The 56,629-nt window shown below is 66.0% G+C and carries 52 protein-coding genes, 2 tRNA genes and 1 pseudogene (1 of these 55 cut by a window edge); 23 read left to right on the top strand and 32 right to left on the bottom strand.

Annotated features, from left to right (window positions below; genetic code table 11):
• The 6 genes from hflX to dusB form a co-directional block, all read right to left on the bottom strand.
• Positions 1-792, bottom strand: partial view of a GTPase HflX gene (gene hflX / locus CQ039_RS12785; RefSeq protein ID WP_105563528.1) — the 5' portion only. Its footprint begins 522 nt before the window's first position; the window shows 792 of its 1,314 coding nt (coding positions 1-792); the start codon lies at positions 790-792; its stop codon lies off the left edge, out of view.
• A complete protein-coding gene (gene hfq / locus CQ039_RS12780) occupies positions 793-1,038 on the bottom strand; it encodes an RNA chaperone Hfq (protein ID WP_105563529.1) in 246 nt (81 codons plus the stop codon).
• 107 nt (positions 1,039-1,145) lie between these two features.
• On the bottom strand, positions 1,146-2,006 hold the full coding sequence (locus tag CQ039_RS12775; RefSeq protein ID WP_105563530.1) for a D-amino-acid transaminase: 861 nt from the start codon (positions 2,004-2,006) through the stop codon (positions 1,146-1,148).
• Positions 2,006-3,415, bottom strand: a complete 1,410-nt coding sequence (locus CQ039_RS12770; RefSeq protein ID WP_105563531.1) for a sigma-54 dependent transcriptional regulator — start codon at positions 3,413-3,415, stop codon at positions 2,006-2,008. Before CQ039_RS12770 ends, CQ039_RS12775 begins: the two co-directional genes overlap by 1 nt.
• A gap of 10 nt (positions 3,416-3,425) precedes the next feature.
• Positions 3,426-5,681, bottom strand: a complete 2,256-nt coding sequence (locus CQ039_RS12765) for a PAS domain-containing sensor histidine kinase (RefSeq protein WP_105563532.1) — start codon at positions 5,679-5,681, stop codon at positions 3,426-3,428.
• On the bottom strand, positions 5,681-6,733 hold the full coding sequence (dusB, locus tag CQ039_RS12760; protein WP_105563533.1) for a tRNA dihydrouridine synthase DusB: 1,053 nt from the start codon (positions 6,731-6,733) through the stop codon (positions 5,681-5,683). The genes CQ039_RS12765 and dusB overlap by 1 nt, the downstream gene beginning before the upstream one ends.
• Before the next feature lie 64 nt (positions 6,734-6,797).
• On the opposite strand from dusB, the gene CQ039_RS12755 reads away from it, so the two are divergent.
• The gene (locus CQ039_RS12755) at positions 6,798-7,934 is read left to right on the top strand and encodes a bifunctional 2-C-methyl-D-erythritol 4-phosphate cytidylyltransferase/2-C-methyl-D-erythritol 2,4-cyclodiphosphate synthase (RefSeq protein ID WP_105563534.1); all 1,137 of its coding nucleotides are present in this window, start codon (positions 6,798-6,800) and stop codon (positions 7,932-7,934) included.
• Here CQ039_RS12755 and CQ039_RS12750 read toward each other — a convergent pair.
• Entirely contained in the window at positions 7,931-9,235 is a 1,305-nt protein-coding gene (locus CQ039_RS12750) for a diguanylate cyclase domain-containing protein (RefSeq protein WP_105563535.1), read from the bottom strand. The two genes, CQ039_RS12755 and CQ039_RS12750, sit on opposite strands and share 4 nt — an antisense overlap.
• 193 nt (positions 9,236-9,428) lie before the next feature.
• Between CQ039_RS12750 and CQ039_RS12745 the strand changes: the two genes are divergently transcribed.
• Complete coding sequence (locus CQ039_RS12745) at positions 9,429-10,349, top strand: YihY/virulence factor BrkB family protein (RefSeq protein ID WP_233190222.1); 921 nt, start codon at positions 9,429-9,431, stop codon at positions 10,347-10,349.
• Here CQ039_RS12745 and CQ039_RS12740 read toward each other — a convergent pair.
• On the bottom strand, positions 10,315-10,485 hold the full coding sequence (locus CQ039_RS12740; protein ID WP_369831559.1) for a sulfurtransferase TusA family protein: 171 nt from the start codon (positions 10,483-10,485) through the stop codon (positions 10,315-10,317). The genes CQ039_RS12745 and CQ039_RS12740 overlap by 35 nt on opposite strands.
• Positions 10,486-10,553: 68 nt before the next feature.
• Positions 10,554-11,048 carry a CinA family protein gene (locus tag CQ039_RS12735; RefSeq protein ID WP_199183648.1) on the bottom strand — a complete coding sequence of 165 codons (495 nt, stop codon included), beginning with the start codon at positions 11,046-11,048 and terminating at the stop codon, positions 10,554-10,556.
• An 84-nt stretch (positions 11,049-11,132) separates the two neighbouring features.
• Between CQ039_RS12735 and CQ039_RS12730 the strand changes: the two genes are divergently transcribed.
• Positions 11,133-13,409 carry a spermidine synthase gene (locus tag CQ039_RS12730; RefSeq protein WP_105563538.1) on the top strand — a complete coding sequence of 759 codons (2,277 nt, stop codon included), beginning with the start codon at positions 11,133-11,135 and terminating at the stop codon, positions 13,407-13,409.
• On the opposite strand, the gene mfd is transcribed toward CQ039_RS12730, so the two are convergent.
• Together mfd and CQ039_RS12720 are read right to left on the bottom strand one after the other, a co-directional pair.
• Positions 13,406-16,843 carry a transcription-repair coupling factor gene (gene mfd, locus CQ039_RS12725; protein WP_233190223.1) on the bottom strand — a complete coding sequence of 1,146 codons (3,438 nt, stop codon included), beginning with the start codon at positions 16,841-16,843 and terminating at the stop codon, positions 13,406-13,408. The genes CQ039_RS12730 and mfd overlap by 4 nt on opposite strands.
• A gap of 11 nt (positions 16,844-16,854) precedes the next feature.
• Positions 16,855-17,172 (bottom strand): succinate dehydrogenase assembly factor 2, encoded by a 318-nt coding sequence (locus CQ039_RS12720; RefSeq protein ID WP_105563540.1) that lies wholly within the window; start codon positions 17,170-17,172, stop codon positions 16,855-16,857.
• An 83-nt stretch (positions 17,173-17,255) separates the two neighbouring features.
• On the opposite strand from CQ039_RS12720, the gene recG reads away from it, so the two are divergent.
• Entirely contained in the window at positions 17,256-19,346 is a 2,091-nt protein-coding gene (gene recG, locus CQ039_RS12715; RefSeq protein WP_105563541.1) for an ATP-dependent DNA helicase RecG, read from the top strand.
• Here the strand turns inward: recG and CQ039_RS12710 are convergent.
• Genes CQ039_RS12710 through kdsA form a run of 4 tightly spaced genes read right to left on the bottom strand, consistent with a single transcriptional unit; the run spans position 19,343 to position 23,804 of the window.
• A complete protein-coding gene (locus CQ039_RS12710; RefSeq protein ID WP_105563542.1) occupies positions 19,343-20,446 on the bottom strand; it encodes a DUF3089 domain-containing protein in 1,104 nt (367 codons plus the stop codon). The two genes, recG and CQ039_RS12710, sit on opposite strands and share 4 nt — an antisense overlap.
• A gap of 2 nt (positions 20,447-20,448) precedes the next feature.
• The gene (rfaD, locus tag CQ039_RS12705) at positions 20,449-21,450 is read right to left on the bottom strand and encodes an ADP-glyceromanno-heptose 6-epimerase (protein WP_233190224.1); all 1,002 of its coding nucleotides are present in this window, start codon (positions 21,448-21,450) and stop codon (positions 20,449-20,451) included.
• Positions 21,447-22,907 (bottom strand): D-glycero-beta-D-manno-heptose 1-phosphate adenylyltransferase, encoded by a 1,461-nt coding sequence (rfaE2, locus tag CQ039_RS12700; protein WP_105563544.1) that lies wholly within the window; start codon positions 22,905-22,907, stop codon positions 21,447-21,449. The genes rfaD and rfaE2 overlap by 4 nt, the downstream gene beginning before the upstream one ends.
• Positions 22,908-22,925: 18 nt before the next feature.
• Complete coding sequence (kdsA, locus tag CQ039_RS12695; RefSeq protein WP_199183647.1) at positions 22,926-23,804, bottom strand: 3-deoxy-8-phosphooctulonate synthase; 879 nt, start codon at positions 23,802-23,804, stop codon at positions 22,926-22,928.
• A 148-nt stretch (positions 23,805-23,952) separates the two neighbouring features.
• On the opposite strand from kdsA, the gene sseA reads away from it, so the two are divergent.
• A complete protein-coding gene (gene sseA, locus CQ039_RS12690; RefSeq protein WP_105563545.1) occupies positions 23,953-24,792 on the top strand; it encodes a 3-mercaptopyruvate sulfurtransferase in 840 nt (279 codons plus the stop codon).
• A gap of 3 nt (positions 24,793-24,795) precedes the next feature.
• Here the strand turns inward: sseA and CQ039_RS12685 are convergent, their stop codons facing one another.
• Both CQ039_RS12685 and CQ039_RS12680 read right to left on the bottom strand, forming a co-directional pair.
• Entirely contained in the window at positions 24,796-26,100 is a 1,305-nt protein-coding gene (locus tag CQ039_RS12685) for a dicarboxylate/amino acid:cation symporter (protein WP_105563546.1), read from the bottom strand.
• Between the two features lie 31 nt (positions 26,101-26,131).
• Positions 26,132-27,235, bottom strand: coding sequence for an amino acid ABC transporter substrate-binding protein (locus CQ039_RS12680; protein WP_199183646.1), 1,104 nt, complete (start codon positions 27,233-27,235; stop codon positions 26,132-26,134).
• Between the two features lie 78 nt (positions 27,236-27,313).
• Between CQ039_RS12680 and metC the strand changes: the two genes are divergently transcribed.
• From metC to CQ039_RS12655, 5 genes are all read left to right on the top strand, one after another.
• Positions 27,314-28,480, top strand: coding sequence for a cystathionine beta-lyase (metC, locus tag CQ039_RS12675; RefSeq protein ID WP_105563547.1), 1,167 nt, complete (start codon positions 27,314-27,316; stop codon positions 28,478-28,480).
• A gap of 61 nt (positions 28,481-28,541) precedes the next feature.
• On the top strand, positions 28,542-29,291 hold the full coding sequence (locus CQ039_RS12670; RefSeq protein WP_105563548.1) for a DUF72 domain-containing protein: 750 nt from the start codon (positions 28,542-28,544) through the stop codon (positions 29,289-29,291).
• Between the two features lie 176 nt (positions 29,292-29,467).
• Positions 29,468-30,193: an acetoacetyl-CoA reductase gene (gene phbB / locus CQ039_RS12665; RefSeq protein WP_105563549.1), complete on the top strand. Its 726-nt coding sequence runs from the start codon at positions 29,468-29,470 to the stop codon at positions 30,191-30,193.
• Between the two features lie 51 nt (positions 30,194-30,244).
• Positions 30,245-31,069, top strand: coding sequence for a DUF4908 domain-containing protein (locus CQ039_RS12660; RefSeq protein WP_233194636.1), 825 nt, complete (start codon positions 30,245-30,247; stop codon positions 31,067-31,069).
• 61 nt (positions 31,070-31,130) lie between these two features.
• Positions 31,131-31,541, top strand: a complete 411-nt coding sequence (locus CQ039_RS12655; protein WP_105563551.1) for a hypothetical protein — start codon at positions 31,131-31,133, stop codon at positions 31,539-31,541.
• Positions 31,542-31,568: 27 nt separating this feature from the next.
• Here the strand turns inward: CQ039_RS12655 and CQ039_RS12650 are convergent, their stop codons facing one another.
• The 5 genes from CQ039_RS12650 to CQ039_RS12630 are packed head-to-tail and all read right to left on the bottom strand — an operon-like array spanning position 31,569 to position 35,613.
• A complete protein-coding gene (locus CQ039_RS12650) occupies positions 31,569-32,378 on the bottom strand; it encodes an MBL fold metallo-hydrolase (RefSeq protein ID WP_105563552.1) in 810 nt (269 codons plus the stop codon).
• The gene (locus CQ039_RS12645) at positions 32,375-33,160 is read right to left on the bottom strand and encodes a TatD family hydrolase (RefSeq protein WP_105563553.1); all 786 of its coding nucleotides are present in this window, start codon (positions 33,158-33,160) and stop codon (positions 32,375-32,377) included. The genes CQ039_RS12650 and CQ039_RS12645 overlap by 4 nt, the downstream gene beginning before the upstream one ends.
• Positions 33,157-34,137, bottom strand: a complete 981-nt coding sequence (locus CQ039_RS12640; protein WP_105563554.1) for a DNA polymerase III subunit delta' — start codon at positions 34,135-34,137, stop codon at positions 33,157-33,159. The genes CQ039_RS12645 and CQ039_RS12640 overlap by 4 nt, the downstream gene beginning before the upstream one ends.
• Entirely contained in the window at positions 34,134-34,760 is a 627-nt protein-coding gene (tmk, locus tag CQ039_RS12635; RefSeq protein ID WP_105563555.1) for a dTMP kinase, read from the bottom strand. The genes CQ039_RS12640 and tmk overlap by 4 nt, the downstream gene beginning before the upstream one ends.
• A 37-nt stretch (positions 34,761-34,797) precedes the next feature.
• Positions 34,798-35,613 carry a septal ring lytic transglycosylase RlpA family protein gene (locus CQ039_RS12630; protein ID WP_105563556.1) on the bottom strand — a complete coding sequence of 272 codons (816 nt, stop codon included), beginning with the start codon at positions 35,611-35,613 and terminating at the stop codon, positions 34,798-34,800.
• A gap of 137 nt (positions 35,614-35,750) precedes the next feature.
• Here CQ039_RS12630 and CQ039_RS12625 point away from each other — a divergent pair, with 137 nt between their 5' ends.
• Both CQ039_RS12625 and CQ039_RS12620 read left to right on the top strand, forming a co-directional pair.
• Positions 35,751-36,680 carry a DMT family transporter gene (locus CQ039_RS12625; RefSeq protein WP_233190225.1) on the top strand — a complete coding sequence of 310 codons (930 nt, stop codon included), beginning with the start codon at positions 35,751-35,753 and terminating at the stop codon, positions 36,678-36,680.
• An 88-nt stretch (positions 36,681-36,768) separates the two neighbouring features.
• Positions 36,769-36,858, top strand: a tRNA-Ser gene (locus tag CQ039_RS12620).
• Between the two features lie 106 nt (positions 36,859-36,964).
• Here the strand turns inward: CQ039_RS12620 and CQ039_RS12615 are convergent.
• From CQ039_RS12615 to CQ039_RS12600, 4 genes are all read right to left on the bottom strand, one after another.
• Positions 36,965-37,041: transfer RNA gene (locus tag CQ039_RS12615), tRNA-Arg, on the bottom strand.
• A 28-nt stretch (positions 37,042-37,069) separates the two neighbouring features.
• Entirely contained in the window at positions 37,070-37,375 is a 306-nt protein-coding gene (locus tag CQ039_RS12610; protein ID WP_105563558.1) for an ETC complex I subunit, read from the bottom strand.
• 79 nt (positions 37,376-37,454) lie between these two features.
• Complete coding sequence (locus CQ039_RS12605) at positions 37,455-37,757, bottom strand: hypothetical protein (protein ID WP_105563559.1); 303 nt, start codon at positions 37,755-37,757, stop codon at positions 37,455-37,457.
• Positions 37,758-37,834: 77 nt separating this feature from the next.
• Positions 37,835-38,554: a glutathione S-transferase N-terminal domain-containing protein gene (locus tag CQ039_RS12600; RefSeq protein WP_105563560.1), complete on the bottom strand. Its 720-nt coding sequence runs from the start codon at positions 38,552-38,554 to the stop codon at positions 37,835-37,837.
• A gap of 178 nt (positions 38,555-38,732) precedes the next feature.
• On the opposite strand from CQ039_RS12600, the gene CQ039_RS12595 reads away from it, so the two are divergent.
• Both CQ039_RS12595 and CQ039_RS16850 read left to right on the top strand, forming a co-directional pair.
• Positions 38,733-39,284 carry an RcnB family protein gene (locus tag CQ039_RS12595; protein WP_105563561.1) on the top strand — a complete coding sequence of 184 codons (552 nt, stop codon included), beginning with the start codon at positions 38,733-38,735 and terminating at the stop codon, positions 39,282-39,284.
• 164 nt (positions 39,285-39,448) lie between these two features.
• Positions 39,449-40,447, top strand: a complete 999-nt coding sequence (locus CQ039_RS16850) for an RcnB family protein (protein WP_233190226.1) — start codon at positions 39,449-39,451, stop codon at positions 40,445-40,447.
• A gap of 78 nt (positions 40,448-40,525) precedes the next feature.
• On the opposite strand, the gene gatB is transcribed toward CQ039_RS16850, so the two are convergent.
• The 3 genes from gatB to gatC are packed head-to-tail and all read right to left on the bottom strand — an operon-like array spanning position 40,526 to position 43,791.
• A complete protein-coding gene (gene gatB / locus CQ039_RS12585; RefSeq protein ID WP_105563563.1) occupies positions 40,526-42,019 on the bottom strand; it encodes an Asp-tRNA(Asn)/Glu-tRNA(Gln) amidotransferase subunit GatB in 1,494 nt (497 codons plus the stop codon).
• A 2-nt stretch (positions 42,020-42,021) separates the two neighbouring features.
• Positions 42,022-43,500, bottom strand: coding sequence for an Asp-tRNA(Asn)/Glu-tRNA(Gln) amidotransferase subunit GatA (gene gatA / locus CQ039_RS12580; RefSeq protein WP_105563564.1), 1,479 nt, complete (start codon positions 43,498-43,500; stop codon positions 42,022-42,024).
• A 3-nt stretch (positions 43,501-43,503) separates the two neighbouring features.
• On the bottom strand, positions 43,504-43,791 hold the full coding sequence (gene gatC, locus CQ039_RS12575) for an Asp-tRNA(Asn)/Glu-tRNA(Gln) amidotransferase subunit GatC (RefSeq protein WP_105563565.1): 288 nt from the start codon (positions 43,789-43,791) through the stop codon (positions 43,504-43,506).
• Between the two features lie 119 nt (positions 43,792-43,910).
• On the opposite strand from gatC, the gene ruvX reads away from it, so the two are divergent.
• From ruvX to topA, 6 genes are all read left to right on the top strand, one after another.
• Positions 43,911-44,375 (top strand): Holliday junction resolvase RuvX, encoded by a 465-nt coding sequence (ruvX, locus tag CQ039_RS12570; RefSeq protein WP_105563584.1) that lies wholly within the window; start codon positions 43,911-43,913, stop codon positions 44,373-44,375.
• A gap of 40 nt (positions 44,376-44,415) precedes the next feature.
• Positions 44,416-45,399, top strand: a complete 984-nt coding sequence (locus tag CQ039_RS12565; protein ID WP_105563566.1) for an aspartate carbamoyltransferase catalytic subunit — start codon at positions 44,416-44,418, stop codon at positions 45,397-45,399.
• Positions 45,396-46,694, top strand: a complete 1,299-nt coding sequence (gene pyrC / locus CQ039_RS12560) for a dihydroorotase (RefSeq protein ID WP_105563567.1) — start codon at positions 45,396-45,398, stop codon at positions 46,692-46,694. Before CQ039_RS12565 ends, pyrC begins: the two co-directional genes overlap by 4 nt.
• Positions 46,695-46,710: 16 nt before the next feature.
• A complete protein-coding gene (gene plsY, locus CQ039_RS12555; RefSeq protein WP_105563568.1) occupies positions 46,711-47,346 on the top strand; it encodes a glycerol-3-phosphate 1-O-acyltransferase PlsY in 636 nt (211 codons plus the stop codon).
• Complete coding sequence (gene dprA / locus CQ039_RS12550; protein WP_105563569.1) at positions 47,343-48,428, top strand: DNA-processing protein DprA; 1,086 nt, start codon at positions 47,343-47,345, stop codon at positions 48,426-48,428. The genes plsY and dprA overlap by 4 nt, the downstream gene beginning before the upstream one ends.
• 367 nt (positions 48,429-48,795) lie before the next feature.
• Positions 48,796-51,456: a type I DNA topoisomerase gene (gene topA / locus CQ039_RS12545; protein WP_105563570.1), complete on the top strand. Its 2,661-nt coding sequence runs from the start codon at positions 48,796-48,798 to the stop codon at positions 51,454-51,456.
• A gap of 59 nt (positions 51,457-51,515) precedes the next feature.
• On the opposite strand, the gene CQ039_RS12540 is transcribed toward topA, so the two are convergent.
• Positions 51,516-51,872 carry a hypothetical protein gene (locus CQ039_RS12540; RefSeq protein WP_233190227.1) on the bottom strand — a complete coding sequence of 119 codons (357 nt, stop codon included), beginning with the start codon at positions 51,870-51,872 and terminating at the stop codon, positions 51,516-51,518.
• Positions 51,873-52,088: 216 nt separating this feature from the next.
• On the opposite strand from CQ039_RS12540, the gene CQ039_RS12535 reads away from it, so the two are divergent.
• The 3 genes from CQ039_RS12535 to CQ039_RS12525 all read left to right on the top strand — a co-directional run bounded on the left by CQ039_RS12535 (position 52,089) and on the right by CQ039_RS12525 (position 55,644).
• Positions 52,089-53,654, top strand: coding sequence for a DEAD/DEAH box helicase (locus tag CQ039_RS12535; RefSeq protein ID WP_105563572.1), 1,566 nt, complete (start codon positions 52,089-52,091; stop codon positions 53,652-53,654).
• A 90-nt stretch (positions 53,655-53,744) separates the two neighbouring features.
• A complete protein-coding gene (locus CQ039_RS12530) occupies positions 53,745-54,803 on the top strand; it encodes a diguanylate cyclase (RefSeq protein ID WP_105563573.1) in 1,059 nt (352 codons plus the stop codon).
• A gap of 58 nt (positions 54,804-54,861) precedes the next feature.
• Positions 54,862-55,644, top strand: coding sequence for a 1-acyl-sn-glycerol-3-phosphate acyltransferase (locus CQ039_RS12525; RefSeq protein WP_105563574.1), 783 nt, complete (start codon positions 54,862-54,864; stop codon positions 55,642-55,644).
• Here the strand turns inward: CQ039_RS12525 and CQ039_RS12520 are convergent.
• Together CQ039_RS12520 and CQ039_RS12515 are read right to left on the bottom strand one after the other, a co-directional pair.
• Positions 55,641-56,450 carry a MetQ/NlpA family ABC transporter substrate-binding protein gene (locus tag CQ039_RS12520; RefSeq protein ID WP_105563575.1) on the bottom strand — a complete coding sequence of 270 codons (810 nt, stop codon included), beginning with the start codon at positions 56,448-56,450 and terminating at the stop codon, positions 55,641-55,643. The genes CQ039_RS12525 and CQ039_RS12520 overlap by 4 nt on opposite strands.
• Before the next feature lie 19 nt (positions 56,451-56,469).
• Positions 56,470-56,629: pseudogene (locus tag CQ039_RS12515) on the bottom strand (metal ABC transporter permease); the annotation flags it as partial.

The raw sequence follows: 56,629 nt of genomic DNA, 5'->3' as shown, positions 1-56,629 counted from the left end.
GATGAAGCCCACGGTGTCGGCGATGATGGCCGGACGGCCTTGCGGCAGACGAATGGTGCGCTGGGTCGTGTCCAGGGTGGCGAACAGCAGGTCCTTGGCGAAGACCTCTGAGCCAGTCAGCCGATTGAACAGCGTCGACTTGCCCGCATTGGTGTAGCCGACCAGAGCCACCGAAGGGAAAGGCACCTTCTTGCGCGCCTTGCGATGCAGGCCGCGCGTGCGGCGCACCTCTTCCAGTTCAGCCTTCAGCCGCACGATGCGGTCGGCGATCAGGCGCCGGTCCAGCTCGATCTGGGTTTCGCCGGGGCCGCCGGTCGAGCCGGTGCCGCCACGCTGGCGTTCCAGGTGGGTCCACGTGCGGACCAGGCGCGACCGCTCATAGTCCAGACGCGCCAGTTCGACCTGCAGCCGGCCTTCCTTGGTCCGCGCTCGACGTCCGAAGATTTCCAGGATCAGGCCGGTGCGGTCGATGACCTTCACCTCCCAGGCCTTTTCCAGGTTGCGCTGCTGAACCGGCGACAGGTCGTCGTCAACGACGACAGCCTCGGCGTCAGCGGCGCGGACCAGAGCGGCCAGTTCCTCGACCTTGCCCGACCCGAACAGGGTTGCGGGCGCGGTGGAGCGCAGGCGCACGATCTCTTCGGCGCGCACGTCAAGGTCCAGCGCGCGAGCCAGGCCCGCGGCTTCCTCAAGGCGTTCGGAAGCCAGTCGGGGACTGTCCGAACGACGATCGGGATGAATGACGACCGCCCGGATCAGCGGGACGGTGTGGTCGATATGTTTGGAGGTCAATCAGTCTTCTTCTGCGTCGGGCTCGTACATCTGCACGGGCGCGGACGGCATGATGGTCGAGATGGCGTGCTTGTAGACGAGCTGCGACTGGCCATCGCGACGCAGCAGCACACAGAAGTTGTCGAACCAGGTCACAATGCCCTGCAGCTTGACGCCATTGACCAGGAAGATGGTCAGCGGCGTCTTGGTCTTGCGGACGCTGTTGAGGAAGGTGTCCTGAAGGTTCTGTCGTTTGTCTTGCGACATGGCAGGTTGGTCCTGTTCTTGGTTCTTTTTCGCCGGCCAAGGCAGCCGGTGCGGACTCGTCGGTCCGCACGCAACTTTAGACGCGGCTTCGCAGTCGCGGCAACGCCCTAAATGGCCTCTCGGCGCGCCTGTTCAAGATAGACCTCGCGCAGTCGGGTCGCGACGGGACCAGGCTTGCCGTCCGCGATCTTCGATCCATCCAGCGAGACGATGGGCATGACGAAGGAACTGGCGGCGGTGACGAAGACTTCCTTGGCGCGTTTGGCCTCCTCCACGCTGAACGGACGCTCGTCCAGTTCGATGCCCTCGACCTCGGCCAGCTTCAGGATCGCCGTGCGGGTGATGCCGCGCAGGATGTTAGCCTGGGTGTCGCGCGTGCGCAGCTTGCCGTTCTCATCGACGATCCAGGCATTGGTGGACGAACCCTCCGTCACCAGGCCCATGTCGTCGACCATCAGGCACTCATAGGCGCCCTTTTCACGCGCCGCCTGCTTGGCCAGGACGTTGGGCAGCAGACCCACGGTCTTGATGTCGCAACGGCCCCAGCGAATGTCGGGCATGGTCACGCCCGCCGCGCCCTTGGCGGCCAGGGCCTCGCCCTTGGCCAGATCGATGGTCTTGGAGGTGACGATGACGCTTGGCGGCGTGTCTCGCGGGAAGGCGTGGTCTCGCGGCGAGGTTCCGCGTGTCACCTGCAGATAGACGATGCCGTTGCGCACCCGGTTGCGGCGGATGGTTTCCTTCAGCACCCGCTCCAAGGCCTGGGCCGTCATCGGAATCGGGATACGAAGCTCGGTCAGGCTACGGGCCAGACGTATCATGTGGCCATCGAAATCGGCCAGCTTGCCGTCGAACACCGACCAGACCTCATAGACGCCGTCGGCGAATTGGAAGCCGCGATCTTCGATATGAACCGTAGCGCCGTTGTGCGGCTGATAGGTCCCGTTGACGTAGGCGATCCTGGACATCAGGCGCCCTCTCCTTCTTCGTCTTCGCCGCCGCGGGCGGGTGAAACGCCCAGCGACTTCAGTTTGCGGTGCAGTGCGGATCTTTCCATGCCGATGAAGGCGGCCGTGCGCGAGATATTTCCACCGAATCGCATGATTTGCGCCGCCAGATAGTCTCGCTCGAACACTTCGCGCGCTTCACGAAGCGGCAGGGCGATGATGCGGTCTGCGCCCAGCGACGAGGCGCCGCCCGACGAAGCCACTTCCTGCGGCAGCATGTCGGCCGTGATCGGTTCGTCCGGGTCGCCGGTGGCCAGGATCAAAAGACGTTCGACGTTATTGCGTAGCTGGCGCACGTTTCCGGGCCAAGGATGAACCTGCAACACAGCCAGGGCGTCATCGGCGACCCGACGATGCGGCAGTCCCTGCGACGCCGACAGGTTATCGACGAAATATTCGATCAGTTCGCTAATGTCCTCACGCCGCTCCGACAGCGGCGGCACGCGGATCGGTACGACGTTCAGCCGATGGAACAGATCCTCACGGAATCGGCCCTCGGCGATCTCGACCTTCAGGTCGCGTGCGGTCGAGGTGACGACGCGGACATCGACCTGCACATCCTGCTCGCCGCCGACGCGACGGAAGCGTTGCTCGACCAGGACACGCAAGATGCGGCTCTGGCTCTCGCGCGGCATGTCGCCCACGTCGTCCAGATAGAGGGTGCCGTTGTGGGCGCGCTCGAAAACGCCGATCTTGCGCGGGCGGCCGTCACCGCCTTCTTCACCGAACAGTTCCACGTCCAGACGCTCCGGCGTCATGCCGGCGGCCGAGATGGCCACAAACTCGGACTTGGCGCGCGGGCTAGCGTCGTGGATCTGGCGGGCGACCAGTTCCTTGCCCGAGCCCGGAGGACCCGAGATCAGAACGCGACTGTTGGCCGGCGCGACCTTGGCGATGGTGCCGCGCAGCAGTTGCGCCGCCGCCGACTTCCCGATCAGGCCCGTCGGAGCCATGGTCTGGGCCCGCAGGCGGCGGTTCTCGCGCTTCAGCGAAGCGGCTTCCAAGGCGCGTTCGACCACGACCACCAGTCGGTCGGACTTGAACGGCTTTTCGATAAAATCATAAGCCCCGCGCTTCAGGGCGCTGACCGCAGTTTCGATATTGCCGTGGCCCGAGATCATGACGACCGGCAGATCCTCATCCAGACCCTTGACCACGTCCAGCAGCTCCAGCCCGTCCAGACCGCCGCCCTGCATCCAGATGTCGAGCACGGCCAGCGACGGCTTGCGTGCCCGGATCGCGGCCAGAGCCTCGTCCGAGTTGGCGGCCGTGCGGACCGAATGGCCCTCGTCCTCAAGCAGCCCAGAGACCAGCTCACGGATGTCCGCTTCGTCGTCTACGACCAGAATGTCAGCACCAGTATTTCGCATGACGCCTCTCTTACTCCGCCGCTCGCGCCGCGCCGGAGGCACGGTGAGCAGCCTTGCTGTCTTGGGTCAGGGGGAAGGTCAGGCACACTCGGGCGCCTGCCAAGTCTTCCGCGTCGGCCAGCTTCAACTCGCCGCCATGGTCTTCACAAATACGCTTGACGATGGCCAGCCCCAGGCCCGTGCCCTTCTCGCGCGTCGTGACATAGGGCTCGGTCAATCGGTCGCGATCCTTGGCCGGAAGACCCACCCCGTCGTCTTCAATCGCGAAGGTGGCGATCCCGCCATCCACCGTCAGTCGGGCGATGATGCCGGTTGCGCCAGCCGCCGCTGGCTCGCGCAACCGCTTGGCGCTCACCGCCTCGCCCGCATTCTTCAGGATATTGGCCAGGGCCTGTCCCACCATGCGGCCGTCGCATTGCAGGACGACGTCCGGCAGGGGCTCGATCAGTTCGACGCCGATGTCCGCCGCCGCGACGCGCTGGGCGAAGACCGCCTCACGCAGCATCTCGGCAGGATTCTCGCGAGTAAAGCGCGGCGCGGGCATCCGGGCGAAGGACGAGAACTCGTCAACCATCCGGCCGATGTCGCCGACCTGACGGATAATGGTCTCGGTGCAGCGGTCGAAGACCTCGACGTCGTCGCCAACCTGCGAGCGGTATTTGCGGCGCAGCCGTTCGGCTGACAGTTGGATCGGCGTCAGCGGATTCTTGATCTCATGGGCGATGCGGCGGGCCACGTCGCGCCAGGCGGCGTTACGCTGGGCGGTCACCAGACGGGTGATGTCGTCGAAGGTCAGCACCATCTCGCCGCCCTGCCCGCCCTCGATGCGGACTCGCAGCCGTCGCGTTTCGCCGTCGCGGCTGACGTCAATGTCTTCTTCGATATGAGCCTCGGCGCGCTCGGACAACTCGGCCAGTTCCGGCGCGACCTCGCCCAGAAGGCGTCCCTGAACGTCCGCCTCACTGATTGCCAGCAACTGACTGGCGCTGTCGTTGATGGCCGAGATACGCCCCATCCGGTCCAGGCCGATAACCCCGGCGCTGACGCCCGACAGCACGGTCTCGATGAAGCGGCTGCGCCCCTGGGCGTCGTCGCTGGCGGCCTTCAGCGCCGCCTGCTGGGCCATGATGTCGCCAGTCATACGGTTGAAGGCCTCGGACAGGACGACCAGTTCGCTGGGCGCCCCGGCATTGTCGACACGCGCGTTCAGGTCGCCGCCGGACACCTGATCCGCAGCCTTCACCAGACGGCCAATCGGGGCCGATATGGAACTGGCCGCCGACATGGCCAGCCAGACAGCGCCGACCAGAACCAGCAGCGCCGTTTCCAGATAGCTGAGGGCGAAGGCCGCCTGAATCCGCGCTCGGCTTTCTTCTGCGGCGCGATAGGCGGCGATGGATTCCTCGCCGTTGCGCATTCGCTGGATCAGACCGGGCGCGAGCGGGCGGACGACGTAGAGATAGGCGTGACCGTAGTCCGGCAGCGGATAGAGGGCCCGCACCATGTCGGGGTTCTCGGTCACGGTCGTAGGCGCGACCTCGCCAGCGGCCACCGTCTCGAACGCTTCGCGCGGCGGCGCGACATAGGGGGGCGCGCCGGGTTGCTCGCCGCTGGCCAGCACTTCGCCGTCGCCGTTCAGAATATAGAGGGCCGGATAGCCGAAGAAGTCGCCGATCTGAGCCAGAGCGCGAGAGAACTGGATGCGGTTGTCGAACAGGCCGCGTACTCCGCCCAGTTCGGTGGACATGGTTTCCAGATCCACCTCCAACCCCGCGCCCACGTCCGCGACATAGGCCCGACCGATCTCTGCGCCGTTTTCGACCGCCGAACGAACATTGGTGCTGAACCACTGATCCACGCCGCGATTGACCAGGACGCCGAAGACAAGCGCGATCAGAACCGCCGGAACGACCGCCACCAGAGAAAACAGAGTGACGAAACGAAGATGCAGGCGCGCGCCTGGATCATTTCGGTTCCGCATCAGGCGCACCACTCGCACGCCGATGACCGCCGCCAAACCGCCAATCAGCACCAGATTGGCCAGAAGAACGAAGAGAACAAATTGGCTGGCCGCAGTCCGTGCGTCTCCGCCTGCCGTCGCGCCCGGCGCGATCGCCACCAGCCAGATCGCCGCCGCTGTAATCAGAAAGGCGACTGCGTAAGCCGCCACGAAAAGGGCCCGGGCGCGACCGCTGGCCAAACGGCCCCAGAGCGAACGCTCGGGGTCGTGACCTTCAGTAGTCTGCGCGGCGGGGAAGTCCGTCATTACCTCGCAGCTTCAACCAGCTGTGGCAGGTTTTCAACACCAGAGTTGCTGAATTGATCCACCGCAGGCGACCAAAGCGCCGAAAGCGCCTGCTCGACCTCAAGCGGCGTCTCCAGCCGACATAGTCGCGCCTTGGCGACGCGTCGTTCCAGCGGGTCTTCCGGCCAGGGCGCCTGTTCGATGTACCAGCCGAGATGCTTGCGGAACATCTTCAACCCCAGCGGCAAACCATAGAAGGCGACCGAACCGCGCAAATGCTCGATGACGATAGCCAGCCGCTCTTCGCGGTCCGGCTCCTGCAAACGCGACCCGCCGGCCAAGGCCCGCTCCAGATGCGCCGCCAGCCATGGGCGTCCATAGACGCCTCGGCCGAGCATCAGGCCATCGGCGCCGGACAGGGTCAGAGCCTCCCTGGCCTGCTCCGCCGTGATGATGTCGCCGTTGACGATGACGGGAACGGACACCGCCTGCTTGACCTCGGATACCGCTTCCCAGTCGGCGACGCCGGTATAGAACTGCTTGCGGGTGCGGCCGTGAACCGTGATTGCGGCGACACCCAAGTCCTCAGCTCGCCGCGCCAGATCGGCGGCGTTGTGGCTGTTCTCATCCCAGCCCAGCCGCATCTTGACCGTGACAGGACGGCTGACCGCCGCCACGACCGCCGCCATGATGGCCGCCGCCCGTTCCGGGGTGCGCATCAGAGCCGAACCGCAAGCGGCGCCGGTGACTTCTTTTGCGGGGCAGCCGAAATTCAGGTCGATGATGTCGGCGCCGGCCTTTTCGGCCATCCGCGCGCCCTCGGCCATGACAGCAGGATCGCCGCCAACCAGTTGGATCACCGTCAACGGCAGGCCGCCGCCCACGGCCGCACGCCGCACCACGTCAGGTCGCCCGCGCGCCAACTCTGCCGAGGCCACCATCTCGGTCGCGACATAGCTCGCACCGAGCTTCGACGCGAGCACGCGGAACGGCAGATCCGTGATCCCGGTCATCGGGGCCATCAGCACCCGTCCGGCGATCCGCACGTCTCCAATTTGCAATCCTGCGCTCATATGGCCCTTACCGCCGACTGTTGTGCCTCTCGTCAAGCGGAACTGGGGCGCTTAGAAGGCCGACATGGCATTCTCAGCAATCGTGGTGGCGGCCGGCTCAGGCTCAAGAGCCGGCGGAGACAAGCAGTGGCGAGTTGTCGGCGGCCGGCCGATAGTGCGCTGGTCGGTGGAAACTCTGCTCGCGGCGGGCGCCGATTCGGTCGTCGTCGTGATCGCGCCAGGCGCAGAGACGCGCGCCGCCGCCGCCTTGTCCGGCCTCGTCGGCTGGCGAACCGCCCCGGGCGGCGCCACGCGTGCGGAGTCGGTGCAGGCCGGCCTGACCGCGCTCGAACAGCCTGACGACACGCCTGTCCTGATCCACGATGCGGCCCGGCCCTTCCTGAACGCCGCCGTGATAGACCGCTTGCTGGCGGCATTGAACGACGCCGACGGCGCCCTGCCCGCCCTGCCCGTGGCCGACAGCCTGCGTCGCGGCGTCGAGGGGCTGGTCGTCGGCGGGGTCGAGCGTGACGGCTTGTGGCGCGCCCAGACCCCGCAAGCCTTCCGCCTCAAGACCATCCGGCGCGCCTATGCCGCCTGGCCCGATGGTGAGGCGCCGACAGATGAAGCCGCCGTCGTCGAACGCGCCGGCGGCAGCGTCCGTCTGGTCGAAGGCGACGCCCGTTTGATGAAGCTCACCTACCCCGAGGATTTCGCCATGGCCGAGGCCCTGCTGCCCAAGACTTTCCGCACCGGCCAAGGCTTTGACGTGCATCGCTGGGGACCGGGAACCTCAGTCTGGCTGTGCGGCGTCGAGATTCCGCATGACCAGACCTTGATCGGCCATTCCGACGCCGACGCCGGCCTGCACGCCCTGACCGACGCCATTCTAGGGGCTATCGCCGACGGCGATATCGGCGACCACTTCCCTCCGACCGACCCTCAGTGGAAGGGGGCTTCATCTGATCGTTTCCTGGTCTACGCCGCCGAACGCGTGGCCGGGCGCGGCGGCCGGATCGTCAATGTCGATGTGACCCTGATCTGCGAGCAGCCCAAGGTGAAGCCCCATCGCCAGGCCATGCGCGAACGGCTGGCCGAACTGCTCCTGCTTCCGCTGGATGCGGTCAGCGTCAAGGCGACGACGACCGAAGCCCTGGGCTTCACCGGGCGCGGCGAAGGCCTGGCGGCCCAGGCTGCAGTGTCGGTGGAACTGCCCGCCTAGACCTTGGCTAGGTCGCCGGACGCTCGCTCCAGAACAGCGGCGGGCGTTTCGCCCTCCTGCATCTCGGCCACGCCGACGTCGAACTCGACCACAAAGGGTGAACGATCCTTGCCGGCGTCAAAGGCGGTGCAGGCGATAACGGCCGAGATCCGCTCTGCCGCGAGTCGCGCCGCCGCGGCGCCCGTGGCCGGCAGCACCAGAGCGAATAGCTCAGGCCCAAGACGCGCCGCAGTATCTTCGACCCGCACCAGACGCGACACCATGGCCCCGATCTGTGGCATGGCGCGTTCCAGCCAGCCTCCGCCGCGCGACTGCACGACGGGTTCGCTGTCTGCCACCCGCAGGACGCAGACCGACAGCGCGCGATTGCGCGACCGCGCGCCCTCCGCCAACCGCGCCAGATGCGAGGCGAAAAGATCTCTGCTGAACAAGCCTGTGGTCGGGTCCATCAGGTCGGAGCCGCGCACCGAGTCCAGAGCGCGACGGATGGCCTGACGTCGACGATGGTTACGCGCCAGAGCCAGTACCCGCTCGGCGGTCTCATCCTCGGGCGTTTCCGCCGCCGCCACATCAGCGAAACCGCGCCGGAACAGGTCGGCCAGTTCGACCTCGCCCGCGCCGCGCAGATAGAGGATCAAAGGAATATGGTAGAGGCGCGTGTTCCGCTTCATCCCCGAGGCGATCGACAGGGCCGGCGCCTGTTCCTGCCCGCCCCACAGCACCGCGGCGTCAAACGCGCGCTCATGTAGATAGTCAAAAGCCGTATAGGGCGTCGGCGCTGCGACGACCTCGGCGCCCGCCGCCGACAGGGCGTTGGACATGGCCAGAAAACGACGATCCGCCGCCCCGGCCGTCAGAATTTGCAACGGTGTCTCGCCGGTGTCGGGCGCTTTCAGCGTCACGCCGTGGGCGGCGAAGGTCGCCTGTCTCAAACGGAACTCTTCTTCGGCCACGCCTGCCCGAGTCAGTTGCTCCAGCCGCAAAGCGGCCTGGGCTGGATGCGGCGGCGACGACATCATCAGATCGGCGTCATGGCCTTCGGCGATGTCGGCGCCGACCATGAGAACCGGCAGATAGCGCGGCGAAGCAGCTTCACGTAGTCGCGCAACGATCTGCTGCCCCGAAAGACCGGGCAAGGCAACGACTGCGGCATCCACGTTCAGATCCTGCAAGGCGTGTGCGGCGGCATCGAGCGTCCGCGCCGTCATGGTGGACCAGCCCAGCCGGTCCAGTCCCTCGCACAACGGGCCGATCAGGGCGTCATCAATAGCGACGACCAGTACGCGCGGATCGGAATCCAAAAGTCTCTCCTCAAAGCCCGGTCGGTTCCCCCCGACGCCGATGTTCCGAGCTCAACCGATGATACCGACGCCGCCCCGTCTCGCAATGGGGCCGTCGTCGCCGGTGTTACAAATTAAGTGACGTTCGCAAAGGGTATCGCCGCACGCCGAATGGGGTTAATCGGTCGGTTTGACGACTGCCGAGGCCTCTGGCTTGAATCCACAATCCCGATTGACAGCCCTGCCCCTGTTCTGGGGCAAGCTGGCGGTTCGCGCCTTCACCCGCAGTTGGGGGCGTGACGTCATGCTCTACACTGGCGGCGTCTCCTTCTTCGCTCTGCTCGCCGTCTTTCCCGCCATCGCTATCCTGATCGGCTTCTACAAGGCCGTCCTGTCCATCAGTCAGGTCAGCGAACAGGCAGCGGCCCTCGCCGACGTTCTGCCCCATGCGGCTCGCGCCATCTTTGTCGGAGAGGTCGATCGACTGGCCCATACCTCGGCGCGCACCGTTTCGGCTCAAAGCGCCCTAGCTCTTGTGATCGGCGGCTACGCCGCGCACCGTGGTTTCAAGGCCTTGCTGGCCGGACTTAATCTGATCCACGACGAGACCGAACCGCACGGCTTTTTCAAATTCAATCTACTGGCCGTCTTTGTCGCCCTGTTCGCCTTCGCCCTTTTCACCGTGGTGTCAGGCGCGGTCGTGACGTCGCGGTTGCTGGAACACACCCAGGAAGCGCGGCCGCTAGCCTGGCTGGCCTTGCCGCTCGACGGACTCTGGCCTTCGCTTGGCCTGTGGCTGGGGCTGACCATGCTGTATCGCTACGCCATGTCTCACAAGACCCGAGTCGCCTGGATGCCGGCCTTGCTGGGCGGACTGACGGCGACCATCATGTCCCTGATTTTTTCGTGGCTGTGCGCCATCTATGTCGAGCAGATCGCCCAACTCGGAGCCACCTACGGCTCGGTCGGCGCCGTCGTGGTGCTGCTGATCTGGCTGTCCTGGAACGTCAACGCCATCTTCTACGGGGGCGCCTTCGCCACCGAACTGGAAATCGCCTGGAAGCCGGAGGAGCCGGAGGTCGAAGCCAGCGCTTCGGTCGTCAATCTGTCGGAACGGCGCCAGTCTCGACAGTGATGCGCAGGACCCCGCCCTGCTCCTCGATCCCGCAAACGCTCCCCCCCATATCCGCCATCATGTAGGGTACGTCGATCCGCGCCATCGGGTCTGTAGCCAGCAAGGTCAGACGTACGCCTGACGCCAACCCCTCCATGGCCTTACGTAGCCGCAGGCTGGGCACAGGGCATCGGTGTCCCCGAGCATCGACCAGGATAGGTTCGCTCACGCCGTCACCGCGTCCAGCAACAGGGCCAGGGCGACCCGGACGCTTTCCAGCCGCACCGCCTCGCGCCCGATCTCGCCAAAGCGTCGCTCGATGTGAACGACGTCGCCCTCAGGGCCGATCGCGGCGAAATGCACCAGGCCGACAGGTTTTTGCACCGAACCGCCGCCGGGTCCTGCGATTCCCGTGATGGATACGGCCGCCGAAGCCCGCGAGCGATCAATCGCCCCCAGGGTCATGGCCTGCGCCACCGGTGCCGACACCGCCCCGAACTGCGTCAGCAAGCCCTCGGACACGCCGAGAAGTTCGGCCTTGGCCTCATTACTGTAGGTGACGAAGCCTCGGTCCAGCACCGCCGACGACCCGGCGACCGCCGTCAGCGCCCCGGACACTAGACCGCCGGTGCAGCTTTCCGCCGTGGCGATCATGACGCCCGCCTTGATCGCCGCCTGGACCACGGCTTCGGCTGCAAGCTGAATATCGTCGGGGAACATGGCTATGCGCTCCGTCTGCGAGTCGGTCTAAGTCTGTTGGCAGGGGGCGGGTCAGACGACTGCGCCGATGCCAGCGGATCGCGAATGACCGATTCCATCATGACGACGGCCCTTCGCAAGGGCGATGCGATAACACCCGCGCTGTTCGCCGTCGCCATCTTCACCTCGGCCTCGCTCGTTTTTGTCGTCCAGCCCATGGTGACCAAGCTGGTCCTGCCCATGCTGGGGGGCTCGCCATCGGTGTGGAACACCTCGATGGTCTTCTTCCAGACGGCGCTGCTGGTCGGTTACGGCTATGCTCACCTGTTGCAGCGGGTGCGATCGCTGAAATGGCAGGCGGCCATTCATCTGTTTCTGTTGTTGGCGGCGGCCCTGTTTCTGCCCCTTCAGATCAGTGGCGTTCTGGGCGAGCCAAACCCGTCCACGCCCACCGCCTGGCTTCTGGCCACCCTGGCGTTGTCGGTCGGCGCACCGTTCGCCGTCCTGTCCGCTACCGCACCCTTGCTGCAAGCCTGGTATGCGCGGGTGCGCGCCGGTCATGCGGATGGTCAGAACCCCTACGTTCTCTATGCGGCTTCAAACCTCGGCAGTTTTCTGGCCCTGCTGGCCTACCCGGCCCTGATCGAACCGCTCATGTCGCTTTCGGGCCAGCGGACGGGGTGGACTGGAGGCTATGGCCTGTTCGTCCTGCTGGTGATTGGGCTGGCCTCTGTGGTCTGGCGTCGTCGCATTCAGGACGCGCCCGAGCCGGCGCCCCTGGCCGTCAGCGCGCCGATCCGCTGGCGCGAAAAGGGCGTTCTGGTCCTGCTGGCCGCTGCGCCCTCTAGCCTGATGCTGGGCGTCACCGCCCACCTGTCAACAGATGTGGCCTCTGCCCCATTCCTTTGGGTCGCCCCCCTGGCGCTCTACCTGCTGACCTTCGTCATCGCCTTCCAGGCCAAGCCTTGGATCAGCCTGCCGACCACGCTGGTGATTCAAGCAGCCTTGGGCGCCATCATCGTCAGCCTGGTCGGGATGAACACCGGCCAGTGGCTCTTGCTGTTGCTGGGACATCTGGCGGCCTTCTTCTTCACCGCCCTGATGTGTCATCAGCGATTGGCGGCGCGACGGCCTGCGCCGGATCGGCTGACCGAGTTCTATCTGTTGCTGTCGCTGGGCGGCGTCGTCGGCGGGGCGTTCAACGCCCTGATCGCCCCGACCATTTTCAACGGCGTCTGGGAATACCCGCTGGTCATGGTCGTGGTCGGCCTGGCCCGTCCCTGGGGCGACGGTGCCCTGTCACGGCGCGAGATCATCATCCTGCTGATCGGCATCGCCACGGCCGCCGCGCCCCCGATCATCCTCGAGATCATGCGCTACAACCCCGAGTTCCGCGCCCTGCTCGGCGATCAGGCGCGACTGCAGATGGTGCAACTGATCCTCGGCGGAGCAGCGATCTGCGCCTTTCTGGTCCGGGACCGTGCCGTCCTTTTCACCATCATTGTCGCCGTCATCACCTTGTCGGCGCACCATGTCGGACGTGGCTATGACTGGAGCCTGACGGAGCGCAGCTTCTTCGGCGTCATGCGTGTGGCGGTCACGCGCGACGACGGCATGGGGGGAGATGTTCACGTCCTGATGCACGGCACCACCCTGCACGGCGCCCAGGCCCGCGCGCCGGGGTTCGCCTGCATGCCGACCATGTATTACGCGACGGCCACGCCTTTGGGTCAGGCGGCGCAGCGCATCCAGCAGCGCTCGCCGGCCGCCAAGATCGGCATCGTGGGTCAGGGTTCGGGGGCTATGGCCGCCTACAAGCGCGCCGAAGACGAAATGACCTTCTTCGAGATCGACCCGATGGTGGACCGCGTCTCGCGCGATCCGTCCTGGTTCACCTATATCTCGAACTGCGCCGACGGCCCGATCCGCACCGTCCTGGGCGACGCCCGTTTGACCATGGCCAAGGAAGCGCCGGGGACCTACGACCTGCTGGTCATCGACGCCTTCTCGTCAGACGCTGTCCCGACCCATTTGCTGACGGTCGAGGCCATTCAGGGCTATCTGAAGCTGTTGAAGCCCGATGGCGTGGTGGTGCTGCACCTGTCCAACCGTAACCTCGAAATCACCATGCCGGCCGTCGCCGCCGCCCGCCAACTGGGCGCCGCCGACCTGCATCAGATCTATATCGAGCAGCCGAACGCGCCCGAAATGTCCGAAGCTTCGACAGAGGCCTTGGCTATATCACCCACCGCTGAAGGGCTGGCCGACTTCAAGGGTGACGGGCGCTGGCGCAAGCTGGCTCCAACCGAGGTGCGGCCCTGGACCGACGACTACGTCAACCTGTTCGGCGCCCTGATCCGGCAGATGAAGGGGCGCGGCTAAGCCGCGCCCGCCACCCGCGCCAGATCGGTGGTGATCCGCTCGGCGACCTTCAGACGGTCGCCCGGCGTGGGCCATTCGCCCTTGATCACGATCTTCTGGTCCGGCCGGATTTTCCAGAAGGCCTGGTTCTTCTGGATCAGACCCACCAGCCCCATGGGATTGGGGAAGCTGTTGTTGCGCAGGGTCAGCACCGCGCCCTTGGGCCCGATGTCGATGCGCTCGATGCTGGCCGCGCGGCAGTTGGCCTTGATGCCCACGATCCGCAGAAGCTGCTGCGCCTCGTCAGGCAGCGGCCCGAACCGGTCGATCAGTTCGGCGGCCATGGCCTCGCGATCTTCCATCTTCTCGGCGTCGGACAGGCGACGATAGAGGCTCAGGCGAACGTTCAGGTCTGGGACGTAAGCTTCTGGAATCAGGACCGCCGCGCCAACGTTGATCGACGGCGACCAGCCCCGGTCGGCCACCTCCTCGCCCGCTTCGCGCAGTTCGGCGACAGCGTCTTCCAGCATCTGTTGATACAGTTCGACCCCGACCTCGCGGATGTGGCCCGACTGTTCGTCGCCCAGCAGATTGCCGCCGCCGCGCTGATCCAGGTCGTGGCTGGCCAGTTGGAAGCCGGCGCCCAGGTTGTCCAGCGACTGCAGAACCTGCAGTCGCCGCTCGGCCGACAGGCTCAGAGGCCGCTTGGGGTCGGTCGTCAGATAGGCGAAGGCGCGCGCCTTCGACCGCCCGATACGGCCCCGGATCTGGTGCAGTTGGGCCAGACCGAACATGTCGGCGCGGTGGACGATCAGGGTGTTGGCCGTCGGAATATCGATGCCGCTCTCGACGATGGTAGTCGAAACCAGCACGTCATACTGCCCGTCGTAGAAGGCGCTCATCACCTCCTCGAGCTGGGTCGGGCTCATCTGGCCGTGACCGACGACAAACTTCACCTCGGGCACCTGCTCGCGCAGGAACTTCTCGATGTCCGGCAGCTCCTTCAGGCGCGGCGCAACATAATAGGCCTGCCCGCCTCGATACTTCTCGCGCAGCAGGGCCTCGCGCACCAGCACCGGGTCCCACGGCGTGACATAGGTCCGCACCGCCAGACGATCGACCGGCGGGGTGGCTATGATCGACATCTCGCGGATGCCCGACAACGCCATCTGCAGGGTGCGCGGAATGGGCGTGGCGGTCAGCGTCAGCAGGTGAACATCGGCCCGCAGGGACTTCAGCTTCTCCTTGTGCTTGACGCCGAAGTGCTGCTCCTCGTCGACGATCACCAGACCCAGATCGCGGAAGCCGACCTGTTCGGCCAGCACGGCGTGGGTGCCGACGACGATCTCGAACGTCCCGTCCTTCAGGCCCGCACGCGTCTCATTGGCGTCCTTGGCCGTGACCATGCGCGACAGGTGCCGCACCGTGATCGGCCAGCCAGCGAAGCGCTCGCTGAAGGTCTTGAAGTGCTGACGCGCCAGCAGGGTCGTCGGACAGACGATCGCCACCTGCTGACCCGTCATGGCCACGACGAAGGCCGCGCGCAGGGCCACCTCGGTCTTGCCGAAGCCGACGTCGCCGCAGATCAGGCGATCCATCGGCGTGCCCTTGCCCAGGTCTTCCAGCACGTCGCCGATCGCGTTCAACTGGTCGTCCGTCTCCTCATAGGGGAAGCGGGCGCAGAACTCGTCGAAGAGGCCCGACGGCGGCGTGATGGCGTCGGACACGCGCATGGCGCGCTTGGCGGCCAGGGCGATCAGCCCCTCGGCCATGGCGCGCAGACGCTCCTTGGCCTTGGCCTTGCGGCCCTGCCAGCCCGCGCCGCCCAGGCGGTCCAACTGAACCCCGTCGGCGTCGGTGCCGTAGCGGGTCAGAAGGTCAATGTTTTCAACCGGTAGATAGAGCTTGCTGTCACCGGCGTAAAGCAGTTCCAGGCAGTCGTGCGGCGCCTCCTGGATCTCCAGCGTCTTCAGGCCCTCATAGCGGCCGATGCCGTGATCCAGGTGAACCACCAGATCGCCGGCCGTCAGGGCCGAGGCCTCAGCCAGGAAGTTGGAGGCCCGACGCTTGCGCTTGGGCCGCGCCAGGCGGTCGCCCAGGATGTCGGTCTCGGAAATGACGGCCACGTCGTCGGTGACGAAGCCATGCTCGACCGGCAGGACCGCCCGCAAATAGATATCCTTCGGCGCGGCCAGAACATCGTCCCAGTCACGCACGGGCAGGACATGGGTCAGGCCGTGATCCCCCAGCATGGCCGCCAGACGCTCTGCCGAGCCCTCGGTCCAGGAGGCGAACAGGACGCGCTTGCCCTCGCCTTTCAACGCCCCGGCGTGCTGGGCCACAGCGGCGAACAGATTGACGCTGTCCTGCGAACGTTCAGCCGCGAAGCTGCGGCCCAGACGCCCGCCGGCGTCCTCGCCCGATCCGCCTGACAGCGGCGACAGGCGGCGCACCGCACGACCGGCCAGGGCGCTGTTCCACTCGCCTTCATCCAGATAGAGGCTGCCCGGCGCCGGCGCGCGATAGGCCGCGCCGCCCTTGCCCTTGGCGGCTTCCTTGCGGGCCTCATAGGCGTCGGTCGTCAGGCTCCAGCGCTCGGCGCGGGCCTGCTCCACCTGGCTGTCGAGGAAGACTGGGGCCGTATCGGGCAGGAAGTCGAACAGGGTGTCGAGCCGGTCGTAAAAGAGCGGCAACCAATGCTCCAGCCCCTGGCGGCGCGCGCCCTCGCTGACGGCAGCGTACATGGGCTCGTCGCCCGGCGTGCCGAACAGTTTCAGATAGCCGCTGCGGAATCGCGAGATGCTCTCGGCGTCCAGCAGCACCTCGGACACCGGCAGCAGGGCGACCTGCTTCAGTTGTTGGGTCGAGCGCTGGGTTTCGGGATCGAAGGCGCGAATGGATTCCAACTCGCTGCCGAACAGGTCCAGACGCACCGGCTCGTCAAAGCCCGGCGGAAAGACGTCGATCACGCCGCCGCGAATGGCGTACTCGCCGCGCTCGGACACGGTCGAAGCGCGCACATAGCCGTTGGCCGAGACGTAGCGTTCCAACGCCGCCGTATCCAGGTCGCGGCCCACACGCGCCTCGAACCCGGCCCCGGTGACGGCCTGACGCGGCGGAGTGCGCTGGGTCGCGGCGGCGATGGTGGTGACAATCAGCAGGGGCTTGGCGTCCGTCGGATCGCGTTGCGCCAGCCGGGTCAGGGTCGCCATGCGCTGCGCCGCGACCGAGGCAGTCGGGCTCAGACGGTCGTAGGGCAGGCAATCCCAAGCCGGATATTCAAGAACCTCAATGTCCTTGGCGAAGAAGCCGAGCGCTTGAACGAAATTGCCCGACCGCTGATAGTCGCGCGCGACCAGCAGGCCGACACCGCCCTGCCCCTTCAGCCGTTCGGCGACGACCAGCGCGTCCAGCCCCTCGGGCGCGCCGCCCAGTTCGACGTCACGCCGCGCCATCGCCTCAACCATCAACCGATACCCTTGGCCACTTCCGCCGCGACGTGTTCACGCATGAAGGCCCGGATGCGCGCCAGCATCGGCCCGTCGAACTCCGGCGGGGTCGGCTCCTTCTCTATGATCCAGGCATAGAGATACTGGTCCTCCTCGTTCAGGAGGTGCTCCAGCTGATCCAGTTCCTCGTCGCTCAGCGTCGGACCAATCTGATCGGTGAAGGGACCCAACACCATATCGGCTTCGCGGAAGCCGCGTCGCCAGGCGCGATAGGAGATCCGGCCCAGGCGTTGGTGCTTCTGGTTGTCCTCTGGACGTGCGTCAATTTCGGCCACGCGGTTCCTTGCCCGGTCCGTTCATGTGAAGAGTTGGATCAGATAGCGTTCCCGTTCCGTTTTCGCCAGCTATGCTGAGGCTAATGCGGCCCGAGATTCTTTTTCCCCTGTTTGCGGACGTCTCCACCCTGAAGGGCGTGGGGCCTCGAAGCGCGCCCCTGGTGCACAAGCTGGCGGGTCCGCTGGTGCGCGACGTGCTGTTCCTGTCGCCGTCCGGCATCATCCAGCGCCGTCGCACGACCGCCGCCGCCGCGGTCGAGGGCGAGATCGGCATCTTCGATGTCCTGATTGACCGGTTGATCCCGCCGCACAAGATCGGCGCGCCGCTGAAGATGCGGACTTCGGACGACACCGGCTTCGTCCACCTGATCTGGTTCGCCGGTTCGCCGCGCCATATCGAGAGCCTGGCCCCTCGCGGCGAGCGGCGGCTGGTCACCGGCAAGGTCGAGCGCTTCAACAACGAGGTGCAGATCGCGCATCCCGACTACATCCTGCCGCTGGACAAGGCGGACGAGATTCCCCTGTCCGAACCCGTCTATCCAGCGACCCAGGGCCTGACCTCGCGCGTGGTCAGGAAGCTGGCCCAGGGCGCACTGGCGACGGCGCCGGAACTGGCCGAATGGCAGGACGCCGCCTGGCTGTCGGCCCACCGCTGGCCCGGCTGGCGCGCGGCGCTGGAAACCCTGCACGCGCCCACCTCCGAGTTGGACCTGACGCCGGAGGCCCCGGCGCGTCAGCGCCTGGCCTATGACGAACTGTTCGCCCACCAGTTGGCCCTGGCTCGCCGTCGTCGCGCGCGCCAGGTCACGCCCGCGGCCCGCACCACACCGGGGGAGGCCTCGCGCCGGATGCTGGCCGCCCTGCCCTTTACCCTGACCGGCGCCCAGGCCCGCGCCATCGAGGAAATCCGCGCCGACCTGGCCTCGGGCGAGCAGATGGGCCGGCTGCTGCAAGGCGATGTGGGATCGGGCAAGACCGCCGTGGCGGCTTTGGCCCTGGCCGATGCGGCCTCCAGCGGCTTCCAGTCCGCCCTGATGGCCCCGACTGAGATCCTAGCGCGCCAGCACTATCAGCGGCTGGCTCCCATGCTGGAGGAAGCCGGCGTCTCGACCATCCTTCTGACCGGCCGGGACACTCAAGCCGAGCGCCGTCAGCGGCTGGCCGCCCTGGCGTCCGGCGAGGCCCAAGTCGCCATCGGCACCCATGCCCTGTTCCAGGATGCGGTTCAGTTCAAACGACTGGCCCTGGCCGTCATCGACGAACAGCACCGCTTCGGCGTCAACGAACGCCAGCGGCTTCAGGCCAAGGGCGATCCGGCCATCGGCGGGGTCCACCTGCTGACTATGTCGGCCACACCCATCCCGCGCACGCTGGAACTGACCCAGTACGGTGAACTGGAAGTCAGCCGCCTGATGGAAAAGCCGCCGGGCCGCACCCCGGTCGCCACCGCCGTCCTGCCCCTGGTCCGCATCGGCGAGGTGGCCAAGCGGCTGAAGGCGGCCATCGACAGCGGCGCGCAGGCCTACTGGATCTGCCCTCTGGTCGCCGAGTCCGAAGCCATCGACCTGGCCGCCGCCGAGGAACGCGCCAACGACCTGCGTCGCATCCTGCAGGTCGAGGTCGGCCTGGCCCACGGCCAGATGCCGGGCGCCGGGCGCGAAGCCGTCATGGCCGAGTTCGCAGAAGGGCGCATCCCTCTGCTGGTCGCCACCACGGTCGTCGAGGTCGGGGTGGATGTGCCCAACGCCTCCATCATGGTCATCGAGCACGCCGACCGCTTCGGCCTAGCTCAGTTGCACCAACTTCGGGGGCGAGTGGGGCGCGGGGCCAAGTCCAGCTCCTGCATCCTGCTGTACGGCGGTCAGGACGGCGCATTGGGCGAGACGGCGCGCGAACGTCTGGAGACCCTGCGCCGCACCGAAGATGGCTTCGAAATTGCCGAGGAAGACTTCCGCCTGCGTGGCGGCGGCGATCCTCTGGGCCTGAAGCAGAGCGGCTTTCCCGCCTATCGCTTCGCTGATCCGATCAAGCATCGCTCGCTGATGCTGGCGGCCTCCGACGACGCCCGCCTCATCCTGGGTCGCGATCCCGAGCTGACCAGTCCGCGCGGCGCGGCCGTGCGGGTGCTGGAAGCCTTGTTTGATTGGCGCGCTGACCGGGCCGGCGCCGACTAGACGCCCGGTGCCTGTTGCGCTTTCCAAGCCGTCAGCCGCGCGTGAGCGTCGGCCTCGGTGTCAGCGTAAAAGAGATTATAGGGACGCGCCTTGCGCCGGTCGGCCCAGCCTCGAAATTCGCGGAAAGATTCCGACTTGAGCACGGTATGGCGCAGCAAGCCGTCCCGACATTGCGTGGCGATTTGCCGGTCTATAAAGGCCGGACGAACACCCCATTCCAGCCCCGTGGCGTTAGCGGCGCCCAGATGGCGTCGCGCCGGAACCACAGCGCCGTCATCGCTGCCGGACACAGGATTGACGCACAGGGCCGGACGATCGGCCAGTTCGACCAACTGACCACGATCGTTCCAGACCAGCGCGCGCCTCAACCGCCGCCGCGCCGCGCCCTCATCGCCCTCGCCTACCTGAGACCAACCGACGAGGCAGTCAGTCTGGGTGCGGGTATGACAGGCGGGAATCGTCGCCGTCCGTTCTAGACTCACCGTGGCGTCGATCAGATAGACGGCGACCAGACGCTGGCGCAGAGCAACGTCGTTCGCGACGCGCTCATGAACGAGGCGCGCGACCAGATCGGCTCCCTGCTCCACGCCAGCCAGAATGATCGGCCCGTCGGGGTGGGCGGAAAGCCACTGGGCAAAAGCTTGTTCGATATCGCCATAAGCGAAGGCACGAGCCTCCCGCGCGTCTTCGCGCAGAGTCAGGCGCGTATAGAGACTGGCCTGACGATAACGCGGGGCGCTGATGGCCCCCGCACGGGCGAATGGCCCCGCGTAGTTGGGGATCACCACCCGTGTCAGATAGGCGTCCGCCTTCTTGTCGCCGATAGCGCCGTTCCAGCCCTTTCCGCCATCATAGGTCGTGGAATGAACAAAGAAGATCGCGGCCGTGTCCGCGCCGGGCGCACGGGCGTCCTGCAGGGCCCAGGCGCTGGAGCCTGCATAGTTCGGCGCCGGAGGCGGGTCATAGGTCTGAAACGGCACCTGAGGGTCCAGCCCCGCCTTCAGGATGTCACCGCGCCAGACGGCGACGGCCGCCACCAGGATGAAAACAATCGCAAAGCCCGCATAGCCGACCCACTGGCGCAAGGTCAGGCTCGGCATCCTCATCGATAGGGGTCCGACTGAGCCAAGAAGTCCTGGACGTAGCGACGCACGCCTTCTTCCAGCGGGGTCGACTGGCCGTTGAAGCCGACCGCACGGATGCGATCCATGCTGGCCTCCGTGAAATACTGATACCGATCTCGGATCGCTTCGGGCATGTCGATATAGGCGATCGAAGCCTCCTTGCCCGCTGCCGCGAAGGTCGCACGCGCCAGGTCGGCAAAGGATCGCGCCTGACCCGACCCGGCGTTGAATACGCCCGACACGTCCAGCGTCTGCAGCAGCCAATCGATGATGTTCACCACATCGTCGACATAGACGAAGTCGCGCAACTGTCCGCCGTCGGGATAGTTGGGGTTGTGGGAGCGGAACAGGCTGACCGTCTCCCCCGCCTGAACCTTGGGCCATATCTGCGCCACGACCGACTTCATCCCGCCCTTGTGACCTTCGTTCGGGCCATAGACGTTGAAGAATTTCAGCCCGGCCCACTGACGCGGCGCCTGACCGCGATCGGCTTGGCGCACGGCATACTGATCGAACAGATATTTTGAATAGCCATAGGCATTTAGCGGACGAAGCGCGTTCAGGCTCTCAGGATCATCGCGATCCTCGAACCCGGTCTCGCCGTCGCCATAGGTGGCCGCTGACGAGGCGTAGATCATCCGCACATTGCGGATGGCGCACCAGTCCCAGATGTCGCGCGACAGGCTGAAATTGGTCCGCAGGATCAGGTCGGCGTCCGGCTCGGTCGTCGAGGAAATGGCGCCCATATGCACCACGGCCTCGATCCGCTCGGCGTGGCGTTCCAGTTGCTCGAACAGCTCTTCCGGCGCCCACAGGTCAGCGATCGGATGCTTGGCTATGTTCTTCCACTTGGCGAGGTCGGCCGTCTCCAGCCGGTCGCAGACGACCACGTCCCAGGCGTTGGTCGCGCACAGCCGCGCCACGATGTTGGAGCCGATGAAGCCCGCGCCGCCCGTGACGACGATCATTCTGGGCGTCATGCCTTGTCTCCAGTCATCTTCTCAATCGTCTTGGTGGTGGAATAGCCGTCGGCGAAATCGGCCAGACGCACCACGCCGCCCCAGCTCTCGACCTCGGTCGCGCCAACCACCTTGTCCTTGGTGTAGTCCGCGCCCTTGATCAGGACGTCGGGCTTCAGCCGCTCGATCAGGGCCATCGGCGTCGGATCGTCAAAGGCCGTCACCCGATCCACGCTGGCCAGACCGCCGATGACGACGGCGCGGCTGTCCAGATCATTCACCGGCCGCCCCTCGCCCTTCAGACGGCGCACCGATGCGTCGGTGTTGAGCGCCACCACCAGACGGTCGCACCAGCTGCGCGCCTGAGCCAGATAGGCGACGTGGCCGCGATGCAGGATGTCGAAACAGCCGTTGGTGAAGCCGACCTTCAGGCCCTGGCGCTTCCACGCCTCGACCTGATCCGACAGCTCGTCCAGCGGCGTGACCTTGGACTGAGCCAGGGCCGCGTGCTGGCTCATCTCGGCCTCGATCAGTTCGGCGGGGGTGACGACGGCGGTGCCGCTCTTGCCCACCACCACCCCCGAAGCGAGGATGGCGAACTGCACTGCCTGTTCCAGCGTCGCGCCCGCGCCCAGCGCCAGACCCAGCGCCGCCAGACAGGTGTCGCCCGCGCCCGAAACGTCAAACACCTCGCGCGCCCGACCCGGGAAGTGAGTGACGCCGCCGCCTCGGCAGGCCAGGGTCATGCCCTTGCCCGCGCGGGTGACGATGACGGCCTTGGTCGTGGTGGCGGCCAGCAGGGCGGCCAAGGCCGCCTCGACCTGTTCGTCGGTTTCGGTCGGCAGACCAGTGGCGCCCGCCAGTTCGCTGGCGTTCGGCTTGATGACGTCCACAGCGCCATAGCGGGCGAAATCGCGGCCTTTGGGATCGACGATGACCGGAGCCCCATACTCGGCCCCGGCCCACAACGCCGCCTGAATGGCGCCGTCGTCCACCACGCCCTTGGCGTAGTCAGACAGCAGGATGGCGCCCGTGCCCTGGAACACCGCCTTGTCAGCATAGCCGGAATGGGACGCGGCCTCGTCGTCCAGACGCAGCAACTGCTGGCCGGCGGCGACGAAGCGCGTCTTGACGATGGTGGCCGCACCCTCGGGTCGGATCAGGGCGTCCTCGACCCGGTCCTCGGCGGCGATCAGATTGCTCAGTTCAGCGCCCGCGGCATCCTGACCGGCGACAGCGCCCAGACGAGCCTGACCGCCCAGGGCCGCGACATTGCGCGCCACATTGCCCACGCCGCCGGGCATGGCCACGGTGCGGCGCGCGCGCAGGACGGGGATCGGCGCCTCGGGCGAGATGCGGCTGACCTCACCATAGACATAGCGGTCCAGCATCAGGTCGCCCACACAGGCGACCTTCAAGTCACGCACGCGCTCCAGCAGTCCCTGCAGCGCACCCAAATCAAGCGATCGTTCAGCCATGACGCCGAACTACCGGATTCAGGCCAGGTTCGCCATCGGCGCCTTTGCGCCGACCTTGATGGCCAGGTCGTCGAAGGCGATGAGTTCGGCGGCCAGGGCCTCGAACTGGTCCAGCGGCACCATGTTGGGGCCGTCCGACGGCGCGTTGTCAGGGTCTTCGTGGGTTTCCAGGAAGACGGCGTCCACGCCCACGGCCACAGCGGCGCGCGCCAGGACCGGCACGAACTCGCGCTGACCGCCCGAGGACGTGCCCTGCCCGCCCGGTTGCTGCACGCTGTGGGTGGCGTCGAAGACGATGGGGCAGCCGATCTCACGCATGATCGGCAGCGATCGCATATCGCTGACCAGGGTGTTGTAGCCGAAGCTGGCGCCGCGCTCGCAGGCCATGACGTTGGGGTTGCCCGCGCCGACCACCTTGGCGATGACGTTCTTCATGTCCCAGGGGGCCAGGAACTGACCCTTCTTGATGTTGATCGCCTTGCCCGTAGCGGCGGCGGCCAGCAACAGGTCGGTCTGACGCGACAGGAAGGCCGGAATTTGCAGCACATCCACGACCTCGCCTACAGGCCCGCACTGGGCCTCGGAATGGACGTCGGTCAGGGTCGGCAGGCCGGTGACTTCACGGATTTCGGCGAAGATCGGCATCGCGTCCTTCAGACCGATGCCGCGCGCGGCGTTGGCGCTGGTGCGGTTCGCCTTGTCGAAGCTGGTCTTGTAGATGATGCCGACGTCCAGGCGGTCGCCGATCTCCTTCAGGCGATGCGCCGTCTCCAGCGCGTGCTGGCGGCTTTCCATCTGGCAGGGGCCGGCGATGAAGACGATGCGACGACCGCCGCCGATGACGACGGGTTTCTTGAGGCCTTCGGACAGGGTGATGACGGCGTTCGGAGAGGTCACGGCGGCGCTTTCGACTGGTTTAAACGGCGTTTCGCGGACCTATGCCGCGACTTCAAGTCGGACAGGTGGCGTCGCGGATGCGTTTTCGCAACTTACCCGGCGACTCAGGCTCTGACCACCAACCACGCGATCATGGTAATCTGAACCCATGAGCCCGCCCCACAGCCCCCTGATCTCGACGCAAGCCCTGGCCGACGGCATCGGTGCTGATGACCTGCGAATCATCGACGCCAGTTGGTGGCTGGACGGGCGCGACGCCCGCGCGGACTTTGAGGCCGAACGGTTGCCGGGCGCGGTCTTCTTCGATCTTGACGCCGTGTCCGACCACGCCAGTCCCTATCCCCATATGTTGCCGTCGCCCGAAGCCTTCGCCGAGACCATGGGGCGGATGGGCGTGGCTGAGACGGACGACATCGTGGTCTATGACGCCCAGGGTCTGTTCTCGGCAGCGCGGGTCTGGTGGACGCTGCAGGTCATGGGCGCGCGCCGTGTTCGGGTTCTGGATGGCGGCTTGCCGAAATGGCGCGCTGAGGCACGTCCGTTGGAGCACGGGCCGGTCACGCCCAGACAGATCTCAAGCTTCAAGCCGACGTTCGACGCGGACCGCGTCGTTGATCTTGGGCAGGTCCGGCTGGCCCTGGTTGGCGAGGTTCAGGTGGTGGATGCCCGTGGCGCGCCGCGTTTTCGCGGCGCGGCCGCCGAACCCCGCGCGGGCGTCCGGTCCGGCCATATGCCTGGCGCGCTGAACCTGCCCTTTAGCCAACTGCTGAACGCCGACCAGACGCTGAAACGCGGTTCAGCGCTGGAAGCCGCCTTCGCCGCCGCGGGCGTCGATCTGGATCGCCCCATCATCACCAGCTGCGGGTCAGGCGTCACCGCCGCCATCCTCAGCCTGGGCCTGGCCGAGCTGGGCCAGCCGTCTCGGCTCTATGACGGGTCATGGACCGAATGGGGCGCGCGCGAAGACGTCCCCGTCGAGGTCGGCTGACTGTCAGGCCGCTGCCGGAACCGTCGCGTCCTTATCCTCCTCGCCGCGCGACACCACTGTGGCGACGACCAGATCGCCGGTCACGTTCAGCGTGGTCCGGCACATATCCAGAAAGCGGTCCACGCCCAGGATCAGGCCGATGCCTTCTGGCGGCACGCCCACCATGGCCAGGATCATGGCGATGACCGGCAGACTGCCCGCCGGCACCCCCGCCGTGCCGACCCCGCCCAGAATACAGACCAGCATGACGATGAACTGCTGGCCCAAGCTCAGATCCACGCCGAAAAACTGCGCCAGGAACAGCACCGTGACCCCCTCGAACAGGGCCGTGCCATTCTGATTGGCTGTGGCCCCGACCGTCAGGACAAAGCGGGCGATCTTGCGCGGAAGGCCCAGGTTCTGCTCGGCCACGCGCAGCGACACCGGCAGGCTGGCGTTGGACGAGGCGGTCGAGAAGGACACAACCATGGCCTCGCGGATGTCGCGAAAGAACTTCAGCGGCGACATCCCGCCCAGGGTGGCAATGCAGATCGGATAGACGACGAACATATGGATCGCCATCGCCCCCACCGCGACGGCGACAAAGGCCGCCAATCGCACCAGCAGATCCCAGCCAAACAGGGCCGCCAGGTTGAACATCAGGCACGCGATGGCGATGGGGGCCAGGCGAATGACCAGGTTGATGAGTTTCATCATCACCTCGAACACGCCTTCAATGGTCTTCTGCAGGCTTTCCGTCGCCGGCCCTCTAGCCAGCACCAAGCCGATCCCGAACATCAGGGCAAAGACCATAACCGGAAGGATCTCGTTCTGCGCCGCGGCCGTGAAGACGTTGGACGGCACCAGATCCAGGAAGAAGTCCCCCGCCCGCACCGAATCCGGCGCGCTGCCGACAATGGAGGCCGCGCCGCTGCGTCCCTGATCCAGCAATTGTTGCGCCAGGGCTGGGTCCACGCCGTCGCCGGGCCGGAAGACATTGACCATCACCAACCCGATGATGACGGCGATGGCCGAGATGAAGACGGTGAACAGCAGACTCTTGGTCCCGGCCCGGCCCAGAGTCTTCAGGTCGCCCATCTCGGCCACGCCCACCACAAGCGCCGAAAACAGCAGCGGCAGGACCAGCATGAACAACAGCCGCAGGAATATCTGCCCTGCCGGTCCCGTGATGTTGGACGTCAGCCACTGAACCCAGGGCGCATCACCGCCAATTGTCAGATTAACGACGAGGCCGCCCAGCAATCCGACCAAAAAGCCGATCAGCATCAAGACATGCAGCGGAAGCTTCTGTCTGGTCGTTGTGGTCATGCGTCCCCCGATCGGGCGACCGACCGACGCCCTATCGGATCGGCAGGGCGTAGATCAGGCCGCTGGGCCGCGCGCTCCATTGCGCGTTCAGTCCCCTGGCCAGATTCAGCGCCGATTGTTGGCCAAGGTTCCGTTCAAAGATCTCGCCATAGTTCCCGCCGGCCGCGATGGCGTCCCGCGCCCAGGTCCTGGGCAGGCCCAGAGACGGGCCGAACTCCCCCTCCTCGCCCAGCAGACGTCGGGTGCGCGGCTCCTGGCTGTCACGGGTGAGAGCCGCCACATTGGCCTTGGTCACGCCCAGTTCCTCACCCAGAATCAGGGCGTTCAGGGTCCAGCGGATCACCGCCGTCCACTGATCGTCGCCGCGCTGCACGACTGGACCCAGCGGCTCCTTGGAAATCACGTCCGGCAGAATGGCGTGCTGCTGCGGATTGGGCAGGGTCGTCCGCGCCGCCGCCAGCGCGGAAATGTCAGCAGTGAAGGCGTCGCATTCTTCGCGCGCATAGGCCTGACGAGCCTCTTCTTCCGTCTTGACGATGACGGGCCGGAACTCGATCCCGCGCGTGCGGAAATAGTCCTCGACGTTCAGTTCCGTGGTTGAGCCCGACTGGACGCAGATGCGGGCCCCGTTCAGTTCGGATGCGCTGTTCAGGTTCAGGGCGCGGCGCACCAGGAAGCCCTGACCATCGTAATAGTTGATCCCGGCAAAGCTCAGCTCGCCACCGGTGTCGCGGCTCATGGTCCAGGACGTGTTGCGCCATAGCACATCCACACGCCCCTCGCGCAGGGCCCCAAACCTCAGTTCGGCGGTCAGCGGCACGAATCGCACCGCGTCAGGATCGCCGAAGATCGCCGCCGCCGTCGCCCGACAGAAGTCGACGTCGAAGCCGCGCCAGGCGCCGCGATTGTCGGTGAAGGCGAAACCGACCAGTCCCTGATTGACGCCGCAGTTCAAATGGCCGCGTTGCTTGATCGCCGCCAGTGTCGGACTGGCCACATCGGCCGGCATGGTCGTCGTCGTGGGGCGCGAGGTCGGCGTCGTCTCAGCATGATCGTTCTTGGCCTGCCGGTCACAGGCCGCCATCGCCAGCAGCAGCGCCAGGGATATTCCCGTCACGATCTTCGCAGCCCGCATTCCTTCACCCTCGCCAGCTTGCGCCCCCGGCTTCTTTAGAGCCCTCTAGGGCCAGAACCGCAACCCGCCGGAGCCGTCATGCCTCGCCTTTCCGACCGCACCCGCCTGATTGCCTCCGCCACGCGACGCGGCCAAGGGCGGCGGCCGGTCAATCCGCCGGTCGAGCGCGCCTCCACCATGCTCAGCGACGACCCAGCCTCGATGCAGGACCCGACGCCCGGCCCAGTCTATGGCCTGGACGGCACCAGCGCCGCGCGTGAACTGCGCGCTGCCCTGGCCGACCTGGAGGGAGCGAGCGACGTCTTCCTGGTGCCGTCGGGCCTCGCTGCCGTGACTGTCCCCCTGCTGGCCCTGCTGCGCCCCGGCGACGAGGTTGTGACCAGCGACGCGGTCTATGGCCCCACCCGCCGCTTCCTGACCCGCCACCTGGCCGCGCGCGGGATTGCGACGCGCTTCCACCCAGCCGACGCCTCAACCGCCGAGATTTTGGCCCTGTGCGGCGAGCGAACCCGCGTCCTGCTGATCGAATCGCCTTCGTCCCTGACGTTCGAGATCGTCGATGTGCCGGCACTGACCGCCGCCTGCCGGACGCGCGGCGTGCTGACGGTGATGGACAACACCTGGGCTGCCGGGTTGGCTCTTCGTCCCCTGGCGCACGGCGTCGACGTCAGCGTCCAGGCCGTGACCAAGTACGTCGCCGGCCATTCCGATCTGTTGATGGGCGCCGTCGCGGTTCAGGACTGCGAGGTAAGCCGTGCCGTGTCGGATACGATTGAGGACGTGGGCTGGCACGTCTCGCCCGACGACGCCTGGCTGGCGCTACGCGGCCTACGCACCCTGCCGCTGCGCTACAATGAGGCGCTGAAGTCCGCGCTTCAGGTCGCCGAATGGCTGCAAGACCGGCCAGAGGTCGAGCGCGTTCTGTTCCCGCCCCTGCCCGGATCGGTCGGCCATGACCTGTGGCAGCGCGACTATTCCGGCGGCGCCGCGCTGATGGGCGTTGTCATGAAGGGCGGCGACAAGACGGCGGCCCACGCCCTGATGAGCGCGCTTAACCTGTTCGGCATGGGCTATTCTTGGGGCGGCTTCGAAAGCCTGATCACCCACGAGACCCCGCAACTGGCCTGGCGCCGGCATGCGACCGCTCTGCCCGGCCAGTTGCTACGCCTGCATATCGGCCTAGAAGATCCGTCCGATCTGATCGCGGATCTGGAGCTCGGGTTGGCCGCCTGGTCGGCGCGCTAGACGTCTTGGCGTAGCGGAATCCCGGATTTCCTGCGATCAAGACCCAAAGCAGGAGGACGTCATGGCGGGTGCGATCAGAGTCGGTGTCGGCGGCTGGACCTTTGAGCCCTGGCGCGGGGTTTTCTATCCTGATGGCCTGACCCAGAAGCGCGAGCTGGAGTTCGCCAGCCGGGCGCTGACCAGCATCGAAATCAACGGCACCTATTATTCGACCTTCAAGACGGACAGCTGGATGAAGTGGCGCGACGAGACGCCAGAAGACTTCGTCTTCGCGGTCAAGGCCAGTCGCTATTGCACCAACCGCAAGGTGCTGTCGGAGGGCGGAGAAAGCTTCGACCGCTTCCTGTCCCAAGGTCTGACCCTGCTGGGCGACAAGCTCGGGCCGATCAACTGGCAGTTCATGGGGACCAAGAAGTTCGACGCAGAGGACTTCGAGGGCTTCCTCAAGCTGTTGCCAAGGGAAAAGGATGGGGTGCGTCTGCGTCACGCCCTGGAGGTCCGCAACCCGACCTTCGCCTGCCCTGAGTTCTATGATCTCGCCCTCAAATACTGCGCAGCTATCGTCTATGCCGTCGATGACGAGGAGCCGACCTGGCCGCAGATCGACGAGCCCACCGCCGATTTCAGCTACGCCCGACTGATGTCCAGCCGCCAGGATGAAGCGACAGGCATGACGTCGGATGAACTGGAAGCCGTAGCAGTCCAGGCGCGCAGATGGGCCGAACGCGGCGATGTTTTCGCCTACCTCATTTCCGGGGCCAAGGTGCGCAACCCTGCGGCGGCGCAAGCCCTGATCGAAAAGCTGAAATAGCAGCGCGACGACGCAAAAGAGCAAACTTCGTAATCGCCTCGTCATCGACATCGAGCAGATTAAAGAAGCCGTCTGGCAACGACTTCTCCTGTAAAGCTTGCCAAGCTATGGCTTGTTTCAGAGGGTAGGGCGTACGTCCGCAAAGACGGCGTCGATCAGGGACAGGGAAACGCATCATGGCGCGAGTGGCGTTGGTTACGGGTGGCACGCGAGGCATCGGCAAGGCGATCGTCCAACGATTGCGCGAAGACGGCATGGCCGTCGCCGCCGGCTATTCAGGCAATGACGAAGCGGCGGCGGCGACCGCTCGCGAGTTGGGTGTCATGGTCATCAAGGGCAATGTCGGCTCCTTCGACGACTGCGCCCGAGCGGTTCAGGCGGTCGAGGCCGAACTTGGTCCGATCGATACCTTGGTGAACAACGCCGGCATCACCCGCGACGGCTTCTTCCACAAGATGAGCCACGATCAGTGGTCGGACGTGATTCGCGTCAACATGGACAGCGTCTTCAACATGACGCGCCAGGTGATCAACGGCATGCGCGACCGGGGCTTTGGCCGCATCGTCAACATCTCTTCGATCAATGGTCAGAAGGGCCAGATCGGGCAAGCTAACTATTCCGCCGCCAAGGCCGGTATGATCGGCTTCACCAAGGCCCTGGCCTTGGAAAACGCCCGCAAGGGCGTGACGGTCAACTGCATCGCGCCGGGCTATATCGACACCGAAATGGTCGGCGCCATGGACCAGAAGGTGCTGGACAGCATTATCGCCCAGATCCCCGTCGGAAGACTCGGAAAAGGCGAGGAAATCGCTGACATGGTGTCCTGGCTCTCGGGCGAGCGTGCCGGATATGTCACAGGCTGCACCCTGTCGCTGAACGGCGGACAGTACCTGGTTGGCTAAACCCGCTTTGCCTAAAATCCGCCGTTCGGGCGTTCCACCACTGCTGTCATGATGGCGACGGTCGAGGTTGAGGCGGAGAAACCGCCGTGCTTCGCCGCTCCGGCGCAACGCGCCAGAGCGGTTGCGGGCGTGCGCCTCGACCTCGCCGCCCTGATGATGCTGACTACCTGCCTGGCGGCGACGCCGGCTGCGGCCCAACTGCGTTCTAATGTTCAGGCGGAACAGAGCCGGGTGATCCGTGATCAAACGGTGACTCGCACCCTGCCCCCGCCTGGACGTTATTCTTCGGAAGCTGGCCAGACCTTCATGCTGGACCGCGCCGGCACACTGACCCTGCTACGGTTCGAACGCTCGACCGAAACCTGGGCCTTGCGTCCGTCGTCGGCGCCCCGCGGCGACACCATCTACCGTAACGACGCAGGCGAGCAGGTGCTGCGAGTTACCCCCAGCGGCGGCATAACCGTCTATACCACCCGTAATCCCGGCGGTTCGCCGGTCTCTCTGACAGGGGCAGCCGTCAGCCTGGAGCCGACCAGCCTCGGCCCGGTGCAGATGTTCAACCTGATGACCCGTCGCAGCGGCCTCGTCAGCGACGCCCTAGGCCGATTGGTTCGAATCAACGTCGTCGGCCAGGAATCCGAAGCTCTTTGCATCGAGGCCCTGATCGTCACCACTGACGCCGTGGTCCGCATCGCCCGTTCGCCCAGCGCCCGCCCCTTCCTGGACCGCCTGCGCAGCATCACTGTGATCGAAGGGGCGCGCGCCTCGGTCAGCTATTCCAACGGTGACCTGCGCGTCGTGGTCGACCCCAAACGCGGCATCGGCGGCCGCCCGTCTTCGGCCCGTGTCATCCGCGCGGTGATCCCGCAAGACTGATAGGACGCTTCAGCGACACGCTCGCCGAGGCGCTATCGCCCCAGACAATCAGGAACGGCGCATGAGCCAGGACTTTGAAGAGCACGACGAAGACGGCGGCGGTTTCGACGTTGACGATTGGGCGCGGCTGAAGCCCTTCACCGGCTCAGTGGCGACGCTCGAAGACGTCCAGGCGCGCCAGGCAATATTCGCGCTTGGCGACACCGAGGACGGCGCGACCATCGATATGGACCTGCCCCAACCTGTCATCTGGTGGGAAGACGATGGCGAACAGGCGGCGGTCATTGTGCAAGCAGAAGCTCACGTCGGGTCTGACGGCGAGACCATGGAAGTCCTGGGTCTGATCCTGCCCGACGGCAGCGGGGCCGTGGCCCTGATGGACGACGTCGATCTGGTGGACGACACCGATCCGACGTGGCGCGATCTTGTCGCCAATGCGGTCGGCGACCTGGACGAAGACCCCAAAGCATAGAGGCGGGTCGCCGGCCGTGACGACAAGCTAGACGGTAAAGCGACGGCTCCAGCCGTCGAATGCGACTTCAACATTGTCCGGAAGACGCGCCGACAAGCGATTGTAATCCAGATCAATATGAAGATTCGTCAACACGGCCTGCTTGACCTCCGCCTGTGCAATCCACTCCAGCGCCTTATCCACGTGGGCATGGGTCGGATGGGGCGTGTAGCGCAGGGCGTCGATGATCCAGAGGTCCGCGCCGCGCACCGCCTCCAGCGCCGCTTCGTCCAGATCGGACACGTCGCTGGAATAGGCCACCGGTCCTAGCCGGTAGCCCACCGAGCGGATCGGACCATGCGTCTGATCGAAGGTGACGACGGGCACCTGCCCGCCCGCGCCGCCCACGCTCCAAGCCTCGCCGTGCGGCGGAATCCTCTGCGCCTCAAGAATGGCCGGATAGTCGTGATGGCTTTCGAAAATATAGTCGAACCGCCTCGTCAGGGCGTGGTGCGTGGCCGGGTCCATCCACGCTTGAATCCGTCGCCGCGCATGAATGGCGAAAACTCTCAAATCGTCGATACCGTGGGTCTGATCCGCATGGTCGTGGGTATAGAGAACGGCGTCGACGTGGGTAATCCCCGCCATCAAGGCCTGCTGTCGCAGGTCCGGCGAGGTGTCGATCAAGACGCTGGTGGTTCCGTCAGGACCCCGACGGCGCGCCAGCATGGAGCAGCGGGTGCGCCGATTTCGGGGCTCGCTCGGATCACAGTCGCCCCAATCGCCATCGCCGCGCGGCACGCCGCCGGACGAGCCGCAACCGAGGATGACGATCTCCAGTTCGCCCGTCCCGCTCATTCGGCGGGCCGGGGAATGCGGTCGAACAGGGCGAAGAAGGCGTCGGTCGTGCGCCGATCGGCTTCTTCCGGCGTCCAGCCCCGGATTTCCGCCAGCTTCTGCAGCACCAGGCCGACATAGGCCGGTTCATTGCGCCGCCCGCGATGCGGGATGGGCGCCAGATAGGGGCAGTCGGTTTCGACGATGATCCGGTCCTCGGGCATCCGGCGAATGACCTCGCGCACATCTTCCGCCGCCTTGAAGGTGGCGATGCCGGAAACGGAGAACCAGGCGCCCAGTTCCGCCGCCGTTTCAGCCAGTTCCATGCCGCTGGTGTAGCAATGCATCAGCAGCTTGAACGGGCCGCGCGCATGCTCTTCGCGCAGGATGTCGGCCATGACGTCGTCCGCTTCGCGCGTATGCACCACCAAGGGCAGCCCGGTGCGGCGAGCGGCGTCGATATGCTGACGGAAGACCGCCGCCTGCTCGTCGCGGGGGCTGAGGTCATAGTGGAAGTCCAGACCGCATTCACCGATGCCGATGACGCGAGGCCGCTGGGCCAGGGCGACCAGTTCGTCGGCGGTCAGCGCGACATGGTCCTTGGCCTCATGCGGGTGAGCCCCAACCGTGCACCAGATATCGTCGTGGGCCATGGCCAGGGCGTGCGTGGCTTCAAAGGTCGACAGCTTGTCGGAAATCTCGACCATCAAGCGCACGCCGGCCTTGCGGGCGCGAGCGATGACTTCGTCGCGGTCCTCGTCGAACTGGGGCGCGTGCAGGTTGACGTGACTGTCGATGATCATCTCAAGGCCTTGGTTCGGGCGATGTCGGCCAGGGCGCCAGCCAAGACGTCAGCCCGGTCCAGGTTGATGGCCGCCGTGCGATCCGGCAGTTCGGCCAAACGGGTCCACAACTCGGCCCAACGCGCGCCCTGCCCCGCCGGCGTCTCCAGCGCGCGAGACTTCACCGCCGCGATCAATCGGTCCATCAGGGCCTCGAACCGCGCCTGGCCTTCAGCTCCGCGAAAACCATCCGCGACGGCCAGTTGCTCGGCCCGGTCCACAGCATTGCCGAACACCCAGTTGCGCGCCAGGGCGTCGACCTCCTGCATGGCGCCCGACGACAGGGCCAGGGCCGCGCCGGGGGAGCCGCCCGCCATGTCGGCGGCCAGTCGCGCGTCGTCGGGATCGGCGCCCGTGCGGTTGCGCACCAGGGTCTCCAACTGATCTGGCGTCCAGATCGGGAAGCTGAGACGGCGGCAACGCGAGCGGATCGTCGCCAGCAAACGACCAGGCGCATGGGTGACAAGCAATAGCACGCCCCGCTCAGGTGGTTCTTCAAGAATCTTCAACAAGGCGTTGGCGGCGTTGATGTTCAGGTCATCAGCCGCGTCGATGATCGCCACCCGATATTGCGCCTGAGACGGGCTCTTGGCGAAGAAGCCCGGCAGGTCGCGCGCCTGATCGACCGAGATGGTCTTCTTCTGCTTGCCGCCCTCGACCAGTCGCTCCATCACCAGAAGATCGGGATGGGACTGAGCCGCGACCAACTGACTGACCGGATCATAGGGCGCAGCGCCCAGCGGTCCGCGCGACGGGTCGGGTGCAGCCCCCAGAAGTCGGCGCGCGGCGCGATAGGCGAAGGTGGCCTTGCCGCTGCCCTCGACGCCGCAAAGCAGCCAGGCGTGGTGCAGACGTCCCCGGCTCAGGGCGTCCAGAAAGGCCTCTTCGGCGGCGACGTCCGGGACCAGGTCATACCGGTCGCGCGGATGTTCGCTCACAGCAACCGCTCGGCGACGGCGTTCCATAGGCGTTCGGAGACGGCCTCGAGCTCACCCGTGGCGTCGATCACGACGCAGCGTTCCGGGTGACGACGCGCCACGCCGAGGAACCCCTCGCGCAGCTTCTGGTGGAAGGCTAGCCCCTTGGACTCGAACCGTGTCTCGAAGAGCCCGCGACCGAAAGCGCGCTCCAGTCCGACCTCGACCGGCAGGTCGAACACCAGGGTCAGGTCTGGCTGATCCTCGGCCACGATGGCGGCGTCGAGAGCCTCGATCAGGGTTTCCGGCGCGCCGCCGCCGGCACCCTGATAGACTCGGCTGGAGTCGGCGAAGCGATCACAGACCACCCAGGTCCCGGCGTCCAGCGCCGGACGGATGGTGCGCTCCAGATGGTCGGAACGTGCAGCGTACATCAGCAGGGTTTCGGTGCGCGGCGACCATCGTTCGGCGTCCCCGGCCACCACGATATTGCGGATGACCTCGGCGCCCGGCGAACCGCCCGGCTCGCGCGTCTGGATGACGTCGATTCCAAGCGAACGCAGGTGCTCAACCAGCAGGCGCGCCTGTGTGGTCTTGCCGGCCCCCTCGCCGCCTTCGAATGTGATGAACTTACCTCGCTGCACCTGCGCACAATGGCGAGCGCGGCGCGACAGGCAAGCCCTAACCGCCTGATATCAACAGAGCGTCGCCAAACCCGCGTGCGATGACGGCCTGACGGGCCTGTTCGGCGGCGTTGGCGTCCGGCCAAGGACCGACCACGACCCGAAACAGCGACCGTCCGTCGTTGCGGCTGTCCTGAACCAGGGCGCGATCACCGAGGCGGTCAGCGATTCGCTGCGCTGCGCGGCGGTCGGAGAATGCGCCCGCCTGAACCCAATAGGCGGATGCATCCTGCGGCCTCGAGGCGGAAGGCTGAACATAGGGCGTCGGCGGGACGACCGGCGCCGCTTCCGCCCTTCGCAGCGCTGTTCCGCCGCCGGTTCTCGGCGCCCGACCAACGTAGCGCACCCGCACCTCGCCTACGCCCTGCTGCAGGAGCCCCAGTTCCTCGGCCGCTGCGCGGGACAGATCGATAATCCGGCTGTCGACGAAGGGGCCGCGATCATTGACGCGCAGGATGACGCGACGCCCGTTGGCGCGATTGGTCACCTCCACCAAGCTCGGCAGAGGCAGGGTTTTGTGAGCGGCCGTCAGGGCGTTCATGTCGAACCGTTCGCCGGTCGACGTCGGGCGGCCGTTGTGTTGGGCCCCATACCAGGAGGCCATGCCGACCTCGTCATAGTTGGGCTGCTCGGCCGGTCGATACCAGCGTCCGCGGATCTGATAGGGGCGCATGGTGCCCGAAACGATGGGCGCGGGATCGGTCACGACCGGCGGTCTCAGCGGCGCGTCACGCCCGCCCCCGAAACTGGCGCAGGCGGCCAAGGTGGAAAAGGCGGCGGCGACCACGACGCCCCTCAGCAATCTCGCCATCATGGCCAACGCACTCCAGTTCACTTGAAGTGATCATGGCCGAGGACGTTTCCAGTTTGGTTAACAGGGCGTTTGAAGCTAAGCGTCCCCGCGTCGCGGCGGCCTCCTTAGCGTCCGCGCCAGTTCTTGAAGCGAGCGCCTTGAAACCCTCCCTCTATCAGACCCGATCCGGGGTCTTCGCCCTGGCGACCCTTTGCTGCCTTCTGTGGGGCAGCGCCTTTCCTGCGGTCAAGAACGGCTATGCACTGCTGCACATCGCACCGAGCGACATCGCCAGCCAGATGTTGTTCGCTGGGTGGCGTTTCGCCCTGGCCGGGGCGATCCTGCTAGGCGTCGCCGCAGTGATGAAGAAGCCGATCCTCGCGCTGAACAGTCGCCAGATACGCCAGGTCACCCTGTTGGGTCTGACCCAGACGACGATCCAGTATGTCTTCTTCTACGTCGGCCTGGCTCACGCTACCGGCGTGAAGTCATCGATCATGAACGCCACCGGTGTCTTCTTCAGCGTCGTCCTGGCCCACTTCATCTACGCCAACGATCGGCTCAATGGTCGCAAGACTCTGGGATGCCTGATCGGCTTCCTGGGCGTGGTGGTGGTCAACCTGGGCGGAGCCGCCCTTGGCTTCGACTTCAGCCTGCTGGGCGAGGGCTTCATTATCATCGCCGCCTTCGTGCTGGCCGCCGCCTCCATCTACGGCAAGCGCTTGTCCGCCAGCATGGATGCTATGGTGATGACCGGATGGCAGTTGCTCATCGGCGGGATCGGCCTGACCGCCATCGGCGTGATTGGCGGCGGTCAGCTTGAGGCCTTGAACCTACAGTCCGGCGCGCTCCTGCTCTACATGGCCCTGCTGTCGTCGGTCGCCTTCGCGGTATGGAGCCTGCTGCTGAAACACAATCCCGTCGGCCTGATCGCCGCCTTCAACTTCCTGATACCTGTGTTTGGAGTCAGCCTATCGGCGATCTTTCTCGGTGAAAGCCTTCTGCGGTGGAGCTATCTGGCGGCGCTGCTTCTGGTCTGCGCAGGCATATGGCTGGTGACGCGCCCATCGTCTCCGGGCAAAGCCTGATTGTTCGTGCTGCGTGACTGCGCTTTCTGCTTGGGCGACGGCGCACTTGCCGCTATGCACGCCTCCGCGCGCTGTCTCGACTCGCGCTGGACAGGTGGCCGAGTGGTTTAAGGCAGCGGTCTTGAAAACCGCCGTAGGTGAGAGCCTACCGTGGGTTCGAATCCCACCCTGTCCGCCAAACTTCCCTTTTCTGATTTTCACACACCCCTGGTCAGGCGTGCCTGTACCGCCGCGCGAACACTTATCGCCGGCTGCGCTGTTTGTGCTTGGGATCTTGAAGCCCTTGGCGCGCCCTGCAGGACTCGAACCTGCAACCCCCTGCTTAGAAGGCAGGTGCTCTATCCGGTTGAGCTAAGGGCGCGTGAGGCCGAAGCCGGTCAGACGCGGACTCAGTGAGTCCAGGACTGCTTACGGTTAGTGGCGAAGTTGTCGGCGTAGGCCTTGAGGATCAACGGCGCGTCCTGCGGCTCATGCAGGCGGAAAGCGATTCCGTGGCGCTCGGCGTATTCAACAGCCTCTTCCTTGGTCTCAAAGCTGAGACGGACCTGGCCGTTCATGTCGGTGGTGCTGGTCCAGCCCGTCAACGGGTCCTGGGTGCGCGCCGAGGCGGGTTCGAATTCCAGCCTCCAGTCGTGGGTCTTGGCCTTGCCCGATTGCATCGCGGTCTTGGCCGGACGATAGATGCGAGCGAGCATGAGCGGAATCCTTCGGCGACGTGTCTTGGCGGGGTCCATAACCCGCCGTAGCCGCCCGGTCCAGCCGTCGCCTGAGACTTCAGGCGGCCAGGGTGGTCGAACCGGCGTCGATCCAGCGACGCGCGGCGCGTTGAGCCTCGGCGATCTCGTCGTGTTCCATCTCCTGGCTCAGGTCGCGACGATACTCACGCGCCTCAACTGAGCCTTTCATGGACGCCAGATTGAAGATCATGTGGGCCGAGACCCGGTCGATCGGACATCCATCCAGCCCCGATGAATAGGCCAGCCCCAACTTGAACAGGGCGTCGCCGTCCATATCAACGGTCGGCAGCGGCAGGGCCGCGGTTTCGATAGCCTCAGGCGCGGTTTCGTGCGCGGTCATAGCCAGTCCTCCAGGCGTCGGTCATTCTGACCCTGCCTTTCGAACTGCATTCAAATACCGACGGTTTGAAATTAGAGTTAACGCGCTCGCTGGCCGAACAGAACGCCGCGCGCGGCCTCGGCCGCCTTCCCTGACGCCGCCAGATTGGCTCGCCATTCCTCGCCAACCGCCCTGCCCGCCTTGACCGCCGGTCGCGCCCCTACCCGTTCCATCCAAGCCGCCAGATGTGGAAACTCGCTCAGATCCTGCCCCTGATGCGTCGGCAGAATCCACGGCCAGATCGCCATGTCGGCGATGGAGTATTTACCCGCGACATAGTCCCGGTCCGCCAGCCGTCGGTTCAGCACGCCATACAGGCGGTGGGTTTCGTTGGTGTAGCGCTGGACGCCATATGCGATCTGACGCTGATCCCTGATCATGGCCGGGGCGTACTGACGGAAGTGGTGCGTCTGGCCCGCCATCGGACCCAGACCGCCTACCTGCCAGAACAGCCACTGATCGACCTCGACCCGCGCCCGCACGTCGGACGGATAGAAGCGCCCCGATTTCTCGCCCAGATATTGCAGGATGGCGCCGGACTCAAAGATCGACAGAGGTCGCCCGTCGGGTCCATCGGGATCCACAATGGCGGGCATCCGGCCATTGGGACTGATCGCCTGAAACGCCGCCGCGAACTGCTCCCCCGCGCCAATGTTCACCGACTTGACCACATAGGGCAGGCCCATCTCCTCCAGAGCGATGGAGATTTTCCAGCCGTTCGGCGTGGGCCAGTACCAGAGCTCTATCGGCTGGGTCATCACTGTCGTCTCCGCTCGCGTCGGGGCAGCCAGACATGGCGCGCCCCGGATAAACAGACAAGGCTGTAACCTGACGGCGCCGTTCAGGACGAGTTCATGCGCCGGGACTGACCTTGGCCTCCTGTTCAACGGGCCGTCCGCAGCTTTCCTTCGGCGCCCAGACCACGGAGACACGCAGATGAACCGCCTCACCAAGGCCGCCATCGTCGCCCTGGCGCTGACCACCACGGCCGCGCCGTTGGCGGCCCAGGCCCAAAATCGCGATCACCGCGAGTATCGCCAGGACCGCCGTGAAGACCGTCGCGATGATCGTCACGACCGTCGTGAATGGCGTCAGGACCGACGCGAGGATCGTCGTGACTGGCGTCAGGACCGCCGGGATGATCGACGCGACTATCGCCATGATCGCCGCGCTGATCGCTGGGACCGCAACAATCGTGACTGGTGGCGCGGCCGGCCCGAGTTCCGTGACTATCGCGGCGCCCGCAACGGCTACTGGTACGCACCGGGTCGCGGCTACTACCGCGTTGATCCGCGCTATCAGAGCTACCGCTGGCGTCAGGGCGCCTACCTGCCCTCGGCCTATCGCGGCTACTATGTGGACGACCCCTACTACTACAACCTGCGCCCTGCTCCGCGTGGCTACCGCTATGTCCACGCCAACAACGACATCTTGCTGATCGCAGTCGCCACCGGCCTGATCGCAAGCGTCCTTCACGACGTCTACTAGGCCTCGCGCATAGCCTTCAGATTGCCCCGCAGAGCCAGGCTTTGCGGGGCTTTTTGATGCCCGCAATCCTGCAGGTTTCCATCGACCGACGTTCAGCCGTGGTTCATGGCGTCGGCGCCAGATTGATGCTCAAGCCGCCCTCTCGGCGTGCGAGGAAGAAGACCATGAAACGTTCCCTGATGGTGTTCACGGCCATCGCCAGCTTCGCCCTGCCGGCCCTCGCGCCGGTGGCGACCCTGGCGCAGTCGCGACAGGTTCAGTCCGACGATGGACCGCGCCAACGCCCTCAACATCGCGCAGAACGCAGCGAGCAGTCTGTTTCGCCCCAGCAACGGCGCGACAGTCCTCGCTCCGAAGGGCGTCCTGAGCGCCCCGACACGCCGCGTCCGTCGCGCCCTGCACGTCCCGACGGCGAGCGCCCGGACCGGCCGACGCGCCCCACCGACCAGGGCCGTCCGCAGATGCCGCGTCCCGATCAGCCGAACCGGCCCAGCCGCCCTGACCGTCCGGATCGCCCAGGCCGGCCCGATGTGCGGCCGGACCGTCCCGGTTCGCAGCAGCCCAACCGACCGAACCGCCCGGATGGAAATCGCCCCGACCGACCCAATCGCCCGGATCAACCGAACAGACCCGACCGGCCTGACTGGAATCGCCCCGACCGACCGGGAAACCACCAGCCCAATCGTCCGAACAGGCCCGATCGCCCCGACTGGAACCGGCCGGATCGACCCAACCGACCGGATCGGCCTGATCGCCCCAATCGTCCCGACCGGCCGAACTGGAACAACGACCGCGACTATCGTGACTTCCACAATCGTTGGAACCGCGACCAGTGGCGGCGCGACTGGGATCGTCGTCACCGCAGCGACTGGTGGCGCAACGACAGCCGCTTCCGGGGCTGGAACGGCGTGCGGCTCGGCTTCTATTTCGCGCCGGGCTACGGCTACTACAGCGTGCCGCGGACCTACTGGAACCGCCAGTACTACGTTGGCCAGTATCTGCCCGAGGTCTTCTGGCGTTATCAGGTCAACGACTGGCGGACCTATGGCCTCGGCTACCCGCCTCCGGGGACCCGCTGGGTCTATGTCGACAACACCATCTACCTGATCGACGACTACGACGGCTACATCATCGAAGTCGTCCGCCACGCTTGGAACTGGTAGTCGGCAGCAAACAGAAAGGCCCCGGAGAGCAATCTCCGGGGCCCTTTTTTAGAACATCTGACTTTTAATCAGAGGGCCTTACAGACCCAGCTTGGCCTTCAAAATATCATTCACCGCCGCGGGGTTGGCCTTGCCGCCCGTGGCCTTCATCACCTGACCGACGAACCAGCCAAGCGCTTGCGGCTTCTCGGCCACGGCTGCGGCCTTGTCCGGGTTGGCGGCGATGATGTCGTCGACGGCCTTCTCGATGGCGCCAGTGTCGGTCACCTGCTTCAGGCCGTGCTTCTCGACGACCTCGGCGGGCGAGCCTTCGCCGTTCCAGACGTAGTCGAAGACTTCTTTGGCGATCTTGGACGAGATGACGTTCGTCTCGATCAGTTCGACCAACTGGGCCACGTGCGCCGCCGGAAGCGGGTTCTCGCTGAAGTCCTTGCCGTCGGCAGCCAGACGCGCCGAGACCTCGTTGGTCACCCAGTTGGACACCAGCTTGGCGTCACGCCCCTTGGCGGCAGCCTCGAAGTAGTCGGCCTTGGCCTGTTCCGAGATCAGCACCACGGCGTCGTATTGCGACAGGCCATAGTCGGCCATCAGGCGGCGGCGCTTCTCATCCGGCAGTTCCGGCAGGTTGGCCTTGATCTCATCGATCCAGGCTTGCTCGATTTCAAGCGGCAGCAGGTCGGGGTCGGGGAAGTAGCGATAGTCCATCGCCTCTTCCTTGGAGCGCATCGAGCGCGTTTCGCCCGCCGTCGGATCGTACAGGCGGGTTTCCTGCGTGATCGAACCGCCGTCTTCGAGAATCTCGATTTGACGACGCGCTTCGTAATTGATCGCCTGAGAAATGAAGCGGAAGCTGTTGACGTTCTTGATCTCGCAGCGCGTGCCCAGGAAGCCGAAGTCCCCGGTTTCCTTGAACTTGGCGTAGTTGCCGACGCGGCAGACCGAGACGTTGACGTCGGCGCGCAGGTTGCCCTTGTCCATGTCGCCGTCGCAGGTGCCGAGATAGATCAGGATGGTCCGGATCTTCTTGACGTAGGCGACCGCCTCTTCCGGCGTGCGGATGTCAGGGCGCGAGACGATCTCCATCAGCGCCGTGCCGGCCCGGTTCAGGTCGACATAGGACTCCGTCGGCGACAGGTCGTGGATCAGCTTGCCCGCGTCCTGTTCCAGGTGCAGGCGCTCGATGCCGACGTTGAAGAAGCTGCCGTCTTCGGCCTCAACCTCGACCACGCCCTCGCCCACGATCGGGTGATACAGCTGGCTGATCTGATAGCCGGTCGGCAGGTCGGGATAGAAGTAGTTCTTGCGGTCGAACTGGCTCTTCAGATTGATCTGCGCCTTCAGGCCCAGACCCGACTTCACCGCCTGCTCGACGCAATGCTTGTTCAGGGTCGGCAACATACCAGGGAAGCCGGCATCGACCAGCGACACCTGCTCGTTCGGCCCAGCGCCAAAGCCCACAGCCGCGCCCGAGAACAGCTTGGCGTTCGACGCCACCTGGGCGTGGATCTCCAGGCCCATGACGATTTCCCAGTCGCCAGTGCGACCTTTGATCAGTGTTTTGTTGTCAGACATGCTCACCACCACTTGGCCGGTTTGGCGACGAAACCGGCGGAGTCTTCCAGTGCAGACGCGACCTGGAAGACAGTCGCCTCATCAAGGGCCTTGCCGATGACCTGAAGGCCCAGCGGCAGACCGTCGCTGCTCAGACCCGCGGGCACCGAAATGCCCGGCAGACCGGCCAGGTTGGTCGTCACCGTGAAGACGTCGTTCAGATACATGGTCAGCGGGTCGATCTGCTTGTCGCCCAGCTTGAACGCCGCCGTCGGGGTCGACGGGGTCAGGATGGCGTCCACCTGCCCCCAGACGTTGTCGAAGTCCTCGGCGATGCGACGACGCACCTTCAGAGCCTTGACGTAGTAGGCGTCATAGAAACCGGCCGACAGCACATAGGTGCCGATGGTCAGGCGGCGCTGAACCTCCTTGCCGAAGCCCTCAGCGCGCGAGGCGGCATAGAGGTCATCCAGCGACGAGAAGTCCTCGGCGCGGTGGCCGAAACGCATCCCGTCATAGCGGGCCAGGTTCGACGAGGCCTCGGCCGGGGCCACGATGTAGTAGGCCGGCAGGGCGTATTTGGTGTGCGGCAGGCTGATCTCGACGATCTCGCAACCGGCGGCCTTCAGCCAAGCCACGCCCTGTTGCCACAGCGCCTTGATCTCTTCGGACATGCCATCGATCAGGTATTCCGCCGGAACGCCGATGCGCAGGCCCTTGACCGACTGGCCGACCGACTGGGTCCAGTCGGGGGTCGGGATGTCGAGGCTGGTCGAGTCCTTGGCGTCGAACGAGCACATGGACTTCAGCAGGATGGCGGCGTCGGTCACCGTCTTGGTGATCGGGCCGGCCTGATCCAGCGAGCTGGCAAAGGCGACCATGCCGAAGCGGCTGGCGCGGCCATAGGTGGGCTTGATGCCGACCGTGCCGGTGAAGGCGGCGGGCTGGCGGATCGAGCCGCCGGTGTCCGAGGCCGTCGCGGCCAGGCACAGGTCAGAGGCCACAGCCGAGGCCGAACCGCCCGACGAACCGCCCGGCGTCAGCTCGGCGTCCGAACCCTTGGCCTTCCACGGGTTCTTCACCGGACCAAAGGCCGAGGTCTCGTTGGCCGAGCCCATGGCGAACTCGTCCATGTTGAGCTTGCCCAGCATGACCGCACCCTCGCGCCACAGATTGGCGGTGACTGTGGATTCATAGGGCGGCACGAAGCCGCGCAGCATGTTAGAGCCGGCGGTCGTCTGCACGCCCTCGGTGCAGAACAGGTCCTTGATGCCCAGCGGCGCGCCTTCCAGGTCGCCGCCCTCGCCCTTGGCCAGTTTGGCGTCGGAAGCGCGGGCCTGTTCCAGCGCCTTGTCCGCCGTCACTTCGACATAGGCGTTCAGCGTCGGGTTCGAGGCCTCGATATTCGTCAGGAAGGCGCGGGTCAGCTCCTCGGACGAGAAGGTCTTGGCCGTCAGACCGTCGACGGCGTCCTTGAGGGTCAGTTTGGTCAGATCGGTCATGGCTTAATCGACCACCTTGGGCACGACGAAGAAGCCGTCAGCCGACTTCGGGGCGTTCGACAGGACAGCGTCCACCTTGGCGCCGTCGGTGACGACGTCTTCGCGCAGGCGCAGCGGTTGGGCGACGTTGGAGGTCATCGGCTCGACACCCTGCACATCGACCTCGTTCAGCTGTTCGATCCAATTCAGGATGCCGTTCAGCTCCTGGGCCAGCGGCTCCAGGCGGTCCTCGGGTGTCTTGATGCGGGCGAGGTGGGCGACCTTGCGCACCGTCGCGGCGTCGATAGCCATGGAAATCTCCGAAATTCATCCAGTCGGGGCGCAAGGGAGTCGCCCAGACTGACTCCTGTTGTGGGTTAACCGCCCGATGCGGCTTCGACAAGCGTTCCGCATTGCAATATGGGGAGGCCGTGCCCGTATTCGACCTGACAGACCTGCCCGCCGCCTGCCCGCCCGACACCGCCTGGATGGGGCTGGATCTGGGCGAGAACACCATCGGCGTGGCGGTGTCCGACACTAGCCGCATGATCGCCAGCCCGCTGCAGCTGATCCGCAAGGTGAAGTTCAGTCAGGACGCCGCGCAGCTGGTCAAGCTGATGACCGCTCGCAACGTCTCGGCCCTGGTCATTGGTCTGCCGCTGAACATGGACGGGTCCGAGGGTCCGCGCGCCCAGTCCTGCCGCGCCTTCGCCCGCAATCTGGAGCGCCTGCGCCCGGTCAACGTCGCCTTTCAGGACGAGCGCCTGTCGACCACGGCGGTCGAGCGTTTCCTGATCGAAGAACTGGACCTGAGCCGCAAACGCCGCGCCGACGTGGTGGACCGCACCGCCGCCGCCTGGATTTTGCAGGGCGCGCTGGACCGACTGCGCGCCTGATCTTCCCCTCGCGCAGACTCGGGCTTATAGCGGCGTCTCGATGACCCATGCCGCTTCCGTCACCGAAACCATCGAGGAGCGACTGACGCCGTTCCCCCGCGATCACTTCCTCGCCGCCGGCGATCTGAACCCGCCCGCCGCCCTGGCGCTGCTGGATCTCGCCGACGCCTTCGTCGATTTCAACCGACAGTCGGCCAAGGGCATCGACCTGATGCGCGGCCAGACAGTCGTGAACCTCTTCTTCGAGAACTCGACCCGCACCAGCTCCTCGTTCGAGATCGCCGCCAAGCGTCTGGGCGCCGACGTCGTCACCATGCCGGTCTCGGCCTCCTCGGTGGCCAAGGGCGAGACCCTGATCGACACGGCGGTGACGCTGAACGCCATGAAGCCCGAGATTCTGGTCGTCAGGCATTCGTCCTCGGGCGCCGTGGACCTGCTGTCGCAAAAGGTCGGCTGCGCCGTCGTCAACGCCGGCGACGGTCGCCACGAACACCCCACCCAAGCCCTTCTGGACCTGCTGAGCCTGCGCCGCGCCTTTGGCGATGTCGGCGGGCTGACGATCGCCATCTGCGGCGACATCGCTCACAGCCGCGTGGCCCGCTCCAACGTCGCCCTGCTGTCGATGATGGGCGCGCGCGTGCGCCTGATCGGCCCGCCAACCCTGGTGCCCGGCGACGCCGACCGTTGGGGCTGCGAGGTCTTCCACGACATGAAGGAAGGTCTGGCCGGCTGCGACGTGGTCATGATGCTGCGCCTTCAACTGGAACGCATGACCGGCGCCCTGATCCCCTCGACCCGCGAGTATTTCCGCTTCTGGGGTCTGGACCGCGAGAAGCTGGCCTGGGCCGCGCCCAACGCCAAGGTCATGCACCCCGGCCCGATGAACCGGGGTGTCGAGATCGATTCAGACGTGGCCGACGACCTGACCGTCTCCCTGATTCAGGATCAGGTCGAGATGGGCGTCGCCGCCCGCATGGCCGTTCTGGCCGCCCTCGCCCACCGCCGCGCCGGAGCCGCCGCATGACCGCTGCTCCGAACACGCTCGCTATCGTCAACGCGCGCCTGCTGGACCCGGCGACGGACTACGACGGCCCGGGCGCGGTCCTGATCCAGGACGGCCGCATCGTCGAGGTCGTTCACGGTCAGGCGACCCAGCGCCCCGACGGCGTCACCGTCATCGACGCGCAAGGCCGCTGCCTCGCCCCTGGCCTGATCGACATCCGGGTCAAGACCGGCGAGCCGGGCAATGAGCCCAAGGAGACGCTGAAGTCGGCCAGCCTGTCGGCGGCTACGGGCGGCGTCACCACCATCGTGGTTCAGCCCGACACCGACCCGGCCATCGACGACCCGGCCCTGATCGACCACATCCAACGGCGCGGCGCGGCCCTCGATCTGGTCAACGTCCGAGCGGCGGGCGCCGCCACCCAGGGCCGCGACGGTCAGCGCATGGCCGAGATCGGCCTGATGCACGAAGCGGGCGCCCTTTATTTCACTGACGGCGACCGGGTCATCGTCAACACCCGCACCCTGCAACGGGTGATGAGCTACGCCGCCGCCTTCAACGCCCTGATCGCCTGCCGCCCGGCCGAGCCCTGGCTGTCGGAAGGCGCGGTCGCGACTTCAGGCGAACTGGCGACGCGTCTCGGCCTGTCGGGCGCTCCCGCCATCGCCGAGCGCATCCAGCTTGAACGCGACCTGGCCCTGGTCGAACAGACCGGCGCACGTTTCCTGGTCGATCAGATCTCAACCGAGGGCGCGCTGGAAACCCTGGCCCGCGCCCGTGCTCGCGGGCTGGAGGTCTCGGCCTCGGTGTCGATCAACCATCTCTGCTTCAACGAGATCGACATCGGCGACTACCGGACCTTCTACCGGCTGGACCCGCCGCTGCGCGCCGAAAGCGACCGTCAGGCCCTGGTCGAGGCCGTCCGCGACGGCCTGATCGACGCCATCACCTCGGCTCATGCGCCTGAGCCCGCCGAAAACAAGCGCCGCCCCTTCGCCGAGGCCGCGCCCGGCGCTGTCGGTCTGGAAACCTTGCTGCCCGCCGCCCTGATGCTGCACCACGAACACGGCCTGGATCTGCTGGACGTGCTGCGCCCGCTGACGCAGGGCCCTGCCGGTCTGCTGGGTCTGGACTCGGGGGTGCTGGCCCAGGGCGCGCCGGCCGACCTTGTCCTGTTCGACGCAGGCGCTCCGGTTGTGGTCGATGCGGCCACACTGCGTTCCAAATCGAAGAATTCGCCCTTCGACGGGCGTCGCCTGCAAGGGAAGGTCTTGCTCACGGTTGTCGGTGGACGCATCGTCCACGACGCACGCTAAACGGGAGCGAATCACTTTGCAGGATCTGGCCGGACCGGCGCTTCTGACGCTCGGGCTTGTAGCGATTGGCGGATACCTGCTCGGTTCAATTCCGTTCGGGGTCATCCTGACCCGCGCCGCGGGCGCCGGCGACGTGCGCAACATCGGCTCGGGCAATATCGGCGCGACCAATGTCCTGCGCACCGGGCGCAAGGACCTGGCCATCGCCACCCTGATCCTCGACGCCGGCAAGGGCGCGGTCGCCCTGCTGATCGCCCGCTATATGTTCGGCGAAGTCGCTGGCGCCATCGCCGGCGGCGCGGCCTTCATGGGCCACCTCTTCCCCGTCTGGCTGGGCTTCAAGGGCGGCAAGGGAGTCGCCACCTTCTTCGGCCTGATCCTGGCGGCTTGCTGGCCTCTGGGCCTGCTGGCGGCGGCGACCTGGCTGATCGTGGCCTTCGCCCTGCGCTATTCCTCGCTGGCGGCTCTGGTCGCGGCGGCGGCGACGCCGTTTTACGCCCTGCTGCCCCTGTCGATGCTGGGCCTTCCCGCCCCTGCGCCCATCCTGATCCTGGCGATCTTCACCGCCGTGCTGATCTATATCCGCCACCATGAGAACATCGCCCGGCTGCTGAAGGGCGCCGAGCCCAAGATCGGGGCCAAGAAGGCTTGACCCCGCTGTCCGACGCCGAGCGTTTCGCCCGGCTTCGGCTGGCCCGCACCGACCGCGTCGGTCCCGTGGCCTTTTCTCAACTGTTGCAGCGTTTCGGCTCGGCCATCCGCGCGGTCGATGCCCTGCCTGATCTGGTCCGCCGCAGCGGCCGCGACGGTTACGCCCTGCCCCCCATCGAGCGCGTAGAGGCCGAACTGGCGGCGGGCGAGCGCGTCGGCGCACGACTGATCCTGCTCGGCGACGCCGACTATCCCGACCTGCTGGCCAATGTTGATCCGCCCCCGCCCCTGCTGTGGACGCGTGGCGACCCGGCCCTGCTGTCGCGCCCCTGCATCGGTGTCGTCGGCGCCCGCATCGCCTCGGCGGGCGGCCAGCGCATCGCGCGCGGCCTGTCACAGCAACTGGGCGAGGCTGGCCATGTCGTCGTCTCGGGTCTGGCGCGCGGCATCGACGCGGCGGCGCACCTGGGCGCCCTGCCGACCGGCACGATTGCGGTGCTCGGCGGCGGCGTGGACGACATCTATCCCACTGAGAACGCTGAGCTCTATCGCCAGATCGTCGAGCAGGGCTGCATCGTCTCGGAAAGCCCCGTAGGCGCCCGCGCCCAGGCCCGCGACTTCCCCCGCCGCAACCGCATCATCTCCGGCCTTTCGCGCGGCGTCATCGTGGTTGAGGCCGAAATCCGGTCAGGCTCGCTCATCACCGCCCGCCTGGCCAATGAACAGGGCCGCGACGTCTTCGCGGTGCCCGGCTCGCCGCTTGACCCGCGTTCCAAAGGCCCCAACGAACTGCTGCGTCAGGGCGCCATCCTGTGCGAGGGGCTGGAGGACGTCGAGCGCGCTTTTACCACCCTACGGACCCTGCGCGAACCGCCTAGCGATTCGCCCTTCCAAGGGGCGCCGGACGATCTAGACCAGGCTCTGATCGAACAAATCGTCGCCCTATTGTCTCCTACGCCGATACCGCGCGACGAATTGGCCCGAGCGCTCGATCTGCCGATCGGCGTGGTGGCCGCCGCCCTGCTTGAACTCAACCTAGCCGGTCGCGCGACGCTGTTGCCCGGCGGGCTAGCATCAATCTGATCAGTCCGACGGCGTTTCCCTTCTGGCCAGATCGGCAGCCGCCTCTAGGGCGAATGCCAGTTTCTCGTCGCCGTCCCAGCGCGCCATGCTCGCCAGCTCTACAGCCATCGCTGCGACATACTCTCGGACAGGATAGTCGGTCAGGTCTGGCGGAGATGGGCGCCTAGCTCGCCCGCTTGATCGAAGTTCGTGTCGCCCTGTTGCTTCAGCCACGCTCAAACCCTCCTGACATGAATGCGAGTAAGGCACAATCAAAGGTAGAACTGCAAGACCGTAAACACCCTTAAGGCGCACAACTCAAATGACGTGATTGACTTCCCCTTCGACGCCAACCACGTTCGCGCCCCGATTTCCCGAATAGAGCGCCATGAATCTCGTCATCGTCGAGAGCCCCGCCAAGGCCAAGACCATCAACAAATACCTGGGTTCGGACTATGAGGTTCTGGCCTCCTACGGCCATATCCGCGACCTGCCGTCCAAGGATGGCTCCGTCCTGCCCGACGAAGATTTCGCCATGCAGTGGGAAGTCGACGCCAAGGCGTCCAAGCGCCTGTCCGAAATCGCCGAAGCGGCCAAACGCGCCGACCGCGTCATCCTCGCGACCGACCCCGACCGTGAGGGAGAGGCGATCAGTTGGCATGTTCTGGAAGTCCTGAACAAGAAGAAGGCGCTGAAGGACACTGAGGTCCAGCGCGTCACCTTCAACGCCATCACCAAGGCCGCCGTGCTGGAGGCCATGGCCAATCCGCGTCAGCTGGATATGGAGCTGGTCGAGGCCTATCTGGCCCGCCGCGCGCTCGACTATCTGGTGGGCTTCAACCTGTCGCCCGTCCTGTGGCGCAAGCTGCCCGGCGCCCGTTCGGCCGGTCGGGTGCAATCGGTCGCCCTGCGCATCGTTGTCGATCGCGAGATGGAGATCGAAAAGTTCAAGGCTCAGGAATACTGGTCGGTCGAGGCCGATCTGGTCGCCGACAGCCCGCCCTTCACCACCCGTCTGGTCAAGCACGCCGGCAAGCGTATTCAGCGCCTCGACATCCCGACCGAGGAAATGGCCTTCGCCGCGCGGGACGCCATCAAGGCCGGCGATTTCACCATCAAGTCGGTCGAGAAGAAGCCGGCCAAGCGTTCGCCGGCCCCGCCCTTCACCACATCGACCCTGCAACAGGAAGCGGCACGTAAACTTGGCTTCACCGCCCAGCGCACCATGCAAGCGGCGCAGAAGCTGTATGAAGGCGTTGACGACACCGGCGGCCTGATCACCTACATGCGTACCGACGGCCTGTTCGTCAGCCCCGAGGGCATCGCCCAGGCGCGTGAGGTCATCGCCGAACGCTTTGGCCCCGCCTACGTCCCGGCCGAGCCGCGCTACTACAAGACCAAGGCCAAGAACGCTCAGGAAGCGCACGAAGCCATCCGTCCTACCAATATCGCGCGCCACCCCGACAGCCTGCGCCTCGAAGGCGACCTGCAACGCCTTTACGAACTGATCTGGAAGCGCATGGTCGCCTCGCAGATGGAGAGCGCGCGTCTGGACCGCACCACGGTCGAGATCGAGACGCCCGATGGCCAGACCGGCCTGCGCGCCACCGGCCAGGTCGTGGCTTTCGACGGCTTCATCGCCGCCTATGAAGAAGGCCGCGACGAGAAGCAGAAGGGGTCAGAGGACGAAGAGGACGACGGCGGCCGCCTGCCCGCGCTGAAGGAAGGCGCCAAGGCCAAGGTCGAAGCCGTTCGCGCCGACCAGCACTTCACCGAGCCGCCGCCGCGCTTCTCGGAAGCCACCCTGGTCAAGAAGCTGGAAGAGTTGGGCATCGGTCGTCCCTCGACCTATGCCTCGATCCTGACGACCCTGCGCGACCGCGAATACGTCCGCATGGACAAGAACCGCTTCTATCCCGAGGACAAGGGACGGCTGGTCACGGCCTTCCTGGAACAGTTCTTCACACGCTGGGTCGAGTACGACTTCACCGCCGCGCTTGAGAGCCAGCTGGACGAAGTCTCGGCGGGCGATCTGGACTGGAAGGCGCTGCTGCGCAGCTTCTGGACCGACTTCCATGCCGCCACGCAAGCCGCGGGTGAACTGCGCACCACGGCGATCCTCGATCACCTGAACGACGCCCTGGGCGCCCACATCTTCCCGGACAAGGGGGATGGTTCGGACCCGCGCGAATGCCCCCTGTGCCATCAGGGCCAACTCAGCCTGAAGACCAGCCGCTTTGGCGCCTTCATCGGCTGCTCGCGCTATCCCGACTGCAAATACACCCGTCCCGTGGCCTCGCCTGACGGCGCCGAAGGCGGCGCGGACGGCGGCGACCGCGAACTGGGCGTCGATCCGGCGACCGGCCAGCCGGTGCAGCTGAAGATCGGTCGTTTCGGCCCCTATGTCGAAACCACGCCGCCGGGCGAGGAAAAGCCGAAACGCTCTTCCCTGCCCAAGGGCTGGAGCCCCGCGTCCCTGACGCTGGAACAGGCCCTGCGCCTGCTGGCCCTGCCGCGCGAAGTCGGCCCTCACCCCGAGGACGGCAAGATGATCACCGCCGGCCTGGGGCGCTACGGCCCCTTCGTCCTGCACGCTGGCACCTATGCCAACGTGTCGGATATCGACGAAGTGTTCGAGGTCGGCATCAACCGCGCCGTCGCCCTGCTGGCTGAAAAACGCGCCGGTCGTCCCGGCCGCGGCTCGGCCACGGCCCCGCTCAAGGAACTGGGCGCCCACCCGGAAGACGAAGCCCCCGTTCAGGTCATGGCCGGCCGCTTCGGCCCCTACGTCAAATGGGGCAAGGTCAACGCCACCCTGCCCAAGGGCGTGACGCCCGAAGACCTGACGCTGGAAGCCGCCCTGCCTCTGCTGGCCGCCAAGGCCGGCGCGGCGCCGAAGAAGAAGGCGGCTGCGGCCAAGAAGCCTGCGGCGAAGAAGGCTCCGGCCAAGACCGCCGCCGAGAAAAAGCCCGCTGCGGCGAAAAAGCCCGCAGCCAAGAAGCCTGCCACTAAGAAGGCCGCGCCCAAGAAGACGGCTGACGCCGAATAGATCGTTAGGCGGCTCCCGGTTCGTCCTTCGGATCGGGAGCCAGCTTGACCATCCAGGCCCTAGCGTCCGGCCACCAATTCATTGCGAACCCGACGGCCCAGCGGGTCGCGCCCCGGCCAGGTCTGGCCGATATTCGCCTCGACCAGTGTTGTGCAGAATCGCGACAGCAACATGCGGGGCCTGATGCCGTTCAGACAGACCCGCTCGCCCTCGATCGCCCAGCGCGCGGTCAACCGGCGCCCGTCCGAAAATGCGGCGCGATAGCTGCCGTCCCGGTCAAACCAGTGCTTGACCCACGCCCCATCAGGATAGTGGGAGATCACCGTATTGCCGAAGGCGTTTTCCATTTCCGCCAGAGCCGGCTGCGCAGTCGCGCAACAGGCCGCCAAGGCGAACGCAAGCGTTTTCATACGCATACGACAACCCTTCCCTTCCCCAAGGCGACATTACAGACCTGTAAGGCTTTGCCAACCGCCTGGTTCCCGAACAGAAATACTTGACTGAGGCGTAGGGGTTTCCATATACCGCCGCAGGCTCGGGATAGGACTGGCGATGCGCGCCGCCCACTCGCCCACGAGGGGCGGTTCCGTAAGCTGAAGACGTTACGACGTTTCCTCCGTCCTCAAGGTTACATGACAGAATTCACCAAGCTGGGCCTCTCGGCCACGACCCTGCAAGCGGTCGCCGATACGGGCTACACCGAAGCTACCCCCATTCAGGCCTCCGCTATCCCGGTGGCCCTGGCCGGCCGCGACGTGCTGGGCATCGCCCAGACCGGAACCGGCAAGACCGCCGCCTTCACACTGCCGATGATCGACCGCCTCGGCTCGGGCCGCGCCCGCGCCCGCATGCCGCGCGCCCTCGTACTGGCGCCCACCCGCGAACTGGCCGACCAGGTCGCCGAGAACTTCGCCAAGTACGCCAAGGGCACCAAGCTGAGCTGGGCCCTGCTGATCGGCGGCGTGTCCATGGGCGACCAGGTGGCCCTGCTGAACAAGGGCGTCGACGTCCTGATCGCCACGCCGGGCCGTCTGCTGGACCTGTTCGAACGCGGCAAGATCCTGCTGACGGGCGTCGAGATGATGGTCATCGACGAAGCCGACCGCATGCTGGACATGGGTTTCATCCCCGACATCGAGCGCATCTTCAAGCTGACGCCGCCGCGTCGCCAGACCCTGTTCTTCTCGGCCACCATGCCGCCTGAGATCACGCGCCTGACCACGCAGTTCCTCAAGGATCCGACCCGGATCGAGGCCTCGCGTCCGGCCATGACCGCCGACACCATCACCCAGTATCTGGTCCGCATCCCCACCAGCGATCCCAAGGCCAAGCGCACCGCCCTGCGCGCCCTGATCGAACGGTCGGAAGTCAAAAACGGCATCGTCTTCTGCAATCGCAAGTCGGAAGTCGATATCGTCGCCAAGTCGCTGAAGACGCACGGTTTCGACGCCGCGCCGATTCACGGCGACCTGGACCAGTCGCTGCGCATGAAGACCCTGGCCGATTTCCGCGCCGGCGACCTGAAGATCCTGGTGGCCTCGGACGTCGCCGCGCGCGGTCTGGACATCCCTGATGTCAGCCATGTCTTCAACTACGATGTCTCGCACCACGCCGACGACTACGTCCACCGCATCGGCCGCACGGGCCGCGCGGGTCGCAAGGGCGAGGCCTACATGATCGTCACCCCGTCCGACGACAAGTCGCTGGATAAGGTGCTGAAGCTGATCAAGATGGCGCCGGAAGAGCTGACGCTGGAAGGCATCGATTTCGCCGCCATCAAGGATCGCCCGCGCAGCGACGACGCCAAGGGGCGCGGCCGCAGCCGCAGCGACCGCCCGCGTCCGATCCCCAAGAGCGACAATGTCGCCTCCATGGAGCCGATCACCGCACCCCTTCCCCGCGCAGAAAAGGTCGAGGAAGCCCGCGAGGAGGCCCCGCGTCGCTCCCGCAGCCGCCGCTCGACCAAGCCGGAAGCCGCCGCTGAGACCGTTGACGCCGCAGCACCCGACGCCGCCGTCGAAGTCGAGGCCGCTCCGGCCAAGCCCGCCTCCCAGCGCCGCGAACGCGGCCGCGATCAGGCGCCGCGTGACGTCCGCAAGTCCGAACCGCAGAAGGACCTGCCCCTGCGCGCCGCCAGCGGTGGTTTCGGCGACGATATTCCGGCCTTCCTGCGCCGTCCCGTCGTCTTCCACGACTAGGATCGGCAGCGTCGATCTGCGGCTTAACCGGTCATTACGGATCGATGTTCTAGGGTTCGCCCACTAAGAAATAGGGGCGCGAGAATCAGAATGACGGCGCAGGTCGAAACCGCCCTTCGGGGGCCGGAGGCTTATGCATTGGCGCACCGCATCGTGGACGCCATGCAGCAGGCCTCCGTCTGGCCGACGCCGCTGAATTTCGAGCTGTGGCTACACTACGTCAGCGATCCCGAGGGCGCCCTGGGGCGCGAGCTTCAACGCCTTCTGGCCAGCGACGCGCCCTTCACCGACGCAACAGCGGAAATGTTGGCAGCCGAATTCCTGCCGCGCGGTCGCCTGTCCGAGGAAATCCGTGACGTCGGCGCCGTGCTGAATCGCGAACTCGCCGCTGTGGCCGAGGCCATCGACAATGCCCGCAAGACCCAGACCGCCTATGGCGAGACGCTGAGCCACGCTTCGGCGAAGATGCAGGAGACCGAGCGCCCGACGGATCTGACGGAGATCGTCAGCACCCTGTCGACCGCTACCCGCAAGGTCCAGCGCCATACTTCGGCCCTGGAAAAGCGTCTGGAGTCCTCGAACCGCGAGGTGGTCCGCCTGCGCGAGCACCTCGAACAAGTGCGACGCGACGCCATGACGGACGCCCTAACCAATCTGGCCAACCGCAAGACCTTTGACGAGCAGATCGCTCGTCTTTGCGAAGAGGCCGAGGTCGAGGGCAAGCCCTTGACCCTGGCTATCGTCGATATCGACCACTTCAAGCGCTTCAACGACACCTGGGGCCATCAGACCGGCGATCAGGTGCTGCGCTACGTCGCCAGCGTCCTTGGCCGGATTTCGCGCGCCCCCCGCATCGCCGCCCGCTATGGCGGCGAAGAGTTCGCGGTCATCTTCCCAGGCGAGACGCCCGGCACGGTCGAATCGGCCCTGAACGCCATTCGTGAAGAGATCGGTTCGCGCTCGCTGCGTCGGCGCTCCACCAATGATGATCTGGGCGCAGTGACCATCTCTGTCGGTTTCGCCGAGCGCCGCCCCGGTGAGACCGCGCTCGGGGTGCTAGAACGCGCCGACGAGGCCCTTTACGCCTCCAAGCGCGGCGGTCGCAACTGCGTCACCAACGCCGAGTTGATGACGCAAGCCGCCGCCTGAAAGGCGCCGCGTCTAAACCCCTTGCTAAATCGCCCCGGCGCCGTGTCATAACAACGGGATGAGAAGCTTCGCTTTCAACGTCGCCTATTGGGTTCTGTCGATCGCCTATTGCCTCGTGGCGGCCTTCGCCGCACTGGCGCCGGGACGACGCGCCACCACCTGGGTCATCCGTCGATACGTCCGCCGAATGGTGCAAGCCATGGCCCTGTTCGCCGGCATCCGCTTGCAAGTGCGCGGCAAGGAACGACTGCCACAGGGCGGCTTCATCGTCGCCTCCAAGCACCAAAGCTGGGGCGACGGCTTCGCCACCTATGACCAGTTCGACGACCTGGCCTTCGTCACCGGCGATCACCTCGAGAAATTTCCGCTGTTGGGCGCGGTGCTGAGAAAGCTCGGCGCCATCGTCGTCAACAGTTGTGGCGGCCACACCGCCCGTGCGGCGCTCAAGGAACGCGCCGCCGATGCCCATCGCGAGGGCCGCAAGATCCTGATCTACCCCGAGGGCCATCTGGCCAAGGTCGGCGAGAAGTTCCGCTACCGTTCGGGCGTCTGGCACATGTACCGCGACTTCGACATGCCGGTTGTGCCCCTGGCCACCAACCTCGGCCTGTTCTGGCCGCAGGAAGAAGCGCGGAAGACGCCGGGCACGGCGACGCTGGAGTTCCTCCAACCCATCCCGACCGGTCTGCCCAAGGATGAATTCCTCGCCCGCCTGGAAGCCGCCATCGAAGGCAAGACGGCCGAACTGATCGCGGAGGCCACTGGACGACCGATCACGGCCGCCATTCAGGTCCCAACGCCCAGCGAGGCCGCACTCGCGACGGCGACTGCGGCGGCTTAGGCCGCCGGGATCACCGCGCCGTCATACTTCTTGGCGATGAAGTCCTTGACGGCCTGGCTGCGCAAGGCGGCCGCCAGGGCCTGAACGCGCGGGTCGTTCTGGTTGTCCGGGCGCGCCACCAGATAGTTGACATAGGGGCTGTCGGCGCCTTCCAGCGACAGGGCGTCGGTCTTGGGCTTCAGCCCTGCGTCCAGGGCATAGTTGGTGTTGATCACCGCCGCGTCGACCTGGGGCAGAATACGCGGAATGGTGGCGGCCTCGACCTCCTGGAACTTCAGGCCCTTGGGGTTGGTCGCGACGTCGCGCACGGTCTGCAGCGGATTGGTCGGATCGCGCAGGGTGATCAGGCCGGCGCCTTGCAACAGCAGCAGAGAGCGACCGGTGTTGGAGGCGTCGTTCGGCAGCACCACCTGCGCCCCGTTCGGGATCGCCGCCAGCGTCGTGTGCTTCTTCGAATAGATGCCCAGCGGCTCGACGTGGACGCCGGCGACCGTCACCAGGTCGGCGCCGCGCGCGATGTTGAACTCGTCCAAATAGGGCTTGGTCTGGAAATAGTTCACATCCAGCCGTTTTTCAGACAGTTGCACGTTGGGCTGAACGTAGTCATTGAAAACCTTGATCTCGATCGGCACGCCCTCGGCGGCCAGGATCGGCTTCACCACCTCCAGGATTTCGGCATGCGGCACGGCCGTCGCCCCGACCAGCAGAGGCGCGCCCTCGGCCCCCGCCTTCTTGTCCGCGCCCTGACCGCAGGCGGCGAGCGTCAAAACAGCGACGGCGGACAGCAGCAGCGAACGGCGGATCATGGGGCGGGCTCTCAGAAAATCAGCGGTGCGAGACCTTAGCGACCAGACGGTCGCCGATCATCTGCAGAATTTGTACGAGGATCAGCAGCAGAACTACGGTCACCACCATGACGTCGGTCTGGAACCGTTGATAGCCAAAGCGCACGGCCAGGTCGCCCAGACCGCCCGCCCCATGATCC

The organism is Brevundimonas sp. MYb52 (genome assembly GCF_002979535.1).
Classification (GTDB): domain Bacteria; phylum Pseudomonadota; class Alphaproteobacteria; order Caulobacterales; family Caulobacteraceae; genus Brevundimonas.
The sequence above is the reverse complement of the archived record's forward strand: the minus strand, read 5'-3'. Positions and strand labels throughout refer to the sequence as shown.

Coding starts and splice junctions, on each gene's coding strand:
- hfq (WP_105563529.1), bottom strand. CDS start 1,038: ATGTCGCAAGACAAACGACAGAACCTTCAGGACACCTTCCTCAACAGC.
- CQ039_RS12775 (WP_105563530.1), bottom strand. CDS start 2,006: ATGTCCAGGATCGCCTACGTCAACGGGACCTATCAGCCGCACAACGGC.
- CQ039_RS12770 (WP_105563531.1), bottom strand. CDS start 3,415: ATGCGAAATACTGGTGCTGACATTCTGGTCGTAGACGACGAAGCGGAC.
- CQ039_RS12765 (WP_105563532.1), bottom strand. CDS start 5,681: ATGACGGACTTCCCCGCCGCGCAGACTACTGAAGGTCACGACCCCGAG.
- dusB (WP_105563533.1), bottom strand. CDS start 6,733: ATGAGCGCAGGATTGCAAATTGGAGACGTGCGGATCGCCGGACGGGTG.
- CQ039_RS12755 (WP_105563534.1), top strand. CDS start 6,798: ATGGCATTCTCAGCAATCGTGGTGGCGGCCGGCTCAGGCTCAAGAGCC.
- CQ039_RS12740 (WP_369831559.1), bottom strand. CDS start 10,485: ATGGAGGGGTTGGCGTCAGGCGTACGTCTGACCTTGCTGGCTACAGAC.
- CQ039_RS12735 (WP_199183648.1), bottom strand. CDS start 11,048: ATGTTCCCCGACGATATTCAGCTTGCAGCCGAAGCCGTGGTCCAGGCG.
- CQ039_RS12730 (WP_105563538.1), top strand. CDS start 11,133: ATGACCGATTCCATCATGACGACGGCCCTTCGCAAGGGCGATGCGATA.
- mfd (WP_233190223.1), bottom strand. CDS start 16,843: ATGGCGCGGCGTGACGTCGAACTGGGCGGCGCGCCCGAGGGGCTGGAC.
- recG (WP_105563541.1), top strand. CDS start 17,256: ATGCGGCCCGAGATTCTTTTTCCCCTGTTTGCGGACGTCTCCACCCTG.
- CQ039_RS12710 (WP_105563542.1), bottom strand. CDS start 20,446: ATGCCGAGCCTGACCTTGCGCCAGTGGGTCGGCTATGCGGGCTTTGCG.
- rfaD (WP_233190224.1), bottom strand. CDS start 21,450: ATGACGCCCAGAATGATCGTCGTCACGGGCGGCGCGGGCTTCATCGGC.
- rfaE2 (WP_105563544.1), bottom strand. CDS start 22,907: ATGGCTGAACGATCGCTTGATTTGGGTGCGCTGCAGGGACTGCTGGAG.
- sseA (WP_105563545.1), top strand. CDS start 23,953: ATGAGCCCGCCCCACAGCCCCCTGATCTCGACGCAAGCCCTGGCCGAC.
- CQ039_RS12685 (WP_105563546.1), bottom strand. CDS start 26,100: ATGACCACAACGACCAGACAGAAGCTTCCGCTGCATGTCTTGATGCTG.
- CQ039_RS12680 (WP_199183646.1), bottom strand. CDS start 27,235: ATGCGGGCTGCGAAGATCGTGACGGGAATATCCCTGGCGCTGCTGCTG.
- metC (WP_105563547.1), top strand. CDS start 27,314: ATGCCTCGCCTTTCCGACCGCACCCGCCTGATTGCCTCCGCCACGCGA.
- CQ039_RS12670 (WP_105563548.1), top strand. CDS start 28,542: ATGGCGGGTGCGATCAGAGTCGGTGTCGGCGGCTGGACCTTTGAGCCC.
- phbB (WP_105563549.1), top strand. CDS start 29,468: ATGGCGCGAGTGGCGTTGGTTACGGGTGGCACGCGAGGCATCGGCAAG.
- CQ039_RS12660 (WP_233194636.1), top strand. CDS start 30,245: ATGGCGACGGTCGAGGTTGAGGCGGAGAAACCGCCGTGCTTCGCCGCT.
- CQ039_RS12655 (WP_105563551.1), top strand. CDS start 31,131: ATGAGCCAGGACTTTGAAGAGCACGACGAAGACGGCGGCGGTTTCGAC.
- CQ039_RS12650 (WP_105563552.1), bottom strand. CDS start 32,378: ATGAGCGGGACGGGCGAACTGGAGATCGTCATCCTCGGTTGCGGCTCG.
- CQ039_RS12645 (WP_105563553.1), bottom strand. CDS start 33,160: ATGATCATCGACAGTCACGTCAACCTGCACGCGCCCCAGTTCGACGAG.
- CQ039_RS12630 (WP_105563556.1), bottom strand. CDS start 35,613: ATGATGGCGAGATTGCTGAGGGGCGTCGTGGTCGCCGCCGCCTTTTCC.
- CQ039_RS12610 (WP_105563558.1), bottom strand. CDS start 37,375: ATGCTCGCTCGCATCTATCGTCCGGCCAAGACCGCGATGCAATCGGGC.
- CQ039_RS12605 (WP_105563559.1), bottom strand. CDS start 37,757: ATGACCGCGCACGAAACCGCGCCTGAGGCTATCGAAACCGCGGCCCTG.
- CQ039_RS12600 (WP_105563560.1), bottom strand. CDS start 38,554: ATGACCCAGCCGATAGAGCTCTGGTACTGGCCCACGCCGAACGGCTGG.
- CQ039_RS12595 (WP_105563561.1), top strand. CDS start 38,733: ATGAACCGCCTCACCAAGGCCGCCATCGTCGCCCTGGCGCTGACCACC.
- CQ039_RS16850 (WP_233190226.1), top strand. CDS start 39,449: ATGAAACGTTCCCTGATGGTGTTCACGGCCATCGCCAGCTTCGCCCTG.
- gatB (WP_105563563.1), bottom strand. CDS start 42,019: ATGTCTGACAACAAAACACTGATCAAAGGTCGCACTGGCGACTGGGAA.
- gatA (WP_105563564.1), bottom strand. CDS start 43,500: ATGACCGATCTGACCAAACTGACCCTCAAGGACGCCGTCGACGGTCTG.
- gatC (WP_105563565.1), bottom strand. CDS start 43,791: ATGGCTATCGACGCCGCGACGGTGCGCAAGGTCGCCCACCTCGCCCGC.
- CQ039_RS12565 (WP_105563566.1), top strand. CDS start 44,416: ATGACCCATGCCGCTTCCGTCACCGAAACCATCGAGGAGCGACTGACG.
- pyrC (WP_105563567.1), top strand. CDS start 45,396: ATGACCGCTGCTCCGAACACGCTCGCTATCGTCAACGCGCGCCTGCTG.
- topA (WP_105563570.1), top strand. CDS start 48,796: ATGAATCTCGTCATCGTCGAGAGCCCCGCCAAGGCCAAGACCATCAAC.
- CQ039_RS12540 (WP_233190227.1), bottom strand. CDS start 51,872: ATGCGTATGAAAACGCTTGCGTTCGCCTTGGCGGCCTGTTGCGCGACT.
- CQ039_RS12535 (WP_105563572.1), top strand. CDS start 52,089: ATGACAGAATTCACCAAGCTGGGCCTCTCGGCCACGACCCTGCAAGCG.
- CQ039_RS12530 (WP_105563573.1), top strand. CDS start 53,745: ATGACGGCGCAGGTCGAAACCGCCCTTCGGGGGCCGGAGGCTTATGCA.
- CQ039_RS12525 (WP_105563574.1), top strand. CDS start 54,862: ATGAGAAGCTTCGCTTTCAACGTCGCCTATTGGGTTCTGTCGATCGCC.
- CQ039_RS12520 (WP_105563575.1), bottom strand. CDS start 56,450: ATGATCCGCCGTTCGCTGCTGCTGTCCGCCGTCGCTGTTTTGACGCTC.